General features: G+C 56.4%; 46 protein-coding genes (2 of these 46 only partly in view). 44 read left to right on the top strand and 2 right to left on the bottom strand.

The window, feature by feature from the left end; translation table 11 throughout:
• The 20 genes from ACFWUB_RS10430 to ACFWUB_RS10525 all read left to right on the top strand — a co-directional run.
• A protein-coding gene (locus tag ACFWUB_RS10430; protein WP_416183927.1) for a DUF4127 family protein crosses the window boundary here: on the top strand, positions 1 to 1,696 show its 3' portion. 143 nt of this gene lie to the left of the window's left edge; the window shows 1,696 of its 1,839 coding nt (coding positions 144–1,839); the start codon falls outside the window, past its left edge; it ends in the stop codon at positions 1,694 to 1,696.
• A gap of 8 nt (positions 1,697 to 1,704) precedes the next feature.
• The gene (gene mltG / locus ACFWUB_RS10435; protein ID WP_370857235.1) at positions 1,705 to 2,763 is read left to right on the top strand and encodes an endolytic transglycosylase MltG; all 1,059 of its coding nucleotides are present in this window, start codon (positions 1,705 to 1,707) and stop codon (positions 2,761 to 2,763) included.
• The gene (locus ACFWUB_RS10440) at positions 2,760 to 3,353 is read left to right on the top strand and encodes an O-methyltransferase (RefSeq protein ID WP_020311387.1); all 594 of its coding nucleotides are present in this window, start codon (positions 2,760 to 2,762) and stop codon (positions 3,351 to 3,353) included. Before mltG ends, ACFWUB_RS10440 begins: the two co-directional genes overlap by 4 nt.
• A 13-nt stretch (positions 3,354 to 3,366) precedes the next feature.
• Entirely contained in the window at positions 3,367 to 4,596 is a 1,230-nt protein-coding gene (locus tag ACFWUB_RS10445) for a peptidase U32 family protein (protein WP_416184404.1), read from the top strand.
• Complete coding sequence (locus ACFWUB_RS10450; RefSeq protein ID WP_020311389.1) at positions 4,589 to 4,831, top strand: DUF4911 domain-containing protein; 243 nt, start codon at positions 4,589 to 4,591, stop codon at positions 4,829 to 4,831. The genes ACFWUB_RS10445 and ACFWUB_RS10450 overlap by 8 nt, the downstream gene beginning before the upstream one ends.
• 481 nt (positions 4,832 to 5,312) lie before the next feature.
• Positions 5,313 to 6,482, top strand: coding sequence for a glucose-1-phosphate adenylyltransferase (locus ACFWUB_RS10455; RefSeq protein WP_416183928.1), 1,170 nt, complete (start codon positions 5,313 to 5,315; stop codon positions 6,480 to 6,482).
• Positions 6,475 to 7,596, top strand: a complete 1,122-nt coding sequence (gene glgD, locus ACFWUB_RS10460; protein WP_416183929.1) for a glucose-1-phosphate adenylyltransferase subunit GlgD — start codon at positions 6,475 to 6,477, stop codon at positions 7,594 to 7,596. Before ACFWUB_RS10455 ends, glgD begins: the two co-directional genes overlap by 8 nt.
• Before the next feature lie 28 nt (positions 7,597 to 7,624).
• Positions 7,625 to 10,066 carry a glycogen/starch/alpha-glucan phosphorylase gene (locus ACFWUB_RS10465; RefSeq protein ID WP_416183930.1) on the top strand — a complete coding sequence of 814 codons (2,442 nt, stop codon included), beginning with the start codon at positions 7,625 to 7,627 and terminating at the stop codon, positions 10,064 to 10,066.
• A gap of 22 nt (positions 10,067 to 10,088) precedes the next feature.
• Positions 10,089 to 12,197 (top strand): 1,4-alpha-glucan branching protein GlgB, encoded by a 2,109-nt coding sequence (glgB, locus tag ACFWUB_RS10470; RefSeq protein WP_416183931.1) that lies wholly within the window; start codon positions 10,089 to 10,091, stop codon positions 12,195 to 12,197.
• A 31-nt stretch (positions 12,198 to 12,228) separates the two neighbouring features.
• Entirely contained in the window at positions 12,229 to 13,665 is a 1,437-nt protein-coding gene (gene glgA, locus ACFWUB_RS10475) for a glycogen synthase GlgA (RefSeq protein ID WP_416183932.1), read from the top strand.
• Between the two features lie 285 nt (positions 13,666 to 13,950).
• Entirely contained in the window at positions 13,951 to 17,349 is a 3,399-nt protein-coding gene (gene malQ, locus ACFWUB_RS10480; protein WP_416183933.1) for a 4-alpha-glucanotransferase, read from the top strand.
• 239 nt (positions 17,350 to 17,588) lie between these two features.
• Positions 17,589 to 19,235, top strand: a complete 1,647-nt coding sequence (locus ACFWUB_RS10485; RefSeq protein ID WP_416183934.1) for an ATP-dependent nuclease — start codon at positions 17,589 to 17,591, stop codon at positions 19,233 to 19,235.
• 431 nt (positions 19,236 to 19,666) lie between these two features.
• A complete protein-coding gene (locus ACFWUB_RS10490; RefSeq protein WP_416183935.1) occupies positions 19,667 to 21,802 on the top strand; it encodes a DNA topoisomerase III in 2,136 nt (711 codons plus the stop codon).
• Positions 21,803 to 22,231: 429 nt separating this feature from the next.
• A complete protein-coding gene (locus tag ACFWUB_RS10495) occupies positions 22,232 to 23,374 on the top strand; it encodes a cysteine desulfurase family protein (RefSeq protein WP_416183936.1) in 1,143 nt (380 codons plus the stop codon).
• Between the two features lies 1 nt (position 23,375).
• On the top strand, positions 23,376 to 24,455 hold the full coding sequence (mnmA, locus tag ACFWUB_RS10500; protein WP_416183937.1) for a tRNA 2-thiouridine(34) synthase MnmA: 1,080 nt from the start codon (positions 23,376 to 23,378) through the stop codon (positions 24,453 to 24,455).
• 20 nt (positions 24,456 to 24,475) lie between these two features.
• Positions 24,476 to 26,278 carry a translation elongation factor 4 gene (lepA, locus tag ACFWUB_RS10505; RefSeq protein WP_416183938.1) on the top strand — a complete coding sequence of 601 codons (1,803 nt, stop codon included), beginning with the start codon at positions 24,476 to 24,478 and terminating at the stop codon, positions 26,276 to 26,278.
• Positions 26,275 to 27,399, top strand: coding sequence for a radical SAM family heme chaperone HemW (gene hemW / locus ACFWUB_RS10510; RefSeq protein ID WP_416183939.1), 1,125 nt, complete (start codon positions 26,275 to 26,277; stop codon positions 27,397 to 27,399). Before lepA ends, hemW begins: the two co-directional genes overlap by 4 nt.
• 98 nt (positions 27,400 to 27,497) lie before the next feature.
• Positions 27,498 to 27,677 carry a 30S ribosomal protein S21 gene (gene rpsU, locus ACFWUB_RS10515; protein WP_020311403.1) on the top strand — a complete coding sequence of 60 codons (180 nt, stop codon included), beginning with the start codon at positions 27,498 to 27,500 and terminating at the stop codon, positions 27,675 to 27,677.
• Positions 27,678 to 27,703: 26 nt separating this feature from the next.
• The gene (locus ACFWUB_RS10520) at positions 27,704 to 28,150 is read left to right on the top strand and encodes a GatB/YqeY domain-containing protein (protein ID WP_416183940.1); all 447 of its coding nucleotides are present in this window, start codon (positions 27,704 to 27,706) and stop codon (positions 28,148 to 28,150) included.
• 164 nt (positions 28,151 to 28,314) lie between these two features.
• Positions 28,315 to 30,216 carry a glutamine synthetase gene (locus tag ACFWUB_RS10525; RefSeq protein ID WP_020310698.1) on the top strand — a complete coding sequence of 634 codons (1,902 nt, stop codon included), beginning with the start codon at positions 28,315 to 28,317 and terminating at the stop codon, positions 30,214 to 30,216.
• A 376-nt stretch (positions 30,217 to 30,592) separates the two neighbouring features.
• Here ACFWUB_RS10525 and ACFWUB_RS10530 read toward each other — a convergent pair whose 3' ends face one another.
• A complete protein-coding gene (locus ACFWUB_RS10530) occupies positions 30,593 to 31,096 on the bottom strand; it encodes a hypothetical protein (RefSeq protein WP_020310699.1) in 504 nt (167 codons plus the stop codon).
• A gap of 24 nt (positions 31,097 to 31,120) precedes the next feature.
• Positions 31,121 to 31,876, bottom strand: a complete 756-nt coding sequence (locus ACFWUB_RS10535) for an exodeoxyribonuclease III (RefSeq protein WP_292106119.1) — start codon at positions 31,874 to 31,876, stop codon at positions 31,121 to 31,123.
• A 177-nt stretch (positions 31,877 to 32,053) separates the two neighbouring features.
• On the opposite strand from ACFWUB_RS10535, the gene ACFWUB_RS10540 reads away from it, so the two are divergent.
• From ACFWUB_RS10540 to ACFWUB_RS10655, 24 genes are all read left to right on the top strand, one after another.
• On the top strand, positions 32,054 to 33,691 hold the full coding sequence (locus ACFWUB_RS10540; protein ID WP_416183941.1) for an alpha-D-glucose phosphate-specific phosphoglucomutase: 1,638 nt from the start codon (positions 32,054 to 32,056) through the stop codon (positions 33,689 to 33,691).
• A 120-nt stretch (positions 33,692 to 33,811) separates the two neighbouring features.
• Positions 33,812 to 34,084, top strand: coding sequence for an ACT domain-containing protein (locus tag ACFWUB_RS10545; RefSeq protein WP_014016854.1), 273 nt, complete (start codon positions 33,812 to 33,814; stop codon positions 34,082 to 34,084).
• Positions 34,085 to 34,095: 11 nt separating this feature from the next.
• Positions 34,096 to 35,454 (top strand): PFL family protein, encoded by a 1,359-nt coding sequence (locus tag ACFWUB_RS10550; RefSeq protein ID WP_020310702.1) that lies wholly within the window; start codon positions 34,096 to 34,098, stop codon positions 35,452 to 35,454.
• A 27-nt stretch (positions 35,455 to 35,481) separates the two neighbouring features.
• A complete protein-coding gene (locus tag ACFWUB_RS10555) occupies positions 35,482 to 36,519 on the top strand; it encodes a glycosyltransferase family 4 protein (protein ID WP_020310703.1) in 1,038 nt (345 codons plus the stop codon).
• A gap of 39 nt (positions 36,520 to 36,558) precedes the next feature.
• Positions 36,559 to 37,707 (top strand): non-hydrolyzing UDP-N-acetylglucosamine 2-epimerase, encoded by a 1,149-nt coding sequence (gene wecB / locus ACFWUB_RS10560; RefSeq protein WP_416183942.1) that lies wholly within the window; start codon positions 36,559 to 36,561, stop codon positions 37,705 to 37,707.
• 178 nt (positions 37,708 to 37,885) lie between these two features.
• The gene (locus ACFWUB_RS10565; RefSeq protein WP_020310705.1) at positions 37,886 to 38,161 is read left to right on the top strand and encodes an AtpZ/AtpI family protein; all 276 of its coding nucleotides are present in this window, start codon (positions 37,886 to 37,888) and stop codon (positions 38,159 to 38,161) included.
• 20 nt (positions 38,162 to 38,181) lie between these two features.
• A complete protein-coding gene (locus ACFWUB_RS10570; RefSeq protein ID WP_020310706.1) occupies positions 38,182 to 38,550 on the top strand; it encodes an ATP synthase subunit I in 369 nt (122 codons plus the stop codon).
• A gap of 19 nt (positions 38,551 to 38,569) precedes the next feature.
• A complete protein-coding gene (gene atpB / locus ACFWUB_RS10575) occupies positions 38,570 to 39,241 on the top strand; it encodes a F0F1 ATP synthase subunit A (RefSeq protein ID WP_020723725.1) in 672 nt (223 codons plus the stop codon).
• A 41-nt stretch (positions 39,242 to 39,282) separates the two neighbouring features.
• Positions 39,283 to 39,540, top strand: a complete 258-nt coding sequence (atpE, locus tag ACFWUB_RS10580; protein WP_014016847.1) for a F0F1 ATP synthase subunit C — start codon at positions 39,283 to 39,285, stop codon at positions 39,538 to 39,540.
• 38 nt (positions 39,541 to 39,578) lie between these two features.
• Positions 39,579 to 40,076: a F0F1 ATP synthase subunit B gene (gene atpF, locus ACFWUB_RS10585; RefSeq protein ID WP_014016846.1), complete on the top strand. Its 498-nt coding sequence runs from the start codon at positions 39,579 to 39,581 to the stop codon at positions 40,074 to 40,076.
• A gap of 4 nt (positions 40,077 to 40,080) precedes the next feature.
• Entirely contained in the window at positions 40,081 to 40,647 is a 567-nt protein-coding gene (gene atpH / locus ACFWUB_RS10590; protein ID WP_014016845.1) for an ATP synthase F1 subunit delta, read from the top strand.
• Positions 40,647 to 42,182 (top strand): F0F1 ATP synthase subunit alpha, encoded by a 1,536-nt coding sequence (atpA, locus tag ACFWUB_RS10595; RefSeq protein ID WP_416183943.1) that lies wholly within the window; start codon positions 40,647 to 40,649, stop codon positions 42,180 to 42,182. Before atpH ends, atpA begins: the two co-directional genes overlap by 1 nt.
• Positions 42,183 to 42,185: 3 nt before the next feature.
• Complete coding sequence (gene atpG, locus ACFWUB_RS10600; protein ID WP_416183944.1) at positions 42,186 to 43,049, top strand: ATP synthase F1 subunit gamma; 864 nt, start codon at positions 42,186 to 42,188, stop codon at positions 43,047 to 43,049.
• Positions 43,050 to 43,089: 40 nt separating this feature from the next.
• Complete coding sequence (gene atpD, locus ACFWUB_RS10605; protein ID WP_020310709.1) at positions 43,090 to 44,508, top strand: F0F1 ATP synthase subunit beta; 1,419 nt, start codon at positions 43,090 to 43,092, stop codon at positions 44,506 to 44,508.
• 3 nt (positions 44,509 to 44,511) lie between these two features.
• Positions 44,512 to 44,934, top strand: a complete 423-nt coding sequence (locus ACFWUB_RS10610; RefSeq protein WP_020310710.1) for a F0F1 ATP synthase subunit epsilon — start codon at positions 44,512 to 44,514, stop codon at positions 44,932 to 44,934.
• Between the two features lie 398 nt (positions 44,935 to 45,332).
• The gene (gene glyQ / locus ACFWUB_RS10615) at positions 45,333 to 46,211 is read left to right on the top strand and encodes a glycine--tRNA ligase subunit alpha (protein ID WP_014016840.1); all 879 of its coding nucleotides are present in this window, start codon (positions 45,333 to 45,335) and stop codon (positions 46,209 to 46,211) included.
• A 1-nt stretch (position 46,212) separates the two neighbouring features.
• Positions 46,213 to 48,261: a glycine--tRNA ligase subunit beta gene (gene glyS, locus ACFWUB_RS10620; RefSeq protein WP_020310711.1), complete on the top strand. Its 2,049-nt coding sequence runs from the start codon at positions 46,213 to 46,215 to the stop codon at positions 48,259 to 48,261.
• 474 nt (positions 48,262 to 48,735) lie between these two features.
• The gene (locus ACFWUB_RS10625; RefSeq protein ID WP_020310712.1) at positions 48,736 to 49,296 is read left to right on the top strand and encodes a hypothetical protein; all 561 of its coding nucleotides are present in this window, start codon (positions 48,736 to 48,738) and stop codon (positions 49,294 to 49,296) included.
• Between the two features lie 147 nt (positions 49,297 to 49,443).
• Positions 49,444 to 49,785, top strand: a complete 342-nt coding sequence (gene rplS / locus ACFWUB_RS10630; protein WP_226884746.1) for a 50S ribosomal protein L19 — start codon at positions 49,444 to 49,446, stop codon at positions 49,783 to 49,785.
• 420 nt (positions 49,786 to 50,205) lie between these two features.
• Positions 50,206 to 51,168: a biotin synthase BioB gene (gene bioB / locus ACFWUB_RS10635; protein WP_302680869.1), complete on the top strand. Its 963-nt coding sequence runs from the start codon at positions 50,206 to 50,208 to the stop codon at positions 51,166 to 51,168.
• Between the two features lie 215 nt (positions 51,169 to 51,383).
• On the top strand, positions 51,384 to 52,655 hold the full coding sequence (locus ACFWUB_RS10640) for a manganese-dependent inorganic pyrophosphatase (RefSeq protein WP_020724006.1): 1,272 nt from the start codon (positions 51,384 to 51,386) through the stop codon (positions 52,653 to 52,655).
• 65 nt (positions 52,656 to 52,720) lie between these two features.
• Positions 52,721 to 54,922: a DNA helicase PcrA gene (gene pcrA, locus ACFWUB_RS10645; RefSeq protein ID WP_416183945.1), complete on the top strand. Its 2,202-nt coding sequence runs from the start codon at positions 52,721 to 52,723 to the stop codon at positions 54,920 to 54,922.
• Positions 54,923 to 55,027: 105 nt separating this feature from the next.
• Positions 55,028 to 57,019: an NAD-dependent DNA ligase LigA gene (ligA, locus tag ACFWUB_RS10650; RefSeq protein WP_416183946.1), complete on the top strand. Its 1,992-nt coding sequence runs from the start codon at positions 55,028 to 55,030 to the stop codon at positions 57,017 to 57,019.
• A gap of 466 nt (positions 57,020 to 57,485) precedes the next feature.
• Positions 57,486 to 57,671, top strand: partial view of a tetratricopeptide repeat protein gene (locus ACFWUB_RS10655; protein WP_416183947.1) — the 5' portion only. It continues 744 nt past the right edge of the window; 186 of the gene's 930 nt are visible here — the first part of the coding sequence; the start codon lies at positions 57,486 to 57,488; its stop codon lies beyond the right edge, outside the window.

Here is a 57,671-nt window from a genome sequence, read left to right on the forward strand (position 1 = left end):
AGCGGCGGGCTATCAGGTCCTGACGCCGCCGGCCCAGTATCTGTCGGGCATGAACTTCCACGGTTCGCCGGATAAGCTCATGGCCTGGGTCAATGCCAATGCCGGCAAGGCCGATGCCATGGTCCTGTCCATCGATTCCCTGGTCTATGGCGGCCTCGTCGATTCGCGCAAGCATAACCTGCCGATGGAAACGCTGACAGCGCGCCTGGAAAAGGTCGAAGCGCTGCATAAATCGCACAAGAACGTGCCCATTTATGTCTTCAGCACGGTCATGCGCAGTCCCTGGGCCGGCGGCAAGGGCGTCGAACCGGACTATTACCTGACCATGGGCTCCGACATCTATCAGCTGGCATCGCTCCAGGCCAAGATGGACGAAGAAGGCCTGAATCCGCAGGAACGCAATGACTGGTTCGCCATCATGCGCCGCGTGCCCATGGAATACCTCCAGGACTGGTATAACCGGCGCCGCAAGAACATGAGCATCAATTACCGCCTCATCGATGATGCCCGCAAAGGCGTCTTTACCTATTACAGCCTGGGGCACGACGATAATTCCGTCAGCACCCAGTCGTCGCTGGAATCGAAGTACCTGAAAATGGCCGGTACGGGCATCCCCAAGACGGTTTTCGGCTCCTTCCCCGGTGCCGACCAGCTGGGCCTGCTGCTCATCACGCGGGCCAGCAACGATTTCAATAATTATCATCCCAAGATCACCGTCATCTATCCCTTGGGCGGCGGCGAAAAGACCGTGCCCCGCTATGACGGCCAGGCCATTGGCAAGACCATCGCGTCCCACGTCGAAGCCATCGGCGGCACCATGGTCGACAACGAACGGCCGGACCTCTTGCTGGCTGTCAACACGCCGCTGACGACGTCGACGACGGAATCGGCGAACTTTGAAAACTTCCCGATCATGCTCCAGTCGACGCGGGATTTCCTGACGCAGATCGAAAAGGCCGTCAACCTCGACATCCCGGTCAGCATCGTCGATATGGCCTTTTCCAACGGCTCCGACAACACCCTGGTCTACGGCCTCTATCAGGATAAGATGATGTACCGCCTGGCTGCCTACAACGGCTGGAATACGGCCAGCAACTCCGTCGGCTACGGCATCGCCCAGGGCGTCTTGTCCAAGTATATGACGGCCGATGCCCACCGCGACATGCTGACCACGCAGTATCTCGACAACTGGGCGTACCAGGCCAATGTCCGCGATTACATCTACCGTATGCAGCAGAAACTGGAAGCCGGCGTCGTCACTCAGTATTACCCGACGCTCAACGAAGAACTCCAGAGCCGCACGAAGGAACAGCTCCAGCGCTATGCGTCGACGTATCTCGGCATCGACCCCAAGACCGTCGATGTCACCCTGCCGTGGCAGCGCCTGTTCGAAGTCTATGTCGACGTCAAGCCGACGCCGTCTGTCCCCCTGGAAGCCGACGTGCGCCACGATATGAATGACCGCGAACTCCAGAACCTGGCCAATGAAGTCTCAGCCGCCCAGGCCCAGCTCGATGCGGCCCAGACCGTCAATGCCGACGGGACGGTCACGCAGGCCGACCCGGCCGTCCAGGCCCAGCTCCAGGCCGCCAAGGCCGCTGCCCAGGCCCGTTACGAACAGGAAAAACAGGCCCAGGCCATCAATCACAGTGAAGAAAAAGCCCAGCAGAGCCGTACCTGGGCTGCACAGAAATAGGATACCCCATGGAACAACAGAATCATACAACGACACAACTTCATGAGAAACGCCGCGTTCCGCTTGGAAAGAAGGGCCGCCGTATCGCTGCCGCCGCAGCCGGGCTGGTCTGTCTCGGCATCGCCGCCGTGGCTTACGGCTATTTCGGCCCCAATTTCCTCCTGCCCTATAAGAGCGGCTACGTCCACGTCCGCAGCGACATGACGGCTTCGGAAGTCGGCGATGTCCTGACCGATGAAGGCTATATTGCCAGCCCCTTGTGGTTCCGCGCCGTAGCGACCGTCACGGGACAGGCCGGTGACATCCATGCCGGTGAGTATACCTTCGATTCGCGCATGAGCCTCCATACGCTGCTGGAAAAGCTGACCAGCGGCAAGTCGGAAGCGGACCGCCTGGTCGTCCCCGAAGGCTATACGGTCCGGGAAATCGCCAAGGCCGTCGCCGCCAACGGGCGCATCAGCGAAGCCGATTTCCTCAAGGCTGCTTCGTCATCGGACCAGCTCCTGCCGTATATGAAGGGCGATCGCAAAGTGACCTTCCCGACAGAAGGCTTCCTCTTCCCGGACACGTATTTCATCCCTTATGACGCGACGGCCGACGACGTCGTGGCCATGATGCTCAAGAACTTCGACGCCCACTTGACGGATGCCATGAAAGCGGGCATTGCCAAGCAGAACCTGTCGATCTACCAGTTCGTCACCTTGGCCTCGCTCATCGAAAAGGAAGCGAAATACGAAAAGGACCGGCCCCTCATCGCGTCGGTCTTCGAGAACCGCCTGAAGATCCACATGAAACTCCAGTCCGATGCCAGCATTTCCTATGCTATGGGGACCCACAAGGCAGCCTACAGCATCAACGAGACGCAGTACGATTCGCCGTACAATACGTACCGCTATGAAGGCTTGCCGCCGGGACCGATCGGCAATCCCGGCATGGACTGCATGGAAGCCATCCTCGAGGCACCACAGACGAACTACCTCTATTTCGTCGCCGATAAGGACGGCCATAATTACTTCGCCGCCACCTATGAGGAGCACATGAAGAACGTCCAGGAGCACATGCCATGATGGAGGCATTGTTCCAGGATATGAAAGCCTGTGCCCGCGAGCGGAACCTGCCCATCCTGCGCGACAGCGAGCTGCCCTTGTTCACGGGCATCGCAGCGTCGTGCCGGCCGAAACATGTCCTGGAAATCGGAACCTGCATCGGCTATTCGGCCCTGCAGATGGCACCGTTCCTGGCACCGGGCGGGACGATCACGACCATCGAGCTCGACCGTGAGCGCTATGACCTGGCCTGCCAGTTCTTCCGGCGCTCACCCTATGAAAAGGTCATTACGGCTATCCACGGCGATGGGACGGCGCTGGCGGAACAGCTTCCCGGTCCGTGGGACTTCGTCTTCCTCGACGGGCCGAAAGGGCAGTATGTGCGCCAGCTGCGATATCTCCTGCCCAAGCTCCTGCCTGGCGCCATCGTCGCAGCGGATAATATCGACTACCACGACATGTTTTATATCGAAGGGACCCTGCCGCACAAACACCGCACGGCCGTGACCCGTTTGCGGGAATTCATGGACCTCGTCGGCGACCGGTCCCTTTTTGAGACTGTATTTTTTGAAAATGGCGACGGCATGACCGTTTCGCAATGGAAAGGATAAGAGAATGGGAAAAATGGAATTGCTGGCTCCGGCCGGCAGTATGGATAAGATGAAGATGGCCTTTTTATACGGCGCCGATGCCGTATACCTGGGAGGGAAGTCCTTCGGCCTGCGGGCTTTCAGCGACAACTTTTCCAATGAAGAACTGAAGGAAGCCGTCGACTATGCCCGTGCCCGGGGCAAGCACGTCCACGTGACGGTCAACATCTTCCCGCATAACGACGACCTCAAGGGCTTGCCGGAATACCTCGTCTACCTGCGCGATATCGGCGTCGACGCCATCCTCATCGCCGACCCGGGCATCTTCGCCCTGGCCCGGCAGCTCGTGCCTGACCTGCCTGTCCACATATCGACCCAGGCCAACACGACCAACTGGGCATCGACGAAATTCTGGCGCGATAACGGCGCATCGCGCGTCGTCATGGCCCGCGAAGTGAGCCTCCGCGACGTCAAGGAAATCCATGCCAAAGTCCCCGATATCGAACTGGAAGGCTTCATCCACGGCGCCATGTGCATTTCCTATTCCGGCCGCTGCCTGCTGAGCAATTACTTCACCCAGGGCGACCGCGACTCGAACCGCGGCGAATGTGTCCAGTGCTGCCGCTTCAAGTACAACGTCGTCGAAGAGAAGCGGCCAGGCCAGTATTTCCCCGTCGTCGAAGATGAACGGGGGACGTATATCTTCAACTCCAAGGACCTCTGTCTCCTGCCGTACCTGCCGGACCTCTACGACGCCGGCTTTACGAGCCTGAAGATCGAAGGGCGCATGAAGAGCATCCACTACGTCGCCACCGTGACCAAGGTCTACCGCCAGGCCTTCGACGCCTACGAAGCCGACCCGGAACACTTCACGGTCCGCCAGGAATGGCTCGACGAATTGGAAAAGATTTCCCATCGGCCCTACACGCGGGGCTTCTCCGTCTCCCGGCCGACGGCGGCCGACCAGGTCTATAGCCAGTCGAGCAATACCCAGACACATGATTTCATCGGCCTCGTCAAGTCCTATGATGAAGAAAAGGGCCTGGCCTGGGTAGAACAGCGGAACCACTTCAAACTCGGCCAGACCGTAGAATTCCTCCAGCCCAAGGGCCATCTGGTCCGCTATACCATCGACCGCATCGTCGATGAAGACGGGCAGGAACTCGACGCCGCCCGCCACGCCCAGCAGCTCGTCGGCCTGGCCGTACCGGAACGGCTGGAACCATATTCCATGATGCGCCGCCAGGTGAAGAGCCATGTTTGATGAAGACTGGGTCTACTTCCAGGCCCTTCCGTCGGAAATGACCTTCATCAACCGCATCATCGAAGGCTGTGACTACCTGGGCGTGGTCACGGCCCTGGACGGCAAGAAGGGCATAGGCTTCGTACGGACGACGAAGGACACGGCAGGCGAGACGATTGAGGTACTCCAATCGCTGCCCATCCCGGTGCGCATCCTGAGCCGCCAGGAAGCCTTAGCGCAAGCTGAACAAAAGTAGTGTATGAAATTTACAAAATTTATAGTTATACGATTTAGTGAAAAGTGCTGCCCCTGACGGCAGCGCTTTTTTTGTAGGGGCTTCCACGTGGGGAGCCCGCGTGAATCCCGGGCATAGCTCATACTGGTCATGCTGTTTGTCGTCCCCATAGTCTGACGGGCGCCCCACGTGGGCGCCCCTACGATAGAGCAATTCCATGCCGGTTCAAAACGTTACATTTTAAAAGATAGCAGTCCTTGTTGTAATGTGTAAAATAGTTGTTTCTGCTAATCATTTTTTGGCGGTTAGCCCTTTAAATTCTTGACAGAATTGGTGTATAATTAATAATATAATCATAAAATACTTTATAGCGTATATTATATGCGTATACGGTACGCTATTGAATCCAAGACCCGCCGTCTGACGACACGATGTCCATTATCATACATACTGAAACCATAAGCGAAGCGGCCGGGTCCCAGTCAAGTGAGGAGGAGCTTCTATGAAAAAATCTAATTGCCTGGCCATGATTTTGGCCGGCGGGAAAGGAAGCCGTTTGGGCGTCCTGACCAAAGACCAGGCTAAACCGGGCCTTTTGTTCGGCGGAAAATATCGCATCATCGACTTCCCACTGAGTAACTGCCGCAATTCCGGCATCGATACGGTCGGCATCCTGACCCAGTATCAGCCGCTGGAACTGAACTGGTACATCGGCAACGGCAGCTCTTGGAACCTCGACTCGACCAAGGGCGGCACGTACGTCCTGCCGCCGTATCAGAGCGACGGCGGTTCCAACTGGTACCGCGGCACAGCCGATGCTATTTACCAGAACTTGAACTTCGTGGAAATGGTCGGCGACGATTACGTCCTCATCCTGTCGGGCGACCACATCTATTCCATGGACTACGACAAGATGCTCAATTTCCACAAGAAACACCACGCCAAGGTCACCATCGGCACGATTCGCGTCCCCTGGGATGAAGCCAGCCGTTTCGGCATCATGGTCGCCAATGAAAACATGCGCATCACCAAGTTCCAGGAAAAACCGGCCAAGCCCGAAAGCAACCTGGCGTCCATGGGCATTTACATCTTCGACCGCGACGTCCTGGAATCGTACCTCAAGGCCGATGCCAAGGATGAAAAGTCGGAACACGACTTCGGCAAGAACGTCATCCCGACGATGCTGGCCGACCAGGTCCCGCTGTATGCCTATCCCTTTGAAGGCTACTGGAAGGATGTCGGCACCATCGACAGCCTGTGGCAGGCCAACATGGACCTCATCGCCGACGAACCGCCTATCGACCTGCGCGACAGCAAGTGGCGCATCTATTCGGGCAACCAGAGTTTACCGCCACACCTCATCGGGCCTAACAGTTCGGCCAAGAGTTCCCTCATCGCTGAAGGCTCGGAAATCTTCGGGACTGTCAGCAATTCGGTCATCTTCTACGGTGTCACCATCAAAGAAGGGGCGAAAGTCACCAATTCCGTCATCATGCCCGGCTCTGTCGTCGAAGAAAATGCCGTCGTCGACAAGGCCATCCTGGGCGAACGCTGCCACATCTATCCCGGCGCCGTCCTCCACAATGAAGACGGGTCTGTCGCCGTACTGGGACGCAAAGGGGAACTGAAACCAGAACAAGTTACAGCGAAGGGGAACACTAGTTATGAATAGTAATATGATCGGCCTCATCAATATGCGCGAAGACCATCCCTTGCAGGAAATCAACGACACGCGCCCGCTGTCGACGCTGCCCATCGGCGGCAAATACCGCCTCATCGACTTCACGCTTTCCAATATGGTCAACGCCGGCATCGAAAACGTCGGCCTCCTGCTCTCCAGTCAGTCCCGGTCGGTCCTGGACCACATCCGGTCCGGCAAGGAATGGGGTCTGGCCCACAAGGGCGACGGCTTGTTCTATCTGCCGGAAGAACGGGCGGACATCGAACATCCCGTAGAAGGGGACATCAGTGCTTATTATAAGAACCTCATCTTCGTCCAGCGGGCTGGTAAGCGCTACGCCCTGCTGTCGGGCTGCGACATGGTCCAGAACATCGACTATGACAAGGTCCTCCACTTCCATCGTCATCACAACGCCGACGTCACCCTCATCTATCAGCAGCAGAAATACGACTTCGACCGCGAAGGCTATGTCCTGACCATCGACGATGTCTGCCCGGACCGGGTCACGGCCATCGAAGCCAAGCCGGAAGTCAAAGCTGGCGATAATTTATACCAGCGGGGAATCCTCATCGACTGCGATGTATTCCAGCATTGCATACGCCGGGCCTATGCCCAGGGATATACCCATTTTATTACCGATGTGCTCCAGCGCAATGTAGACCGCCTGCGGATTTTCGGCTATAATTATCAGGGATATGCAAAACGGATCGATTCCGTCAATTCCTACTTCCAGGTCAACATGGACCTGCGCGACAGCCGCATCTGGCATGAACTGCTCCTCAAGGATATGGATCACCGCATCTATACCAAGATCGAGGACGAAGCGCCGGCCAAATACATGGAAGAATCGCATGTCTCCAATTCTCTCGTAGCTAATGGCTGCATCATCGAAGGCCGCGTAGAGAATTCGATTCTTTTCCGCCGCGTCAAGGTCGGAAAAAATGCTGTCATTCGCAACAGCATCATCATGCAGCACTCGGTCGTCGGCGATGACGCTCAGCTCGATTACGTCGTATGCGACAAGAATACGGTCATCCAGCCGGAAGCTGTGTTGAGCGGCAGCCACGACAACCCGTTGTGCATTGGTAAACGTTCAGTCCGCTGAACGCAACTATGAAGGGGTTAGAGACAATATGAAAAAATGGCAGGATAAGGAAGAATTCAAAAAGTTATTTACCGAGAAAGCTCACATCTTGTGGGAAAAAGATCTGCGGGACATGACCTTGAATGAAGTCTATCAGACCATCGCCTATATGATCCGCGATCTGGTAAGTGAAGATTGGATCCGCACGAATGAAATCTATGCCGAACAGAAGGTTAAGCAAGTCTATTATTTCTCCATCGAATTCCTCATCGGCCGCCTCCTGGAATCGAATCTCCTGGGCATCGATATGGACGACATCTGTCGCCAGGGCCTGGAAGACATGGGCTGGGACCTGAATAAGGTCATCCCGGCAGAACGCGATCCGGGCCTGGGGAATGGGGGACTGGGCCGGCTGGCTGCCTGCTTCATCGATTCCCTGGCAGCGCTGCAGCTGCCGGGCCATGGCAACAGCATCCGCTATCAGTACGGCTTGTTCAACCAGCGCATTGTCGACAACCAGCAGGTCGAACTGCCCGATAACTGGCTGGTCAACGGCTATCCCTGGGAAGTCAAGAAAGTCGACAAAGCCGTCTATGTCCGCTTTGGCGGCAACGCCTACATGCGTCCTGACGAAGACGGCAACCTGGAATGTGTCCACGAAAAGTATTCGTCTGTCCGCGCCGTACCGTACGATGTGCCTATCATCGGCTACCACAACAATACGGTCAACACGCTGCGCCTGTGGCGGGCGGAATATTCGCGGGAACAGCTCTACCAGGAATTGTCCATCGGCGACCGGCGCCGGGCCTTCCGCTACAAGGACAGTGTCCAGCAGATTTCCCGTTTCCTCTATCCTGACGACAGCCATGAAGACGGCCGCCGCCTGCGCCTGATGCAGGAATACTTCTTCGTATCGGCCGGCCTCCAGAGCATCGTCCGCCATTATAAGAAGAAATATCACGAAAGCATCTATAAATTCGACCGCTATGTGGCCATCCACATCAACGACACCCATCCGGCCCTGGTCATCCCGGAACTGATGCGCATCCTCATGGATGAAGAAGGCATATCGTGGGATGCGGCCTGGAACATCACCGTCCGCACCGTGGCCTATACGAACCACACCATCCTGCCGGAAGCCATGGAAAAATGGTCCATCCCCATGTTCAAGGAACTGCTGCCGCGCATTTACCTCATCGTCGAAGAAATCAACAACCGCTGGCTCAAAGAAGTCCGCAGCCTCTATCCGGGCGATGAATCGAGAGCCCGCGACGTCGCCGTCCTCTGGGATGGCCAGGTCCACATGGCTCATCTGGCCGTCCTCGGCAGCCACAGCGTCAACGGCGTCGCCGAAATCCATTCGCAGATCCTCAAGGATTCGACGCTGCACCAGTTCTACACGTGCTTCCCGCACCGCTTCTCGAACAAGACCAACGGCATTTCCCATCGCCGCTGGCTCATCGAAGCCAATCCGCAGCTGGCGTCGCTCATCGACGATACCATCGGTGACAGCTGGCGCCGGACGCCGTCAAAGCTCCAGGACCTCATGCCCTTTGCCGACGACCCGGCCTTCCAGGAACAGCTGACGCGGGTCAAAAAGGACCGCAAGGAAATCCTGGCCCGCTACATCCGCGACCGCTACGATACGGACGTGCGGACGGACTCGATCTTCGACATCCAGATCAAGCGCATCCACCTGTACAAGCGCCAGACCTTGAACATCCTGCACATCCTGCACTTGTACTACCTCTTGAAGGATAACCCGAAACTCAAGATCACGCCGCGGACCTTCCTCTTTGGCGGCAAAGCCGCTGCCGGCTACGGCGAAGCCAAGGAAACGATCCGCCTCATCAACGTCGTCGCCCATATGGTCAATTCCGACCGTAAGGTCAACAAGCAGATGAAGGTCCTGTTCCTGGAAAACTACAATGTTTCCTTAGGCCAGCTCCTCTTCCCGGCTGCTGACGTGAGCGAACAGATTTCGACAGCCGGCAAGGAAGCGTCGGGCACGGGCAACATGAAGTTCATGATGAACGGTGCCATCACCCTGGGGACCATGGACGGGGCCAACGTCGAAATCCACCGCAAGGTCGGCGACGAAAACTGCGTCATCTTCGGGCTGCGGGCTGACGAAGTCATGAACTACTACATCCACGGCGGCTACTCGTCGTGGCAGATGTACAGCGACGACGCCGCCATCCGCCGCCTCATGGATGCCCTCGTCGACGGCTCTATCGACGGCTCTATCGGCGGGGACCACTTCGGTATGCTCTACTCGGCCTTCCTCGACCGGAACGACGAATACTTCGTCCTCAAGGACTTCCAGCCCTACTGCCAGGCCCAGCAGGAAATCGCCAAACGCTACGGCGACCATACGAAATGGTGTCATTCGAGCGTCGTCAACATCGCCCAGTCCGGCTACTTCTCCAGCGACCGGACGATTCAGCAGTACGCCGATGACATTTGGCGCATCAAGCCGGTCAAACACTAACTAAGAATCAGGAGGATAAGATATGAAACTCAGTGCAATCGACGAGTACAGTACCTTCTTGTATCATCAGGGTACGAACTACGCCAGTTATCGTCTGTTCGGGGCCCATTTCACGGTCCTGCGCCGCAAGCCCTGCGTGCGCTTTGCCGTCTGGGCGCCTCACGCCCAGCAGGTCAGCGTCGTCGGTGATTTCAATCACTGGGACGCCGATGCCAATCCCATGGAGCGGAGCAGCTGCGGCAACGGCATTTGGGTTACGCATATTGCCGGCCTCCAGGAAGGGGACATCTACAAGTACGCCATCACGACGGCGTCAGGCGAACGCATCTTAAAGAGCGATCCCTATGCCTTCTGGTCGGAAGTACGTCCCAATACGGCATCGAAACTGACCAAGCTCCACTACACGTGGCGCGACAAGAAATGGATGGACAGCCGCAGTGCTTACGATTCGTACCGTAAGCCCATGCTGACCTACGAAGTCCATCTCGGCTCGTGGCGCCGCGGCGAAGACGGCGAAATGTTGTCGTACCGCGATATCGCGCCCCAGCTGGTCGATTATGTCAAACAGATGAATTATACCCACATCGAGCTCATGCCGCTGTGCGAATATCCCTTCGATGGTTCCTGGGGCTACCAGGGGACGGGGTATTTCTCGGCGACCAGCCGCTATGGCAGCCCGGAAGACTTCATGTACCTCGTCGACCTCTGCCACCGCAACGGCATCGGCGTCATCCTCGACTGGGTACCGGGGCATTTTTGCCGCGACGCCCACGGCCTGCGCCATTTCGATGGCGAACCGTGCTATGAATCGGGCAACCCCATGCTGGCAGAAAACAAGGAATGGGATACGATGAATTTCGACTACGGCCGGACGGAAGTCCAGTCCTTCCTCATTTCCAGTGCCCTGTTCTGGATCAGCCAGTTCCACATCGACGGCCTGCGCATCGACGCCGTCGCCAACATGCTCTATCTCGATTACGGCCATGCCGACGGCGACTGGCAGCCCAATAAGTACGGCGGCCGGGAAAACCTGGAAGCCATCGACTTCCTGCGCCATCTCAATACGGCCGTCTTCAAGGAATACCCTCAGGCCCTGATGATTGCCGAAGAATCGTCGGCCTGGCCTCTCGTGACCAAGCCCGTCGACGTCGGCGGACTGGGATTCAATTACAAATGGAACATGGGATGGATGAACGATATGCTCCGCTACATGTCGCTGGACCCGCTATTCCGCAAGGACAATCACAACCTGATTACGTTTTCGTTATGCTATGCTTTTTCAGAAAACTTCATCCTGCCCTTGTCGCATGATGAAGTCGTCCACGGCAAACATTCCCTCCTGGACAAGATGCCTGGCGACTACTGGCAGAAATTCGCCGGCCTGCGCGCCTTTTACGGCTACTGGATGTCCCATCCGGGCAAGAAGCTTCTGTTCATGGGCAGCGAGTTCGGCCAGTTCATCGAATGGAAATACGATGACAGCCTGGACTGGCACCTCCTCAAGTATCCCATGCACAAGGCCATGCACGACTACGTGCGCAGCCTGAATACGTACTATGTGGACCATCCGGAATTCTGGGAAGAAGACTGCGACTGGTCGGGCTTCTCGTGGATCAGCTGCGACGACTGCGACAACAGCGTCATCGCCTTTTACCGTACGGGTAAGGACGAAACGGACATGACCGTCGTCGTCTGCAACTTCACGCCGGTTGTCCGCCATTCGTACCGCTTCGGCGTCCCCCGGAAAGGGACGTACGTCGAAGTCTTCAACAGTGACGCCACGGCCTTCGGCGGCTCCAACGTCCTCAATGAAGGCGAATTCGAGGCCCAGGATGTGCCCATGCACGGCATGGACCAGTCCCTGGAACTGACTTTGCCGCCGCTGGCGACGATTTACCTGCAGCTGACAGGGAGTGTTAAAAAAAAAGCAGTGACCAAACCGCGGCGCCGCCGGACAGTGAAAGCCGATAAGTCTGCCGACGATACGGTAAAGAAAACGGCCAAGGCGCCGGGAAAGAAGGCGACGACCTGTGGAAAAGGGAAAGCCAAGACGGCAGCGTCTGAAAAGAAGACTGCTGCAACGAGAAAGAGAAGAACTGGGCGTCCTGCCAAAAAGGAAGCAGACGCCTGATACGGTACTTAGGGAAAGTGGGGGACATACGATGAATGTATTATTTGTGGCCTCAGAAGCAGTGCCATTTATCAAAACAGGCGGCCTGGCCGATGTCATGGGCGCACTGCCCAAGGCTTTAGCCAAGAAGGGCATGGACGTCCGCCTGGTCATTCCGAAATACAGCCGCATCGCTGAAGAAGCGAAGAAGCAGATGAAAGAAGTGACGACAGGCATCGTGAACCTGGTCTGGCGCCAGCTCTACTACGGTGTCGAAGAAATCAAGCAGGACGGCGTGACCGTCTATTTCATCGACAACGAATGGTATTTCAAGCGCGACGGCCTCTACGGCTACGGCGATGACGACGAACGCTTCGCCTATTTCTGCCGCGCCGTCCTGACCATGCTGCCCAAGATCGGCTTCAAGCCGGACATCATCCACTGCAACGACTGGCATACGGGCCTCATGGGCGTCTTCCTCAAAGAAGATTTCTGGCACGATGATTTCTACAAGGGAATCAAAGTCATCTATACCATTCACAACCTGAAATACCAGGGCATCTATCCGCCGTCGATCATGCGCGACATCATTGGCCTGCCGCAGGAACTCTTCGACAACGGCAGCCTGGAATGTGACGGCTGCGTGAACTACATGAAGTCGGGCATGGTCTACGCCGACCACATCACGACGGTCAGTCCGTCGTATGCCCAGGAAATCACCTATCCGTACTTTGGCGAAGGCCTGGATGGCTATATCCGCGACAATGGGGAAAAGGTGACGGGCATCATCAACGGCCTGGACATCGACGTCTACAATCCGGAAACGGACCCGTATATCAAGCGCCAGTATTCCGTCGCCAACGCCCGGGCTGGCAAGCGGGAAAATAAAAATGCCCTGCGGGCCGAACTGGGCCTGCGCATCAAGCGGGGCGTCCCCATGATCGCCATGGTCACGCGCCTCGTCGAAGACAAGGGCCTGGACCTGGTCACGCGCATCATGGATGAACTCGTCGACGACGACGTCCAGCTGGTCCTGGTCGGGACGGGCGATGCCGGCTATGAAGAAGCCTTCCGCGAACTGGCCCGCCGCCATCCGACCAAGGTATCGGCGAACATCACCTTCAACGAAGCCCTGGCCCACAAGGTCTACGCCGCTGCCGACATGTTCCTCATGCCGTCGCGGTACGAACCGTGCGGCCTGAGCCAGCTCATCGCCCTGCGCTACGGCGCCATTCCCATCGTCCGCGAAACGGGCGGCCTCAAGGATACGGTCCATCCCTTCGATAAATACAGCAAACAGGGCAATGGCCTGACCTTCCCGAACTTCAACGCCCACGAACTGCTGTTCACGACGAAACGGGCCATGGGTTACTATGAAGACACGGCCCTGTGGGATATCCTCGTCCGCAACGCCATGACCAGCGACTACAGCTGGGACCGCTCGGCCGAAGCCTACCAGAACCTGTACGAAAAAGTGTTACAACAATAAAAGACAGTTTGTAGTTCAGAGTTTGTAGTTTGTAGAAATTGGCTTTGCATTTCCAGCTATTCACTAAAAACTAAAGACTGCAAACTCAAAAGGGACTGTCGCATGAAGGCTTCTGCCATTATGCATAGTCCCTTTGACTTATAGTTTGCAGTACGGAGTTTTTAGTTTGTAGCAGATGACTTTAAATTTAAACCCATTCACTACAAACTGCAAACTTAATACTCAAAAAGAGGCTGTCTTCATGGACAGCCTCTTTTACTTTCCCCAACCACGAAAGGACCGCTTATGGACTTACGATTGTACCACAACTCTCATGAATTCTATTACCGCTCGTCTTTTGGGGCCGTTCCTTCCGGGAGCCGGCTCATCCTGCGCCTCCGCGTCAGCGGCAGCGATGCCCCGAACTGCCGGGCCCGCATCCGCCTGTGGCAGAGCAACGCCGGCGAATCTTTTGTACCCATGAGCTATGAAGACGGCGTCTTTACGGGCATCGTCACCATTCCGCCCCAGGGCTGCCTGCTCTGGTATTATTTCGTCGTCGACGATGGCCATAGGACCTTCTACTATGGCAACAACTACGACCGCCTCGGCGGCGAAGGGGCCAAATATCCCGACGTGCCGCCGGCCTATCAGGTCACGGTCTACGATAAGGACGCCCATACGCCGGACTGGTTCAAGCACGCCATCGTCTACCAGATCTTCCCGGACCGCTTCCGCCATGGGACCCGCACGTCGGGCCGCCTCTACGGCAAGAAAGGCGCCGTCATCCACAGCCACTGGGATGATGTGCCCTATTATTGCAAGCGCGAAGGGAACGGCGACATCGTCTATTACGACTTCTTTGGCGGCAACATCGCCGGTATCCGGGAAAAACTGCCGTACCTCAAGGAACTGGGCATTACGGCCATTTACCTCAACCCGATTTTTGAAAGTTCCAGCAACCACCGCTACGGCACGGCCGACTACTTCCGCGTCGATCCCATGCTGGGGACGAATGAAGAATTTGCTGCTTTCTGTCAGGCTGCCAGAAAAGAGGGTATCCATATCATCCTCGACGGCGTCTTCAGCCATACCGGGGCCGACAGCATCTACTTCAACCGCTTCGGCAACTATCCCGGCGTCGGCGCCTACCAGTCGAAGGAGTCGCCGTACTATGAATGGTACCGCTTCAAGCATTATCCCGACGACTATGAATCGTGGTGGGGCGTATCGGACCTGCCGGACGTAGAAGAAACGACGCCGTCGTACATGGATTTCATCATCAACAGCGAAGACAGCGTCCTCAAATACTGGCTGAACGAAGGCATCAGCGGCTGGCGACTGGACGTCATCGACGAGCTGCCCGTACCCTTCCTGCGCCAGTTCTACCATACCTTGAAAGAAAAAAAGCCCGATGCCGTCCTCATCGGCGAAGTCTGGGAAGATGCGTCGAACAAGGTCAGCTACAGCGAACAGCGGGAATACCTCTGCGGCTATGATATCGACAGCGCCATGAACTATGCCCAGCGCTCCCTGATGATCGACTTCATGACCGGCGTCAAAGATGCGCGGCGCATGAATGCCGAACTGACACGGCTCATCGAAAATTACCCGCCCGAAAATTTCTATGCCATGCTCAACCTCATCAGCAGCCACGATATCGAACGCATCCTGACGGTCCTCACCAGGGCCGGCGGCACGGACGTGGCGACAGCCGAAGAAACGGGCCGGAAGCGCTTGAAACTGCTGACAGCCTGGCAGATGACCATGCCCGGCGCGCCGTGCATCTATTACGGTGACGAAGTGGGCGTCACGGGCGGCAAGGACCCGGACAACCGCCGGACCTATCCCTGGGGCCATGAAGACCTGGACCTCCTGGCCTGGACCAAGGCCCTGACGCGGCTGCGGACAGCACACGACGCTTTACAGACGGGCCGCTTCATCCCCCTCTACGCCGATGGCGACGTCTTCGCCTTTGCCCGGGTCATCGAAGGGGGACGGGATGTCTTCGGCAAGCCCGCCGAAGATGGCTTCTTCATCATCGCCATGAACCGCAATCCGTCGGCCCTGCGGACAATCAGTATCTATACGGACGGCCTGGCTTACGGGAAACTGACCAATGCCCTCCATCCGCGCATGACGCCGGTCACGACGGTGAACAGCCGCTTCACCCTAACTTTGCCGCCGTTGAAAGCGGTCATCCTCCAGGGGAAAGATGCCGGGACCAAGCGGGCCGGTGTCCTCCTGCATCCGACGTCCCTGCCGGCTGCCTGCGGCAACGGCGTCTTAGGGCCGGCAGCGTACCGCTTCGTCGACTTCCTCAAGGCCGCCGGCCAGCGGGTCTGGCAGATCCTGCCCCTGACGCCGCCTCTCATGGGCGATTCGCCGTATCTGTCGGAATCAGCCTTTGCCGGCAACGAAGCCCTCATTTCCCTGGAAGTCCTGCGCGACTGGGGCTGGCTGAAACAGGAAGCCTTAGACGATTTCCTGGCACAGGGGAAAAAGACGGCGTCCTGGCACAGCCTGGCAGCTTATAAGGCCAAGATTCTCTGGGATATGTCCCATGATCCGGACCTGACCATTCCCTGGGAACCGTTCCGGGCTTTCTGTGAAAAGAACGCCTACTGGCTCGACGACTACGCCCTCTTCCGGGCTGTCCGCGACTTCTTCGGCGGCCGCTGCTGGACGGAGTGGCCCGAAGATATCCGCCATCACAGCCGGGAAGCCCTGGCTCAGTACGGCAGGGAACTGGCCGGCGCCGTATCGCATGTCAAATTCATGCAGTACATCTTCAGCCGCCAGTGGCACGATGTCCGGGCCTATGCCGTCAAAAACGGCGTGTCCGTCCTCGGCGATGTGCCCATGTTCGTCGCCCACAACAGTGCCGACTGCTGGGCCCACCAGGACCAGTTCGACCTCGACGAAATGGGGAATCCGTCATCTGTCGCCGGCGTCCCGCCTGATTACTTCAGTGCCGATGGCCAGCTCTGGGGCAATCCCCTTTACGATTACCAAGCCATGGCTGCGGACAACTACCAGTGGTGGACTGACCGCTTCCGCCGCATGATGGACCTCGTCGACGAAGTCCGGGTCGACCATTTCCGCGGCTTTGCCGCCTACTGGGCGGTGCCGGCCGGTTCGGAAACGGCTAAGAGCGGCGCTTGGAAAGAGGGCCCCGGCCTCGACCTCTTTCGGGCGGTCTATCAGAAAATCGGCAGGCTCCGCCTGGTCGCCGAAGACCTGGGCGTCATCACCGACGATGTGTGCACCTTGAAAGATGCCCTGCACCTGCCGGGGATGAAAGTCATCCAGTTCCACCTCAAGGACCGGGCCGACGGCCGCCTGGCCTTCGATACCGAGCCGGACTGCATCGCCTATACCGGGACCCATGACAACAACACTATCCGCGGCTGGTATGAAGACGACCTGACGCCGAGCCAGCAGCTCCACGTCCGCCAGATGTTGGGATTGTCCGATGAAGCGGCACCGCAGGAAATCGTCGGCGCCCTCATCGCCTATACCTACCGCCGCCGGGCCGAAACGGTCATAATCCCCATGCAGGACCTCCTGGCCCTGCCGTCGTCGGGACGCATGAACACGCCCGGTGTCGCCGAAGGCAACTGGCACTGGCAGCTCAAAGAAGGCCAGACGACCTTCGACATCGCCCACTGGCTGGCCAAAGTGTGCCGCGAAAGCGGACGTTGATCATAGGTCGTTCGTCGTAGGCCATTCATCGTAGGGGCGACCACGTGGGGCGCCCGCCAGAGATTGGTCACATCGTTTTTCACGATGTTTGCTGAACCCATAGGCCGTTCATCAAACCATGAACGGATACGTAAAAGGAATAACGCGCTGCTCTCGAAAAGAAGGGAGTAGCGCGTTTTTTGTCGAATACGTATAGTAAAGAGTTTTGAAAAGGATGTGATTTTGTGTATATTACTTACATGCGTATTCAAAATTACCGGAACCTGCAAGACGTCGAAATGACTTTCCACGAAAGGGCCAACTACATCGTCGGTGAAAACGCCATTGGCAAGAGCGGCCTGCTGCGCCTCATTTCCTACATGAGTGCCGGCCGCAATGTCGAAGAAGATGACTACGCCGACGTGACCCGGCCCATCGTCATCACCCTGGACCTGCACCTCTTGCACAATGAGCAGGAATATTTCGCCGATACGCCAGACGAGCACCGCCAGAGCCTGCGCGTCCGCATGGAAATGCACGTCAGCGACATGTATCCCCATCTCTACGACGACAACAGCGGCGAAGAACTGCCGTTAGAGCTCATCCGCCGCCTGCGCTACGTGTCCTATTCGGCAGCCATGCCGGAAGAACAGCGCGTGCCGCCGCGCATTTACCGCGCCCTGGAACAGAAGCTCTCCCAATGGAGCGAAACGCATTGGGACGGTCTGTCGGAAGAAGCCAAGGCCTTCATCCATCACGAAGTCGCCGTCGGCAGCCTCGATTCATCGTATTTCGTCAACATCTTCCTCTTGTCCCGCATGCTCTGCCGCATGGACCGGCCCAGGGCGGACAACATGAAATTCATTTCCCTGGCCGCCCTGTGCGTCATCACCCAGGTCTACATGATGTCCATCAGCCGCGCTGTACCGTTGGAACACAACGTCATCGTCGACGCAGAGGGCAAGCGCTATCTGCCGCTGGTCATTTCCATCGATGAACCGGAAATGCACCTCCATCCCTACATGCAGCGCTCGGTCCTGCATTATTACCAGCAGCTCCTGAACAATGAAGACCCGCAGTTCTGTGCGCTCCTCAAGGACCTTTTCAACCTCGACGGCCTGCGGGGGCAGTTATTCGTCGTCACCCACTCGACGGATTCCCTCATCGACGACTACCGCCACATCATCCGCCTGTACCGCAACAAGCAGGGCCTGGTCAAAGCGGCCTGCGGGGCTGGCTTCCACTTCAGCGAAGAAATCGAAAAACACCTGATCATGCACTTCCCGGAAGTCAAGGAAGCCCTCTATTCGCGGAGCGTCCTCATCGTCGAAGGGGAAACGGAATACGGCTGTTTCCAGCACTTCGCCAAGACCCTGGACCTGCCCTTCGACTACTACGGCATCTGCCTCATCAATGCCCGCGGCGAAAGTTCCATCTCCAAGATCAAGAAACTCCTGGAATACTTCAAGATTCCCGTCGTCGCCCTCTACGATGCCGACGTCAAGGGCAGCCACAAAGGCAAACGGGGCGTCTGCTTCACCGACGAGATCTGCTTTGAAATGGACCTGGCCAAGACCATGATCGACCACGGCCAGCGCCGCGACCTGGACCGCATCATCAACACGGCCTGCGGCGAACACGCCCGGGCCACGACAGACATGATCAAAAAGGCCTGCCGCAAACTGGACGTCAACTTCCACGACTATCCGGCCCGCCTCTTGTGGCACGTCAACCCGCGTAATAAAAAGGCCCTGTACATCTATTACTTCGCCTGGCTCTACAGCAACAAAGGCGTCATCCTCGGCCGCCTCATCGGCCAGTCCCTGAAAAAAGAAGACATCCCGCCGGCCTTCGTCCAAGCCATTGAAGCCGCCGGCCAGCTGGCCAAAGTCACCAAAGCCGTGTAACGGCCTTTGTGACTTTCGTAGGGTCTCCCCGTGGGGAGCCCGCTGTGAATAATGGGAATAAACGCGGACCGCAGGCCGCCGCGGTCCCATGGACCGCAATCGTAGGCGTCCCGCCCAAGGCTCCCTTTATAGGGGAGCTGTCAGCGTCAGCTGACTGAGAGGTTGAATTTGCATTCACGTGTAAGGTTCAAGTTTGTAGTGTTTAGTTTGTAGACCATGGTTAAAAATTTAAAACCATCTCCTGCAAACTACAAACTCCATACTACAAACTATAAAGAGAAGGACCACGAACCACGAGCCCCTAGCCACGAGCCACGATTCGACGGGATTCCCACAAGCGGGCCGCCTTTACAGGACGGCCCCTACTAGCCACTAATCCCCAACCATGGTATGATATAAGGTACAGTCTATTTCAGAAAGAGAGATGCCTTATGAAACTTTTTATTGCCGAAAAGCCGAGCATGGCCCGGGAATTGGCGAAGTGCCTGCCTGATCCGCACCAGCGGGGGAACGGCTGTATCCGCACGGGCGGCGGCATCGTGACCTGGGCTTATGGCCACGTCCTGCAGCAGGCCGAACCCCAGGATTATGATCCCAAGTACAAGCGCTGGAACGCCGACGACTTGCCGATTATCCCCAAGCAGTGGAAGCTCCTGGTCAGCCCGGCCAGTAAGGACCAGTTCAAGGTCATTACGGACCTCATCGCCAACCCCGACGTCGATACTATCGTCAACGCCGGTGACCCGGACCGGGAAGGGCAGCTGCTCATCGATGAGATCCTCGATTACGTCGGCAATAAGAAGCCTGTCGAACGGATCCTCTTGAATGCCCTCGACGAGAAGAGCATCCACGAATCCCTCGACGATTTGCGCAGCAACGGCGATTTCGTCCATCTCAAGGAATCGGCCCTGGCCCGCAGCCGCGCCGACTGGCTCATCGGCATGAATCTGTCCCGGGCCTATACCCTGGCCGCCCGCCGTCAGGGACACCGCGTCGTCTTTCCCATCGGCCGCGTCAAGACGCCGACCCTGGCCCTCGTCGTCCGCCGTCAGCGGGAATTGGACAACTTCGTCCCCGTCACGTATTACGTCGTCAAAGCCGATTTCCTTCATAAGAACGGCCTCATCCGCGCCCAGTGGCAGCCCAGGGATACCCAGAGCGGCCTCGACCCGGAAGGGCGCTGTGTCGATGAAAAGACGGCCCAGTCCATCCTCGAACGCCTGCAGGAACGGCCTGACGGAACCATCGTCGAGCATAAAAAGACCAAGAAAAAAGAAGCCCAGCGCCTGCCCCTGTCCCTGTCGTCCCTGCAGGTCCTGGCAGGCAGGCGTTATGGCTATACACCGCAGCAGGTTCTCGATACGGCTCAGGAATTATATGAACGGAAACTGACGACCTATCCCCGGTCGGACTGCGAATACCTGCCGGTGAACCAGCGCAAGGATGTACCCCATATTTTGGCCAATCTCGGGAAACTGCCGGCAGGGAAGCTGGCTGAATGGGTCGCCGGTGCCGACGGCAAGATACGCAGCCGCGCCTGGAACGACAGCAAGATCACGGCCCATCACGCCATCATTCCGACGACCGTAGCCTGTCCCTTCGATAAATTGACGTCTATGCAGCAGCATATTTATTACCTCGTCGCCCAGGCCTATATTGCCCAATTCTATCCCATCCATGAATATGACCAGACGCGCATGGTCATCGAAGCGGCTGATGAACGCTTCGTCGCCCATGGCAAGACGGTCACCGTGCCGGGCTGGAAGGTCCTCTATCAGAGCGACAAGCACGATGACGACGAAGAAGAGAAGGGGACCCTGCCGGCTGTCCGCAAGGGCGATGGCGTCCATTATCAGAACGGCCAGGTCGACAAAAAGGCGACTAAGCCGCCGCCGCGCTTCACGCCGTCGACCCTCTTGGCAGCCATGAAGGAAATTTATAAGTACGTCAAAGACGAGAGCCTGAAGAAGAAATTGAAAGAAGTCCAGGGCATCGGCACAGAAGCGACGCGGGCGACGATTATCCAGGAGCTCATCCAGCGCAAATTCCTGACGACGGAAGGCAAGAAGAAGTACCTCAAGCCGACAGATGACGCCTACCTCCTCGTCGATTCCCTGCCCGATGAAATGCTCTATCCCGACGAAACGGCTGTCTGGGAAGAACGGCTCTATCAGATGAGCCTGGGCAAGGATAAACTGGACACCTTCCTCCACGACCAGCTGTCCTTCCTGGATACCCTGGTCACGGCGGCCCGGAAAGTCGTCATGCACATGGCCGGCATCAAGACCTGCCCCGTCTGCGGCAGCGCCATGGTCAAGCGCCACGGCAAATACGGCGACTTCTACGGCTGCAGCAACTACCCGTCGTGCCGCCACACCGAACCCGTCGACGGAGAAAAGAAACGGCCCGACGCCAAACCGTCGCCGTACCCGTGCCCGCGCTGCCATAAAGGGACCTTCCAGAAACGCAGCGGCCCCTACGGCCCCTTCTGGGTCTGCAGCCAGGAAGGCTGTAATACCAAATGCGCCGACGTCGACGGCGTGCCCAGCCTCTACGCTAAACATTAGCGTAGAGGCCGTAGGGGCGCCCATAACCGGGCGCCCGCGCGAATCCCGTGGATAACGCAAGCCGCATTGTAGGGGCTCCCACGTGGGGAGCCCGCCGCGAATCCTGTGGATAACGCAGTCCGCATCCCGCCGCGGTCCCACGGACCGCAATCGTAGGGGACGCCTAAGGCTCCCTTTATAGGGGAGCCTTAGGCGTCAGCTGACTGAGAGGTTGAATTTGCATCCCGCGGGATTCCCACAAACGGGCCGCCCTTTGGGACGGCCCCTACGAACCACGAACCACGAGTTACGAACCACGAACCACGGGATTCCCACAACGGGCCGCCTTTACAGGACGGTCCCTACTAGCCACGAACACAGGCCTATGGTATTATAAATAATAGGCTATTTTTTATAGCTATTTTGTCAACTTTGGAGTCAAAATCATCAATGAAACGAATTTATTTAGATAACGCGGCAGCGACGCCGATGGACCCGCGCGTCCTGGACGTCATGATGCCGTATTTGACGACGGCTTACGGCAATCCGTCGAGCCTTCATTATTTCGGCCAGCAGGCCCGGTCTGCCGTCCAGACGGCGCGCAGCCAGGTCGCCCACTGCCTGGGCGTCAAAGGGGAAGACCTGGTCTTCACCAGCGGCGGCACGGAAGCGGACAACCTGGCCATCCTCGGCTTCCTGCGGGCCAATTACCCCCACGGCGGCCACCTGGTCACGACGGCCGTAGAACACCACGCCGTCCTGCGGACTTTCCAGGCCCTGGAAGGGAAGGGCTATGACGTGACTTATGTCCCTGTCGAAGACGACGGCCGGGTCACAGCCGACGCTGTGGCCCAGGCCCTGCGCGATGATACGGTCCTTATTTCCGTCATGTATGCCAATAATGAAACGGGCATGGTCCAGCCCATCGACGCCATCGGCGCCCTGGCCCGGCAGAAGGGCATCGCCTTCCACGTCGATGCCGTCCAGGCCTTTGGCTACGTGCCTATCCGGCCGCTGGAACAGGGCATCGACATGCTCACGGTCTGCAGCCATAAGATTTACGGCCCCAAAGGTGTCGGCGCCTTGTACATCCGCCACGGACTGCAGGTCGCTGCCGAAGCCTATGGCGGACCCCAGGAACACCGCCTGCGGGCGGGCACGGAGAATGTCGCCGCCATTGCCGGATTCGGCAAGGCTGCCGAACTCCTGGAGGCCGAACGGGACGACCGCGTCCGGGCGGCGCGGCGCCTGACCGATGCCGTCCATGACCGGCTCATCAAGGGCGACGCCCGCTTCCACCTCAACGGCCGGCGCAACCACGTCCTGCCCAACATCATCGACTTCAGCGTCGACGGCGTGGACAGCGCCATCCTGCTCATCGCCCTCGATCTCCAGGGCCTGGCCGTATCGGCCGGTTCGGCCTGCGAAGCCGGCGCCGTCGAAGCGTCCCACGTCCTCCGGGCCATGGGCGTCGAGGAAAAATGGCTGCGCAGCAGCATCCGCCTGTCCGTAGGCAAAGAAAATACCTTAGATGAAATCGAAGCAGCCGTTGCCATCATCGGCGACGCTGTCCGTAAAAGCAGAGGAGAATAATATGAAACGAGTTGCCGTAGCTATGAGCGGCGGCGTCGACAGTTCGGTCACGGCCGGCCTTTTGAAACAGCAGGGGTATGACGTCATCGGCATTACCCTGCGCCTGTGGGAAGAAGACCCGGCCTGCACCATCGACAATGTCCACGCCTGCTGCTCCCTCAGTTCCGTCGACGATGCCAAAGCCGTCGCCTCGGTCCTGGGGATTCCCCATTATACCCTGGATTTCCGCGATATCTTCCGGCGCGACGTCATCGACTACTTCGTCGATGCCTACGTCCACGGCAGGACGCCCAATCCCTGTATTGCCTGCAATAAATTCATTAAATTCGGCCTGCTCTGGGAAAAAGCCAGGCAGTTCGGCGCCGACTTCCTGGCGACGGGCCATTACGCCCGCATCGTCAAGGACGATACGACGGGAATCTATTCCCTGCTCCGCGGCACAGACCGCCGCAAGGACCAGTCCTATGTCCTCTATCAGCTGACACAGGACCTGCTGCCCCATCTCTTATTCCCCATGGCCGGCCTGGAAAAGGTCCATACGCGGGAACTGGCTAAAGAATGGGGCCTGCCGGTCTTCAACAAGCCTGAAAGCCAGGATATCTGCTTCATCCCGGACAACGACTATAAGGGCTTCTTGCAGCACGAACGCAAGGGCATCTTCAAGCCCGGCGACTTCGTCGATAAAGAAGGCCGCGTCATCGGCCGCCACAAGGGCATTGCCGCCTATACCATCGGTCAGCGGCGGGGGTTGAACCTCGGCGGTCCCGGCGGTCCGTATTATGTGACGGCCCTCGACGTGGCCCATAACCGGGTCGTCGTCGGCTCGGAACAGGATTTGTTCTCGAAGACTGTCCATGCCGGTGAAGCGACGTGGGTCGAACAGGCACCGTCCGCACCGTTCCGGGCCCTGGGCAAGATACGCTATGCTGCCCGTGAAGCGGCCTGCACGGTCTATCCCGACGGCGACAGCCTGCGGGTCGAATTCGACGATGCCCAGCGCGCCGTCACGGCCGGCCAGGCCCTGGTACTTTACGACGCCGAAACAGGCGAACGCGTCCTGGGCGGCGGCGTCATCCAATAGGAAAAAAGAGGAGGATTCCTGTGTCTACAGATCATATCAGAAACTTTTCAATCATCGCACATATCGACCATGGCAAATCGACGCTGGCCGACCGGATGCTGGAAATGACCGGCACCGTGCCCAAACGGGAAATGGAAGACCAGCTCCTCGATACGATGGATCTCGAACGGGAACGGGGCATTACCATCAAAGCCCAGTCGGCCCGTCTCATTTACGATGCCAAAGATGGCAAACAGTATACGCTCAATCTCATCGACACGCCGGGGCACGTCGACTTCAACTACGAAGTATCGCGCAGCCTGGCGGCCTGCGAAGGGGCCCTGCTCATCGTCGATGCCACGCAGGGCGTCGAAGCCCAGACCCTGGCCAACGTCTACCTGGCCCTGGAACACGATCTGGAAATTATTCCCATCATCAATAAAGTCGACCTGCCCAGCGCCGACCCGGACCGGGTCTGCAAGGAAATCGAAGACGGCATCGGCCTGGACGCATCGGACGCCATCATGATTAGCGCCAAGACGGGCTACGGCGTCGACAAGGTCCTGGAAGCCATCGTCCAGCGCATCCCGGCACCGGCTGACGAAGGGGACAAGCCCTTGCGGGCCCTCATCTTCGACTCCCACTTCGATGCCTATAAAGGGGCTATCGCCAACATCCGCATCATGGAAGGCAGCGTCAAGCCGGGCCAGCGCATCCGCATGATGGCGTCGGGCAAGGAATTTGAAGTCATCGAAACGGGCGTCTTCCTGCCCCAGATGCATCCCGTCCCGTCCCTGGAATGTGGCAGCGTCGGCTATCTGGCAGCCAGCATGAAGAACGTCCGCGACTGCCGCGTCGGCGATACGGTCACTTTGGCCGACCATCCGGCTAAAGAAGCCCTGCCGGGCTACCGCAAGGCCGTGCCCATGGTCTACTGCGGCCTCTACCCGGTCGAAACGAATGACTACGATAACCTCCGCGATGCCCTGGAAAAGCTCCACCTCAACGATGCGGCGCTGCTCTTTGAACCGGAAACGTCGTCGGCCCTGGGCTTCGGCTTCCGCTGCGGCTTCCTGGGCCTCCTGCACATGGACGTCGTCCGCGAACGGCTGGAACGGGAATACAACCTGTCCCTGATCACGACGGCGCCGTCGGTCATTTACCACGTCTACTGCACGGATGGCACCATGGTCGAAGTGGACAACCCGTCGCAGATGCCGGACATGACCAAAATCGACCACATCGAAGAACCGCTGGTCAAGACGACGATCATCATCCCCAAGGACATGGTCGGCACGGTCATGGAAATCTCCCAGAACCGCCGCGGTCAGTACGTCACCATGGATTACCTCGACGACACGCGCGTTTCTTTGATCTACAACCTGCCCCTGTGTGAAATCCTCTACGACTACTTCGACGTCCTCAAGTCGGCGACCCGCGGCTATGCGTCCCTCGATTATGAGCTCAACGGCTACCAGGCCTCGCCTATGGTCAAAATGGACATCCTCATCAACGGCGACGTCGTCGACGCCCTGAGCGTCATCGTCCACAAGGATTTCGCCGCCCGCCGCGGCCGCGCCCTGGTCGAAAAACTGCGCAGCCTCATTCCGCGCCAGCTCTTCCAGATCCCCATCCAGGCCGCTGTGGGCAATAAGATCATTGCCCGCGAAAACGTGGCAGCCCTGCGCAAGGACGTCCTGGCCAAGTGCTATGGCGGCGATATTTCCCGTAAGCGCAAGCTCCTGGAAAAACAGAAGGAAGGCAAGAAGCGCATGAAACAGTTCGGTACCGTCGAAATCCCGCAGGAAGCCTTCATGGCCGTCCTCAAAGTCGACGAAGAATGACGCTGGGCCTGTACGTCCACATCCCGTTCTGCCGCCATAAATGCCTGTACTGCGACTTTCCGTCCTATGCCGGCCTGGAGCGATACTGCCAGGGCTATGTCGAAGCCCTGTGCCGGGACATCGCGGCCTCGCCCTATACCGGGGAAGGGGCTGATACGGTCTACGTCGGCGGCGGTACGCCGTCAATGCTGGAAGCCGGCGACGTCAGCTGCATCCTGAAGACCCTGCGGCAGACCTTCTGCATTGCCAGCGATGCGGAAATCACGATAGAAGCCAATCCGGACAGTCTCGATTATGATAAGGCCGCGGCTCTGGCCGATTGCGGCGTCAACCGCCTGAGCCTGGGCGTCCAGTCCTTTTCCGACGCCATGCTGGCCTTTCTGGGCCGGGTCCATACGGCAGCCCAGGGCGAAGCGGCCATCCAGGCGGCCTACACGGCTGGCATCCATAATTTGTCCCTGGACCTGATGTACGGCCTGCCCGGCCAGCACCTGGCCGACGTCCGCCGCGACGTAGAGCGCCTTTCCCAGCTGCCCGTGGTCCACGCGTCCATTTACAGCCTCATCGTCGAAGACGGGACGCAGCTCAAGGCGGGCCTGGAAAAGGGGACATGGCACCTGCCGCCTGACGGGACGGTCGAAGCCATGGGGAAGGCCGTCCACGACGCCATGCACGGTTATGGCTTCCATCACTACGAGATTTCCAGCTATGCCAAAGGGCCTTTCGAGTCGCGCCATAACAGCAAATACTGGACTTATGAGCCTTATATCGGCTTCGGCGTATCGGCCCATTCCTTCGATGGGACGACGCGCTGGGCCAATATAGCCAACATCCCGGCGTATATCCATAAGGCCGGCAGGGAGAGTGTCGTCGCCGAATCCGTCGCCATCGACGCCAAACGGGCCGTCGAAGATTACTGCTTCCTGGCCCTGCGCCGCCGGGTCGGCATCGATTACGGCGATTATGCCAGACGCTTCGGGAAATCCATCGAAGCCGACTTCGGTCCTGTCATCGACGGCCTCATCCGCCAGGGCCTCCTGGAACGCACCGAGCGGGGCTGCTGCCTCAGTGAAGACGGTTTAGGATATGGCAATTATGTATTCAGTAAATTTATACGCTGAACCTCAGAAATTGTTGACAAATGACACTAATCTGAGTATAATTTCATTGTGTGCAGTAAAAGCACTCCCTATCATACCTTGGAGGGAGGGATAATAGAATGGCAGAAATCAGAGTTGGTAAAAACGAAACGTTAGACAGCGCACTTCGCCGCTTCAAACGTTCTTGCCAAAAGGCAGGTGTTCTTTCCGAAGTACGGAAACGTGAACACTACGAAAAACCGAGTGTACGGAGAAAGAAAAAATCCGAAGCAGCACGGAAACGGAAGTACAGAGCATAATCGTCAAATGTAAGAAGGGTGATAGCATGTCTCTTAAAGAAGAACTGCTTCAGGACATGAAAGCGGCCATGAAAGCCAAAGAAGCCGGTAAAACGGCTTTATCCGTCATCCGCATGGTCCGTTCGTCCATCCGCAATACGGAAATCGACGGCAAATGCGAACTCGATGACGCTGGCGTCGGTGCCGTCATTGCCAAAGAAATGAAACAGCGCAAGGAATCGTTGGCAGAGTTTGAAAAGGCAGGCCGCAGCGACCTCGTCGAAGAAACGAAGGCCGAAATGGCCGTACTGGAAAAGTACATGCCCAAACAGCTCACAGCCGATGAAATCCACCAGATCGTCAACGATGCCGTTGCCGGTCAGAGCGGTCTCAAGATGGGCGACGTCATGAAGCTCGTCATGCCCAAGGTCAGAGGTAAGGCCGACGGCAAGCTTGTTTCACAGATTGTTCGAGAAATTTTACAAAATAATTAGTTTTGTTAGATTTTTCTAAAAAATCTATTGACAAATAGACTGATTGATTGTATTATTTTAGCATGATTTGAAAATAAAATAGGTCATGAAACAAGAGTCAAAGAAGACTCCGAACCTTAACCACAGGGGCGGAGTCTTTTTTTTCACCCAAAGGAGGAGTCATGATGGCTAAAGATGATTTAGTATATGTAATCCCTGCAGGTCAATATGGTAAAGAAGGTGTGCTGGCTTTACTCGAACAGCACCCGGAAATTAAATTTGTATCTCTCGTAGGCATCGACCTCGCCGGTAACGATACGGACGAAAAGATTCCTATCAGTGTATTCTTCGATGAATACGATAAATTCTTCAATGCTACGGCTTTCCAGACAGACGGTTCTTCCGTTGTCCTGCCGGGCATCGCTACCTTGTCCAATGCTCGTGTCGACATCAAAGCCGACCCCGGCGTCGACTGGTTCGTCGATTACAATGACGGCAATATCGATTCGGAAACGGGCAAACCCGTCGGTACGCTCCGTATCCCGAGCTTCCTCCGCCATGCTACGGGCTTTATCGACTCCCGTTCCATCCTTCGCAACACCTGCGACTACGTAGGCGACCAGATTTTGGCTCTTGTCAAGAAATACGGCATCAAAGGCACGTCCATCAATCCTGATGACATCGAAAAGATCGTCTTCACGACGGCTACAGAATTGGAATTCTGGGTCAAGACCCCGAGCCAGGACGTAGCTACCCGCCTCTTGTCGGCATCCCAGAAGATGCAGGAACAGTACTGGCAGCGTACACACGGCGTCGTCCGCACGGCGCTTGAACAGACCGTCGAACGCCTTGAAAAATACGGCCTCGAACCGGAAATGGGCCATAAAGAAGTCGGCGGCGTCAAAGCCCAGATCGACGATTCCGGTAAATTGACCTTCGTCCTCGAACAGCTCGAAGTCGACTGGAAATACGCCAGCGACCCTGTACAGACAGCCGATAACGAAATCGCTGCCCGTATCATCGTCCGCGAAGTCTTCCGCGAAAACGGCCTCGAAGTCACCTTCCAGGCAAAACCGATCCACGGTGTTGCCGGCTCCGGTGAACATACGCATCTCGGCATCGGCGCTATCATGAAGAATGGCAAATTCGTCAACCTCTTCAACCCGGATGACATGAAGAGCGAATTCCTCTCGGCCGTCGGCTATGGCGCTATCATGGGTATCCTCAAACACTACGAAGTCATAAACCCCTTCGTATCGTCGACGACGGACTCCCTCAACCGCTTGAAACCGGGCTTCGAAGCTCCTGTCTGCATCGTTACGGCTCTCGGCGGCGAAACACCGGACGTTCCGACTCGTAACCGTTCCGTCCTGGCCGGCCTCATCCGTGACATCACCAGCCCGGCAGCTACGCGTTTCGAACTCCGCGCTCCCAACCCGTTCACCAATACGTACATCGCCATCGCTATGTGCTACCTCGGCGCTCTGGACGGCATCAAATACGCTCTCTCCAGCGGCAAATCGACGGCTGAACTCCTGGCTGAACTCTCCAAGAAACCGGGAGAAGACGCAGATTACCTGGAAAAAGACCGGGCATACCGCTCCGAAGTCGACGTCTTCGAAAACTTCAGCGACGAAGAACGCAATGCCATGTTCGGCAAAGCTCCGCGTACGGTATGGGAAAACTTCAAAGCCCTTACGACGTATCCGGAAAAACTGGACGACCTCGCTTGCGACGCTTTCCAGAAACGCATCATGGAATCCTTCAAACTCGGCGCTCTCAGCCGCTGGGCACTGGAACTCCAGTACCGCATCATTCCGGAAAACCTCTCGAAAGTCATCGCTGCCGAACAGCTCCATGCTGATGGCGACAGCAATGCTCTCGAAGTCGAACGCTGGACCAAGATTAACGCTCTCCGCACGGAATTAGGCCGCGACACCGAAAAGAGCCTGTCCATCTTCTCCAAGATCAAACAGGCCCTGGCTGCTGACGACTACGATACCGCATCGGACCTCATGGTCGAAATGAGCGACAAAATGGATCAGCTCACCGACATGTACTACGAATATTCTCATAACGCTTTCTAATATATCGTTTGGATGTAAAAAGGAGCTGTCGCATTGCGACAGCTCCTTTTTGAGTTTTAAGTTTATAGTTTTTAGTTTGCAGCAAATGGTAAAAAATTTAAAATCAGCTTCTACAAACTACAAACTCCACACTACAAACTATAAAGAGAAAGGGATATCACATGATGGCAAAAGCCTTCGTGCGACAAGCCCTTTTTTATAATGACAAGCAACCCCTCAGTCAGCTACGCTGCCAGCTCCCCTATAAAGGGAGCCTTAAGCCTCTCCTGATAGGAGAGGTGGCCCATAGGGCCGGAGAGGTTGCCTTTTGCCGCCCCTGGGACGGCACTTACGATGCGGCCTGCGAATGCGAACTGCGGCCTGCGAACTGCGTCCTTTAAAAATGGAAGGTCACGCCGGCGCCGACGCCGTGTTCGTTGTCGCCGTCTTCGGGCATGTAGTTATGGTAATTGACGTTCAGGCCCCAGCCGAAGGCGATGTTGTAATTGAGGCCGGCCTGGGCTTCGGCAAAGTGCGAGCCCTTGACGTAGGTCGCATAGGGCTGGAGGCCCAGGATGTGCGGCGCAGCGACGCCGATGCCGCCGTAGAAGGACGTCGAGCTCGACTGTTCGTCGATGTTGTTGCGCCAGCCGCCGAGGAGCTGGACTTTCGAGCCGATGACATTGTATTTGGCATAGATGTCGTTCTGGTTGCCGTACTGGTCGCGGTCGGCCCGTTTATAGCCGATGGTCGTCCGCGGCAGGACTTTGGCTTCGGCGTACTGTTCTTTCGTGCCGACGCCGAGGCTGACACCGGCTTCGGGCAGGACGGACAAGGCGAAGGCCTGGGGCAGGGCAAAAGCCGTGCAGGCCAGTAAGGCTGTGGTCAATTTCTTTAACATACGTATCGCTCCTTTGCGAAAAAATCATTTCAATTCCAGACCGACCGGGCAGTGGTCGCTGCCGGTGATGTCGGTGTATATGGCGGCTTTTTCCAGCCGGTCGTCGAGGTCCTTCGTAGTCAGGAAGTAGTCGATGCGCCATCCGGCATTGTTCTGACGGGCTTTGAAACGGTAGCTCCACCACGAATAGATGCCCGTCACGTCGGGGTAGAAGTGGCGCCACGTATCGGTGAAGCCCGCTGCCAGGAGGTCCGTCATCTTCTGCCGTTCTTCATCGGAGAAGCCGGCGTTCTTATGGTTCGTCTTGGGGTTCTTGAGGTCGATTTCTTCGTGGGCCACGTTGAGGTCGCCGCAGACGATGACCGGCTTGTCCCGGTGCAGTTCCAGCAGGTACTGGCGGAAGTCGTCTTCCCATTTCATGCGGTACGGCAGGCGGGCCAGTTCGCTCTGGGAATTGGGCGTATAGCAGGTCACGAAGTAGTATTCCGGGAATTCCAGGGTGATCAGGCGTCCTTCGTGGTCGTGCTCGTCGATGCCCATGCCGTAGCGGACGGACAGGGGAGACAGGCGGGTGAAGATGGCCGTGCCGCTGTAGCCTTTGCGGTCGGCATAGTTCCAGTATTGTTCATAGCCCGGCAGGTCCAGGTCGATCTGGCCGGCCTGGAGCTTTGTTTCCTGCAGGCAGAAAACGTCGGCGTCGAGGGCTTGGAACGTATCCATGAAGCCTTTCTTCATGACAGCCCGCAGGCCATTGACGTTCCAGGAAATAAATTTTGTCATGCAAATCACCTTTCTTCCTTATATATCTAGGATATTGATACATTTTTTGTTATAATGAATGTAAACTATAACAATGATGACGTACAGCCATGGGGAGTGGGGGATGGAACCCCGCATACTCGTCCTTATTGTATAAAATCGCTGTGCGATTGTCAAAATAATGAAGCAGGTGATAGTATGGCAGTACATGAATTGGCAGGTACCAAAGTAAGAAAAGAAGACTACATTGATTTGAAAGCCATCGCTGCGGCATATCATACGACGCATCCCGATGTGGCGGATCCTCATCAGCAGGTCCGTTTCGGCACATCAGGCCATCGCGGCCAGGCCGGCAACGGCAGCTTTACCCAGGACCACGTGGCGGCTATTACCCAGGCTGTCTGCAACTTCCGCAAGCAGTTCGGCGCCGAAGGGCCGCTGTTCGTCGGCGAAGATACCCATTATCTGTCGAAACTGGCTTATGAAACGGTCTTGTCCGTCCTGGCAGCCAACGGCGTCACGGCTTACGTCGATAGTGTTGGCGATTTCGTACCGACACCGTCTGTATCGCGGGCCATCCTGCGCTACAACAGCCATCGTGGTGAACGCCTGGCCGACGGTTTGATCATTACGCCGTCCCACAATCCTCCGGAACACGGCGGCATCAAGTATAACCCCATTACCGGCGGGCCGGCCGGTTCGGATATCACCAAGGCTATCGAAAGGGAAGCCAACCGTCTCCTGGCCGGCCACAACGAAGGCGTCCAGATGATGGCCTATGACCAGGCCAAGGACAGCGCATTTGTCGTCCCTTATGATTACAAGGGCCTCTACGTGGCCGAACTGGACTCCATCATCGACATGGACGCCATCCGCGACGCTAAATTGCGCATCCTGGTCAACGCCCTGGGCGGGTCGGGCATGAACTACTGGCACCAGATTTCCGACACGTACCACCTGGACCTGGATTTCGTCAACGATACGTATGACCCGCAGTTCACCTTCATGAATTACGACCACGACGGCAAGGTCCGCATGGACTGCTCGTCGGCCTATGTCATGTCGGCCGTCACCGGCCAGGCCGCAGACTATAACCTCGTCCTGGCCAATGACCCGGACTACGACCGCTTCGGCATCGTCTCCGGCGCGGAAGGCATGATTTCGGCCAACGCCTTTTTGACCGTCGCGGCCCATTATCTCATGACGCACCGCAATTTCGAAGGCCTGGGCATCGCCAAGACCGTCGTCACGACGGATATGCTCGCCCGGGCAGCCAAGCTCCTGGACATCCCGCTCTATGAAGTCCCGGTCGGCTTCAAATATTTCGGCCCCCTCTATATAGATGGCAAGATCGCCTTTTCCGGCGAAGAAAGTGCCGGCGGCTCGTTCATCGCCAAGGACCGCAGCGTCTGGACGACCGACAAGGACGGCATGATCATGTGCCTCCTGGCCGCTGAAATCCGCGCCGTCACGGGCAAATCGCCCATCGAATATTACAACGACCTCTGTGAAAAACTGGGCCGGCCGTACACCATGCGCAGCGATGCACCGGCGACGCTGGAAGAAAAAGACAAGATCAGCGCCCTCACCGAAGCCGACGTCACGGAAAAGACCTTGTGCGGCAGCCCCATTACGGCCGTCCTCTCCAAGTCCCCGTATGGTGATTTCGCCATCGGCGGCGTCAAGATCACGACCGACGACGGCTGGGTCGCCGCCCGCCCGTCCGGCACCGAAGACCTGTACAAATTATACGCTGAAAGCTTCGTTTCGCCCGACCAGGCCGGCAAGCTCCTGGAAGAAGGCAAGGCCCTCATCAGCAAGGCATTGAATAAATAGCTCAGAGTTGCAAGTTTGTCGTCAATTCTATCATTTCGTATGCAGACAGTGGAATTCAGTACGCTACCTGTGCTATAATAGGGAAGCATGGAATTTAATAACGAAAAGGAGTGGACAGCTGTGAAAGTTGTAATCACCGTAGTTGGCGTGGACCGCACTGGTATCATCGCCGCCGTCAGCCAGATTATGGCAGAAAATAAAGTCAATATCTTGACGATCAACCAGGTCATCCTAGATGGCATTTTCAACATGGCCATGATCGTGGACATGGATAATTCCGATATTACCTTAGATACCTTACAGGATTTGCTCAAACAGAAGGGCGATGCCCTCGGCGTTGAAATCCGGGCGCAGAACCAGGCTATTTTTGACGCAATGCATCGTGTAGGCTAAGGAGAAATGATATGCTGACAATCCAAGACGTACTTGAAACGAATCAGATGATTCAAAAGAACAACCTTGACGTCCGCACCATTACCATGGGCATCAGCCTCCTCGACTGCTGCGCCAGCGACGGCAAGACCTTGTGCAACAATATTTACGATAAAATCACGAAATACGGTGAACACTTAGTCGAAACGGGAGAAGCCATCTCCCGCGAATACGGCGTGCCCATCATCAATAAGCGCGTCTCCGTGACGCCCATCAGCCTCGTCGCCGGGGCCAGCGACCTGACGAGTTACGTCGACATCGCCCGGACCCTCGACAAGGCAGCTAAAGAAATCGGCATCAACTTCATCGGCGGCTTCTCGGCCCTGGTCGAACGGGGCATGAGCAAAGGCGACCGCATCCTCATCGACTCCATCGCCGAAAGCCTGGCTGTGACCGACCTCGTCTGCAGTTCCGTCGCCGTCGGCTCGACGAAGGCCGGCATCAACATGGATGCCGTCGCCGAAATGGGCCGCGTCTTCAAGGACCTGGCCGAACGGACGAAGGACCAGGATGCCTTAGGCTGCGCCAAACTCGTCGTCTTCTCCAATGCCGTCGAAGACAACCCCTTCATGGCCGGCGCCTTCCACGGCGTCACCAATGGGGATTCGTGCATCAGCGTCGGTGTCAGCGGCCCGGGCGTCGTCAAAGTCGCCCTGGAACAGGTCAAAGGCCAGCCCTTTGACGTCGTCGCCGAAACCATCAAGAAGACGGCCTTCAAGATTACCCGCGTCGGCCAGCTCGTCGCCATGGAAGCGTCGAAGCGCCTCAACATGCCCTTTGGCATCATCGACCTGTCCTTGGCTCCGACACCGGCAGTCGGCGACAGCGTCGCATCGATTTTGGAAGAAATGGGCCTGGAAAGCTGTGGTGCCTGCGGCACGACGGCAGCCCTGGCGCTCCTCAACGACGCCGTCAAGAAGGGCGGCCTCATGGCTTCGTCCCGCGTCGGCGGCCTGTCTGGCGCCTTTATCCCTGTCAGTGAAGACAAGGGCATGCTCGAAGCCGTCGGCCGCGGCAGCCTGAGCCTGGAAAAACTGGAAGCCATGACCTGTGTCTGCTCGGTCGGCCTCGACATGATCGCCATCCCCGGCAATACGCCGGCCTCGACCATTTCGGCCATCATCGCCGACGAAGCGGCTATCGGCATGATCAACAACAAGACGACGGCCGTCCGCGTCATCCCCGTACCGGGCAAGGACGTCGGCGACAATGTTGAATTCGGCGGCCTCCTCGGCCATTGCCCGATCATCAATGTCAATAAATACAAGTCAGATGAATTCATTGCCCGCGGCGGCCGCATCCCGGCGCCCATGCGCAGTCTGACGAACTGATAGATTAATGGAAAGTAGGCGTGTGTTGTGCTCCAATATGTTGTACCCTTTGTAATTGCATTAGTCGTTTCTTATCTCCTGACGCCGAGCGTCAAGAAACTCGCTATCAAGATCGGCGCCGTGGACCGGCCCAATGCAAGAAAGGTACATACTCATGTCATCCCGCGGCTCGGCGGGCTGGCAATCTATATCGGCTTCATGGCAGCCGTCTTGTTCTGCGTGCCTTTGCAGCATGAACTGGTCGGGATGCTCCTGGGCTGCACGGCTATCGTCGCCGTCGGCATCTGGGACGACATCTGCAATATCCCGGCCAAGGTCAAGCTCGTCGGCCAGATCCTGGCCGCCTGCATCCCCATCGCCTTTGGCATCCAGATCGAATGGCTGACCAATCCTTTTGGTGATATCATCGTCCTGCCAGAAATCATTGCCATTCCCGTGACGATTTTCTGGATCATCGGCTTTACCAATACGGTGAACCTCATCGATGGTCTTGACGGCCTGGCAGCCGGCGTCGCCTTCATCGCATCGATTTCGATGTTCCTCCTGGCTTATAACCTGAACCAGTTCCTGCCGGCTCTGGTCATCGTGTCCATGGCCGGGGCGGCTTTGGGCTTCTTGCAGTACAATTTCAACCCGGCCAAGATTTTCATGGGTGATACGGGCAGTATGCTCCTGGGCTATACCCTGTCCGTCGCCGCCGTCTTAGGCCTGGTCAAGACGGCAGCCACCGTGGCTCTCGTCGTACCCATCATCGCCCTGGGTCTGCCGATCCTCGATACGACGTTTGCTATCATCCGCCGCAAGATGAGCGGCGTTCCGATTTTCCAGCCTGATAAGGGGCACCTGCATCATCGCCTGCTGGCTCTGGGCATGACACAGAAGCAAGCCGTATTAATAATGTATTTTGTCAGCATGATTCTCGGCATCGTAGCCCTCTTTGTAGCCAACGTGAGCTATAAGACGGGTATCGTGACTGTCCTGGTCGTTCTTGCCGTCATCATTTATTCGGCAAAACGCATTGGCATATTGCGCAAATCAACGACCGATTCTACCCACAAACAGTAGTGGGTGGAATCGGTTGTCTTATAAGGAGGTTTTTTTATTATGATCAAGGTAATGACTGTATTCGGTACGCGGCCGGAAGCCATCAAGATGGCCCCTGTCGTACTGGAATTGCAGAAACATGCCGACCGGATCCAGACCATCGTCGCCGTTACGGCCCAGCACCGTCAGATGCTCGACCAGGTACTGGATCTCTTCCAGATTACACCGGACTATGACCTGGATATCATGTCCCAGGGGCAGACGCTGTACGACATTACGACCAAGTCCCTCATGGGCCTGAAAGATGTCCTGGCCAAGGAAAAGCCCGACCTGGTCCTGGTCCATGGCGACACGACGACGACCTTTGCCGGCGCCCTGGCCTCGTACTACCAGCAGGTCCCGGTAGGCCACGTCGAAGCCGGTCTGCGGACAGGGGACATCTATTCGCCCTTCCCGGAAGAAATGAACCGCAAGCTGACCGGTGCCATCGCAGCCATCCACTTCGCACCGACGGCGACGGCCAAGGCCAATCTGCTCAAGGAAAATGTAAATCCTTCTCATATTTATGTGACGGGGAATACGGTCATCGACGCCTTGATGATGACCGTTGCCGGCGACTATGACTTCGGCGACGACCTGAAGGACGTCGATTTCCATAACCACCGGGTCATCCTCCTGACGACGCACCGCCGGGAAAACCTGGGTGAACCGATGCGCCATATCTATAAGGCCCTGCGCCGCATTATCGAAGAGATTCCCGATACGGAAATCGTCTTTCCTGTCCACCGTAATCCGCTGGTGCGCAAAGTCGTCGAAGAGGAACTGGCCGGTGTCGACCGCATCCACCTCATCGACCCCATGGAATATGAACCCTTTGCCAATCTCATGAGCCTGAGCAGCCTGGTCCTCACCGACTCTGGCGGCATCCAGGAAGAAGCGCCGTCTCTCGGCAAGCCTGTCCTGGTCCTGCGCAATACGACCGAACGGCCTGAAGCCGTCGAAGCCGGCACGGTACGCCTCATCGGCACGGACAAGGATGTCGTCTATGCCGAAACGAAGCGGCTCCTGACCGACCAGGCCGCTTACGATGCCATGAGCAACGCTGTCAATCCCTATGGCGACGGCAAGGCTTCGCAGCGCATCGTCCAGGCTATTCTCCATGATTTTGCCGGTGAAGGGACCCTTCCTGACGATTTCAGCCAGGCTTGATTATTTGTAGCTATAATGAGAATTGCTTTTAGCTATAACGTTTGATTTTCTTAAATTTTGTATTGATTTTCCAGATTTTCCGTGCTAAAATAAGCCAATAATCGTTGCTGGCAGTATATAACTGCTATACCAAACGATTATGGAAAACTGCCATCGCCCGAGCAGGAGTGTATGTAGTATGAGACATCATGATGATCCTCACGATGACAAATTAAATCACATGAGGCTTTGGGATATTGTTGTCATTGCCGGTTCCTTAGGTTTGTCTCTCTTCGTCTGCATCTGTGTCGGCGTCGCCATAGGGCACTTCATCGATGTCCATGCCGGGACGTCGCCGTGGGGATTGATTCTTTTTTCCTTCATCGGTGCCATCTCCGGATTCTGGACCTTATATAAAAAAGCCTTGTCCTATCAGCAGGACGAGGCGCGCCATGGCCGGCATCTGCGCAAGTGAAATGTCACGGAGGATAGCCTATGGAAGCGTTTTATGCTTATGTAAAGGCAACAATATACAAGCTCGTTGGTTTTACGTGTATCGTCACGGCCGTCCTTTTTCTAGGAGGCTGGTGGCAGTACATAAGTGGCTGGTGTATCGGCAGCGGCTTGAACATCGTTTATTTCTTCATGCTCAGCAGCCGTTCGGTACGGGCCTTAAAATTGCCGCCTGGGCAGGCGGCGTCATTCATCCGCGGCGGTGCCGTGTTCCGGCTGGTCTTCATCTGCCTGGCCGTCATCGTCATCCTGCAGTTCCCGTCCATTTCCCTGGGGGCTGCCGTGGCCGGTATCTTTTCGTACCGCGTCCTCGTCTTCGCAGATGTACTGACTGCGCGTCTCAGACGGTAAAGGAAAGGAGGTATTGCGTATGGAATTACATGCAGGGCATCATATGGTCGTCCAGCTCCTGGGTCTGAATGTCAACTTGGATACGCTCATGATGACCTGGCTGGTTGCGGCTTTGGTCATTATCGTCACTGTCGCTGCGACAAGGGGCCGGTCCCTCGTCCCGTCAGGACTTCAGAACGCCATGGAAATCGTCATCGAAGCATTGCTCGATCAGTTCAAGGAAACGTTGGGGCCGAAATACGGCCAGGTCGTTTCGGTCTTGCTGACGATGTTCCTGTTCATCCTCTTCGCCAACGAATTGGGCATGCTGCCGAATCCGCATGTCCTGGCTTCGCCGACGAATGATTTGAATACGACTGTCGCCCTGGCACTGGTTTCTTCCTTTATGGTCCACTTCATGGCCTTGAAGAACCAGGGGTTCAAAAAGCATTTCAAGCATTTCTTCGAACCCTTTGCGCCGTTTGTCGTCATCAATCTGATGGAAGAAATCACCAAACCGTTGACACTGGCCTTCCGTCTCTTTGGCAACATCCTGGCCGGTGAAATCCTGTTGGAAGTCCTGTACTTCCTCGTGCCTGTCGCCATCCCGATGATTTGGATCCTCTTTAGCTTCGTCATCGGCCTCATCCAGGCATTCATCTTCACCATTCTGACTACATCGTATCTGGCACCGTCCTTTACGGAAGACTAAGAAAAGCTCAGATACCGTTACAACTTAGGAGGTTATTTATTATGGAAAAAGCTCTCGTATTGGCATTATCTGCATTTGGTGCATGCTTAGGTATTGGTTTGGCAGCTCTCGGCGCTGCTATCGGTGACGGCCATGCCGCATCGAAGATGCTTGAAGGTACGGCCCGCCAGCCGGAAATGGGCGGCAAACTCCTGGTCAACATGCTTATCTCCATCGGCCTGATCGAATCCATGCCGATTATCGCAGCTGTCATCGCTATCGTATTGGTCTTCGCCAATCCGTTCGTCAGCCTGCTCTAATCCGAAGATTCTAATATACAGCCGGGGAGGGAAGTACATTGGTTAGTATTAATGGTACCTTGCTGTTCCAGTTCATCAACTTCTTCGTGTTAGTTGCCATTCTGGCAAAGTTCGCTTATAAACCGCTGCTCAAAGTCCTGGAAGACCGCCGCAACAAGATTGCGTCGGACCTCGACAACGCAGCCAAAGCCCGGGAAACGGCTGAAAAGATGAAAGCCGACTATGAAGCCCAGATCCGCGATGCCCGTGCTGAAGCCCAGGCCATTGTCGACAAAGCTGTCAAGCAGGCCGACAAAGAAGCCCAGGCCCAGCTGGAAGCCATCCGCGCCCAGATCGCCCGGGAAAAACAGATCGCCCAGACGGAAATTGCCAACGAACGGGAAGCGGCTATCCGGGAAATGCGTAATGAAGTAGTCACACTGTCCATGGCTGTGGCAGAAAAACTGCTCCAGAAAAACATGGATCCTGACATGAACGCCAAACTGGTAGCCGATTGCATCGACCAGCTCCAGACGCACCGCGTAAAGGGGAACTGATCTTATGATACCCGAAACGATCTATAGCAAATACAGCCAGGCGATGTTCGACATCGCCAGCGAACAGAAGAAGCTTACCGAGTTCGGAACAGAACTGAAAGGCGTACGGGACACGTTCCAGGAAAATCCCGATTTGTGGAAATTCCTGAATCATCCCCTCGTACCGCCGCAGTCTAAAAAAGACACACTTGCAAAGATTTTCAAGGACAGCCTATCGCCGATCGTCCTGCAGTTCATGTACGTCATGATCGACCGGCGCCGGGAAGCGGCCCTCTTGCTTGCCATTGACGGGTTCATCGATTTGGCCCGCAAGGCCCAGCACATCGAAGTGGCCAAGATCCGCGTCGTCAAACCACTGTCCAAGAAAGAAGAAACGAAACTGGTTGCCAGCCTGGAAGCCATGACGGGTCAGCACATCGAACCGCTGTACTACGTCGACCCGTCGCTCATCGGCGGCATGGTCATCCAGATCGGCGACAAACTAATAGACGGCAGCCTCCGGCGGCAGCTGCGCGATATGCAGCATAAACTGCTCCAGGCTGACGTGACGAATGGGGTGACGGACGAATAATGAAAATGAAGCCAGAAGAAATAACGGCTATAATCAAGAAACAAATCGAAGATTATAATGTGGAAATGAATGTCGACGACGTCGGCACCGTTCTGGAAGTCGGGGACGGCATTGCCCACATTTACGGTTTGGACAAAGCCATGTCCGGGGAATTGCTGGAACTGCCTCACGGCGTTTACGGCATGGCCCTGAACCTGGAAGAAGACAACGTCGGCGCCGTACTGCTCGGCGATGACGCCCTCATCAGGGAAGGCGACACCGTCCGCCGTACAGGCCGCGTCATGCGTGTCCCTGTAGGCGAAGCCATGGTCGGCCGCGTTGTCAACCCCTTGGGGATACCTATTGATGGCAAAGGGGAAATCAAGACCAAAGATTCACGCCTCATCGAAGTCAAGGCTTTCGGCATCGCCGACCGCCAGCCGGTCAAGGTACCGCTCCAGACAGGCCTCAAGGCTATCGACTCCATGGTTCCTATCGGCCGTGGCCAGCGTGAACTCATCATCGGTGACCGTGGCACCGGCAAGACGGCCATCGCCATCGATACCATCCTGAATCAGAAGGACACAGGCGTCATCTGCGTCTACGTCGCTATCGGCCAGAAGGCATCGACCGTTGCCCGCGTTGTCCGGACCCTGGAAGAACACGGCGCTATGGCCTATACCATCGTCGTCGCCGCTACGGCTTCCGACGGCGCACCGCTCCAGTACCTGGCCCCGTATTCCGGCGTTTCCATGGCCGAATACTTCATGCTCCAGGGCAAGGACTGCCTCTGCGTCTACGATGACTTGTCCAAACACGCTCAGGCTTACCGCGCCATGAGTCTGCTCCTCCGTCGTCCGCCAGGACGTGAAGCATACCCGGGCGACGTATTCTACTTACATTCCCGTCTCCTCGAACGCGCTGCCAAGTTGTCCGATGAACTCGGCGGCGGCTCGATTACGGCCCTGCCGATCATCGAAACCCTGGCCGGTGACTTGTCGGCCTATATCCCGACTAACGTCATTTCCATCACAGACGGCCAGATCTTCCTGGAAACAGAAGCCTTCAACTCCGGGATCCGCCCGGCTATCAACGTCGGCCTCTCCGTTTCCCGTGTCGGCGGCTCCGCCCAGATCAAGGCCATGAAGAAAATCGCCGGTACCCTCCGCCTGAGCCTGGCCCAGTACCGCGAATTGGCCGCTTTCGCCCAGTTCGGCTCCGACCTCGATAAGAGCACGAAAGCCCAGATCGACGCCGGCGAACGGACGATGCAGCTCCTCATCCAGCCGCAGTATCAGCCGATGCCCGTCGAAGACCAGGTCATGCAGATTTACCTGGCCGTCAAGAACTACCTCATGCCTGTACAGGTTGAAGAAGTTTCTCAGTTTGCTGACGGCTTCATCAAGTTCATGCACAGTAACTATCCGGAAGTCGGCGAAAGCATCAAATCGACGAAGGAACTCGGCAAAGACGCAGAAGCTACGCTGCAGAAGGCTATCGCTGAATACACCAAGCAGTACGGCGCTTCTCACGAACTGATCAAAGAGGAGGAATAAGCTATGCCGAGTGCACGCGAAATAAACAGACGTATTAAATCCGTCACCAATACCCAGCAGATCACTAAGGCCATGAAGATGGTTTCCTCCGTACGACTGCGCCGTGCACAGGATCGGGCACTGGCTACCGCCCCGTATACCGAAAAAATGGAAGGCATGCTGCAGCGCCTGTCTGCAGCTTCTCCCGATGCGGGCAATCCCTTGTTCACGCCGCATGATGAAGTCAAGAAGACTTGCTACATCGTCATCGGTTCGGACAAAGGCCTGGCTGGCGCCTTCAATTCCAACGTCAACAAGGCCATGGTCTCGGTCCTCAAGGACAAGCCCCGCGACGCATCGATGCTTCTCGTCGCCGGCCGTAAGCCCATTGAGTACCTCAAGCACTTGCACCTGGTACCGGAAAAGAAGTGGTCCGGTTTTTCGGATAAGCCCCAGTTCAGCCACGCCCAGCAGATTGCCCACTTGGCGACGCAGAAATTCCTGGCTGGCGAAGTCGATGAAGTCTACGTCATTTATACGCACTTCAAATCGGCCTTGTCCCAGGACACGAAAATCGTCAAGATGCTGCCCATTACCCAGAAGGAAGGCCAGCAGGAAGGGGGCCCGCGGGAAGAATACCTCTTCGCGCCGGATCCGAAGCTCGTCCTCGACGCCTTGCTGCCGCAGTATCTGGATCTGTTCATTTACAACAGCCTCCTTCAGTCCGCTGCCAGCGAACTCGGTGCCCGTATGACGGCCATGACGTCGGCTACGGACAACGCAGGCGAACTGATCGACAAATTGACTGTTACCTACAATAAAGTCCGTCAGGCTGGCATCACCAACGAATTGACGGAAATTGTCAGCGGCGCCAACGCTTTGCAGTAAGCCGCCTGGCGATCATTCTGAAAGAGAGGAGTACCTCTTCATGAGTAATAATATTGGGAAAGTAGTCCAGGTCATCGGCCCGGTCGTCGACGTGCGGTTTGCCTCGGAAGCAGATTTGCCCGCCATTTACAACGCCATCCATATCACCGGTGGCGAAGGCGACCAGAAGATCGACCTGGTTGTAGAAGTCATGCAGCACTTGGGCGACGACGTCGTCCGCTGCGTTGCCATGGACTCGACGGACGGCCTCGTCCGCGGCATGGCAGCTGAAAATACGGGCGGTCCCATCAAGGTCCCCGTCGGCAAAGGTGTCCTGGGCCGTATCTTCAACGTCCTCGGTCAGACTGTCGATAAAGTCGACGCTAAAGTCGAAGCCGATGATTACTGGCCTATCCATCGTCCGGTCCCGAAATTCCAGGACCAGGCGACGGAAACGGAAATCTTTGAAACGGGGATCAAAGTCGTCGACCTCATCTGCCCTTATGCCAAAGGCGGCAAGATCGGCCTCTTCGGCGGCGCTGGTGTCGGCAAGACCGTCCTCATCATGGAACTCATCCACAACGTCGCTACCGGCCACGGCGGCTATTCCGTCTTCACCGGCGTCGGCGAACGTACGCGTGAAGGCAATGACCTTTGGAACGAAATGAAGGAATCCGGCGTCATCGACAAGACGGCCCTCGTCTACGGCCAGATGAACGAACCGCCTGGAGCCCGTATGCGCGTCGGCCTGACCGGTCTGACCATGGCAGAATACTTCCGCGATAAAGAACACAAAGACGTATTGCTGTTCATCGACAACATCTTCCGTTTCATCCAGGCCGGCTCCGAAGTTTCGGCTCTGCTCGGCCGTATCCCGTCGGCCGTTGGCTACCAGCCGACACTGGGTACCGACGTCGGCGCCCTGCAGGAACGCATTACGTCGACTAAAGACGGGTCCATCACGTCGGTCCAGGCTGTCTATGTCCCGGCCGATGACTTGACTGACCCGGCTCCGGCAGCTACCTTCGCCCACTTGGATGCGACGACCGTCCTGGCCCGTGAAATCGCCGAACTGGGCATTTACCCGGCCGTCGATCCCCTCGATTCGACGTCGCGTATCCTCGATCCCCACGTCATCGGCGATGACCATTACAACATGGCCCGTGCCGTCCAGGAAATTCTCCAGAAGTACAAAGACCTGCAGGATATCATCGCCATCCTGGGCATCGACGAACTGTCCGAAGAAGATAAGCTGACCGTTGCCCGTGCCCGTAAGGTACAGCGTTTCCTCAGCCAGCCTTTCGCCGTCGCTGAACAGTTCACCGGTCAGAAGGGCCGCTATGTGCCGTTGAAAGAAACCATCGAAGGCTTCAAGGAAATCTTGTCCGGTAAATGCGACGACATGCCGGAACAGGCCTTCTACATGGTAGGCAATATCGAAGAAGCATACGAAAAGGCTAAGACACTGAAAGGGGAATAGTCTATGGCAGAAGCAGGAAAGACCCTCCATCTGGAAGTCATTACACCCGATGCTGCCGTACTCCATGAAGATGTGGATTTCGTCCTCGTCCGCGCATTGGACGGCGACTTGGGCATCATGCCTAATCATGCGCCGCTCATCGCGTCCCTGTCGATTTGGCCCCTGTGCTATGATAAAGGCGGAAAGCGCCAGTGCGTCACCGTAGCGTCGGGCTTCCTGGAAGTCCATGACAATACGGTCACAGTCATCACGCCAGCTTCAGAAAAACCGGAAGACATCGACGTAGCCCGCGCCCAATCGGCGGAAAAACGTGCCGAAGACCGCTTGGTTGCACACGCTGCCGACCTCGACGTGACCCGCGCCGAAGCGGCCCTGCAACGAGCCCTGCGCCGCCTGGACGTCGCCGAAAAATACGGCAAGCAATGATAGTGAGTTTAAAGTTTTTAGTATAGAGTTTGTAGTGAATCCATTCAAAGTATTGATTACTGCAAACTACAAACTGCAAACTCAAAAGGAGCTGTCTCTACGAGACGGCTCCTTTTTATTGACTTTTCCCCCCATCTCTGCTATGATAAGGTTTGTACAAATCAATAGGCGATGCAGGAGAGTAAGTACGTATCATCCTCAGCGAAGCAGGGACAGTGTGAGCCTGCTGCCGATGCGGAAGGCGCTCTGAAGGCCGCGGCCGGAAGTCTTTTCGATGTGTATGGCCGATGAATCAAGCGGGTCTTTGGACCAATCAGGGTGGAACCGCGGGTACGTATACTCGTCCCTGTAACATGTCATGTGTTACAGGGACTTTTTTGTATTTAGGAGGGAATACGATGAATTTTCAAGACATGATATTTGCATTGAAGAGCTTTTGGTCTTCTCAGGGCTGTATCATCTACGAACCGTATGATGTAGAAAAAGGGGCAGGGACCATGAACCCGGCTACCTTCCTGCGCACGCTCGGGCCGGAACCGTGGCACGTTGCCTATGTCGAACCGTCTCGCCGCCCGGCTGACGGCCGCTATGGCGACAACCCGAACCGCCTGTACCAGCATCATCAGTTCCAGGTCATTTGCAAACCGTCGCCGGACAACATCCAGGAACTCTATCTGAAGAGTCTGGAAACGTTGGGCATCAACCCGGCAGAACACGATATCCGTTTCGTCGAAGACAACTGGGAATCGCCGACCCTCGGCGCCTGGGGCCTGGGCTGGGAAGTCTGGCTCGACGGCATGGAAGTCACGCAGTTCACCTACTTCCAGCAGGTCGGCGGCATCGACGTCGCTCCTGTTTCGTCGGAAATCACATACGGTATGGAACGCCTGGCCATGTATATCCAGGGCGTCGAAAACGTCTATGACCTCAAATGGAATGAAGACGTCACTTATGGCGACATCTTCCATCAGAACGAAGTCGAACAGTCGACGTATGCCTTTGAATTGAGCAACGCCGACCTCTTGTTCCACCTCTTCGATGAATACGAAAAAGAAGCCATGCGGGTCATCAAAGCCGGCTTCGTCCTTCCGGCCTATGACTACGTATTGAAATGCTCGCACACGTTCAACCTCCTCGACGCCCGCGGCGCCATCAGCGTCAGCGAACGGGCTGCCTTCATCGGCCGCGTCCGCAACATGGCACGGGCCTGCGCCAAAGCGTACTTGGAACAGCGTGAAAAATTAGGTTTCCCGATGCTGAATAAGGAGGAAAAATAAGATGAGCAAAGATTTGTTACTTGAAATCGGTACTGAAGAAATCCCGGCTCATTATATGCCGAGTATCCTTTCCCAGGTCCGGGACCTGGCCGGGAAATCCTTTGGCGAATCCCATATCGCCTATGAATCGATCCGCACCCTCGGTACGCCGCGCCGCATCGCCCTCATCATGAAGGGCGTCGCTGAAAAACAGGCCGACGTATCGGCCAAACATAAAGGCCCGTCGGTCAAGATCGCTTACGATGCCGACGGTAACCCGACGAAAGCTGCCATGGGCTTTGCCCGGGGTCAGAAAATCGACGTCAAGGACCTCGTCGTTGAAGACGGCTACGTCTATGCCAACGTCACCAGCGTCGGCGCTGACACAGCCGGCCTCTTGCCGGACCTCATGAAGGGCATCGTCACGGGTCTTAATTTCCCCAAGAGCATGCACTGGGGCAGCCTGGACTTCCACTTCGTCCGTCCTATCCGCTGGTTCGTCGCCCTCTTCGATAAAGATGTCATCCCCTTTGAACTGGCTAACGTCAAATCGGGCAACGTCAGCCGCGGCCACCGCTTCCTGGGTACCGGCGATTTCACCATCGAAAGCCCGGCAGCCTATGAAGAAACGTGCAAGGAACATTTCCTCATCGTCGACCCGGAAGTCCGCAAGCAGATGATCCTCGAAGGTCTGCAGAAACTGGCTGACGAAAAGGGCGGCACCATCATCATGGACGACGACCTCCTGGAAGAAGTCGTCTACCTCGTCGAATACCCGACGGCCCTTTGCGGCGAATTCGATGAAGACTACCTGAAACTGCCGGAAGCGGCCATCATCACGCCGATGAAGGACCACCAGCGCTATTTCCCTATGCGCGATAAAGACGGCAAGCTCATGAACCTCTTCCTGACTGTCCGCAACGGCAACGACTACCATCTGGAAACGGTCCAGCACGGCAACGAACGCGTCCTCCGCGCCCGCCTGGACGATGCCAAGTTCTTCTTTGAAGAAGACAAGAAACATAAGCTCGCCGATTACACGGAAAAATTGAAGAAAATCGTCTTCCAGGACGGCTTGGGCACGCTCTATGACAAAGCCCAGCGCCTGGAAAAGATTACGGTCTTCCTCAATCATAAACTCGACCTCGGCCTGGATGACGCCAAGCTGCAGCGCGCATCGCTCCTGGCCAAAGCCGACCTGGCTACGCAGATGGTCATGGAATTCACGGAACTCCAGGGCGTCATGGGCAAGGAATATGCCCTCATCGACGGCGAAGATGCTGGCGTGGCCGAAGCCATCAACGAACAGTACCAGCCGCGCTTTGCCGGCGACGTCCTGCCGCAGACCGACATGGGTAAAGTCCTGGGCATTGCCGACAAGTTCGATACCATTACGGGCATGTTCAGCCGCGGCTTCATCCCGACGGGCTCGCAGGACCCCTTTGCCCTGCGCCGCCAGACCATCGGTACCCTCAACATCCTCATGGATGCCGGCTGGAACCTCAACTGCCATGAAGTCTTTGCCTTCGTCCTCAATCTCCTCGGCGTAGAAGGGGAAGACGCAGCCAAAGTCATGGGTCAGCTCGACGACTACTTCACGCTGCGCCTGAAGAACATCTTCCAGGATAAAGGCATGGATTACCACATCATTGACTGCGTCCTGGCTTCGGATACGCTCAACGCTTATGAAGAAGCCCGCCGTGCCCAGGCCCTCATCGATGCCGACATCATGGGCAAGACCGACCTCTTGCAGGCCTTCACCCGCGTCAGCAACATGATCAAAGGCGCCGACGATACCGACGTCAATCCGGACCTCTTTGAAACGGAAGAAGAAAAGGCCCTTTACAGCGCCTGCCAGGCCATGCAGGTCAACTTGCCGCAGAAATACGCCGTCTATGACTACGAAGGCGTAGCCGAAGTCCTCTCCGAAGGCATTGCCGCCATCAATGACTTCCTGGACAACGTCCTGGTCATGCACAAAGACGAAGCGGTCAAAGAAAACCGTCTCCACCTCTTGGCCCTGACCTACAGCCTCATCCAGCCCTTGGGCGACATCAAGAAATTGGCGTAGGGGCCGTCCCGACGGACGGTCCGCAGGCCGCTTTGGAATCAGATGCCGCTGCGCGGCGACAGACTCAGGTGGACAACGACGCTTCGGGACACCCTCGGCGCGTAAAAAGCCTCCCCTGAGAAGGGGAGGGGGACCGCTTGCGGTGGAGGGGTTCTTTACGACATACCCTTAGCGTATTGTAGAGAAAGAACCCCTCAGTCAGCAGAGCTGGCCCAACGGGCCGGAGAGGTTGATTGTACTTTCGCGGCTCGCCGCGAATCCCGTGGATAAAGCGGAAATTCAATGGCCAAAAATGAAAAATATGATATAATGAATAGTGTCCAAGTTTGTAGTGTAGAGTTTGTAGTTTGTAGATGACAGGATTGAATTTGAGTTATTTACTGTAAACTAAAAACTACAAACTTCAAACTCGAAAAGAGGCTGCCTTCGTGTGACAGCCTCTTTTCCGCATCTACCATAAAGGAGTGATCATTTATGAAATTGAAGAATCTCGTCATGTTGGCAGCAGCCCTTACCTGTATTGCCGGTTCGACCGTCATGGCTGAAGAAAAGGTGGGCCTCAAGAGCGCCAGTGCCGACAGCTATGAAGTCGTCCAGGTCATGACGACTAAAGACAAGAATTACTATCAGTACTATAACAGCGCCTATCAGTATGCCGTCGATATCCCCCGGGCTGCGACGACAGCCGACATGAATGCCGACGGCGATGGCTGCTATTTCCAGGATCCCAAAGACGATGCCGTCTACATGACCTATGCCGCCAAGAACACCATGGGCTTCACTATCGACGAACTCTACAACATGGCTTTGGGCATGAACGGATCGCCGACACTGACGACCAACATCAAGACCAAGAACAGCTATGCCATCGGCTGGACGGACGGCAAGAAGTCTTACTACCACGAACTCTACATCAACGACAAGAACAAGACTTACACGGCCTTCACCGTCACCTATCCGACCAGCAAAAAAGATAAGTACCAGGCCATCATCGCCCACATGTCCCGCAGCTTCATGCCGAACGTACAAATGTAATGGATAATATGGGGAAAACCCCTTTACAGGACCGTGTCTTTATGTTATAATTCCCTTGTTAATTTAGGCAGTCCTCTGCTCGATACACGATTGTCGTGAAAGGTGGCGGCAACGGGGGCACGAATGTCTTATAGGAGGAAAAAAGAAATGAACATTATCAGCGTACTTGAACAGGAACAGCTTCGTGACGATATCCCGGCATTCCGCCCTGGTGATACAGTCAAAGTTCACGTAAAGGTTGTCGAAGGCAATCGCGAACGTGTACAGATTTTTGAAGGTGTCGTTATTGGCCGTCAGAACGGCGGTGTCCGCGAAACTTTCACTGTCCGCCGCGTTTCCTACGGTGTTGGTGTTGAACGTACTTTCTTGGTACATTCCCCGCGCCTCGCTAAAATCGAAGTCGTTCGCCACGGTGTCGTCCGTCGTGCAAAACTGCACTACCTCCGTGGTCTTACAGGCAAAGCTGCCCGTATCCGCGAACGTCGGTAATTCATTGGCAAGAACACTTGAAAAAGAGGTTGTCCCACGAAGCATGGCTTCGCGGGCAGCCTCTTTTTTCATGACTCCATCGTAGGGGTCGTCCCCAAGGGTGGCCAAAGGCAACCTCTCAGTCAGCTGCGCTGATAGCTCCCCTATAAAGGGAGCCAAAGCCTCTCCTCATAGGCCCTTTTTGGCCCGTCAGGTGCTGACCGCAGGGAAGTGCAAGACGGTTGCCAAAACGGAGAGCTGAGCTAGAGGTGGCCCGAAGGGCCGGAGAGGTTGGTCTTAAACAAATGGGCCGTCCTGCGATTCAGGATATCGTGTACTCATATTGTTAACCTTGATACAAACGAAATAAAGTTGACTGCAATCGCCGCAGCGAGTATAATAATCCCATAGTTCACAATAAAAATAGGGAGTGGGTTGACAATGAATACGATAGCAGCACTGACCGATAGCATTATACAGGGGTACCGCATCCAACGCGGCGATGATTTATCGATTTTCCTGGAAGCACCTTTGGAAGAATTGCAGCAGGGAGCCGGCGTTTTACAGCGCCATTTTTGTGGCAATCATATTGATTTCTGCACCATCATCAACGGCCGCAGCGGCCGCTGTGGGGAAGACTGCAAATACTGTGCCCAGTCGGCCTGCCACCATACGGGCTGCGAAGAATACGGTTTTCTGGCGAAAGAAGAAATCCTGGCCAACGCCAAGGCCAATCAGGATGCCGGCGCCAACCGCTTTGCCATCGTCACGTCGGGCCGGGCTCTGACAGGGTCGGATTTTGAAAAAGCCCTGGATACGTACCGCACGATGAAGCAGACGCTGCACATCGACCTCTGTGCGTCTCACGGCCTGCTGACGCCGGAACAGCTGCACCGCCTCCACGAAACGGGCGTGACCAGTTATCACCATAATATCGAGACGTCGCGGCGTTTCTTCCCATACATCTGCACGACCCACACTTATGACGACCGCATCCGCACCATCAAGGCCGCTCAGAAAGAAGGACTCTGCGTCTGTTCCGGCGGCATCATCGGCATGGGGGAAACCTGGGAAGACCGTCTGGACATGGCCATCAGCCTGGCCGAAATGGGCATCCAGTCCATTCCAGTCAACGCCCTCATGCCCATTCCCGGCACGCCCCTGGAACATCGGCCCCAACTCGACGGCCGCGATGTCCTGCGGACCATCGCCTTCTTCCGCTTCATCAATCCTGAAGCCAACATCCGCCTGGCTGCCGGCCGCAAACTCCTGCCGGAAAACGGCGCCACGGCCCTGCTCCACGGCGCGTCGGCCTCGATTACGGGCAACATGCTGACCACGTCGGGCTCGACCATCGCCGAAGACATGGCCATGCTCCAGCGCCTGGGCTTGACTAATTCGTAGGTCGTAGGCCGTAGATCGTTCGTCGTTGATGGTACGATTAAAAATCATAACTAATACGACGAACGATGAACGAAAAACGTTTGAATCTGCGAGGGCTATGTGCATGATAGTCTATACTGGTGTATGACAAGCCCTGCACTAGCCTTCATCCTTTGTCTATGATATAATGTTAGGGATATAGAAACATACATATACTTTTCAATGAGGTGATTATCGTGGCAAAACAGATTTTTGTTACCGGTCATAAGAGCCCGGACACGGACTCCATTTGTTCTTCCATTGCCTATGCAAAATTAAAACAGTTACAGGGTATCGACGCTACGCCGATCCGCGCTGGCGAACCGAATAAGGAAACGGCCTTTGCCCTGAATTATTTCCACGTCGCTCCGCAGCCGCTGGTCAAGGATTTCTACGTCAAAGTCAGCGAAGCCGTCCACACGGAAGTAGAAGCCCTTCCGGTTAGCGCCAGCCTGAAAGATGCTGCCAAATGGTTCGCATCCCACGAAAGCGATGTCGCTCCCGTTGCCGATAACGGCCAGTTCGTCGGCGTCATCGAAAAAGGCCAGCTCGCCGATGAATTCGTCAAGACCGTCATGGGTGAAGAATTGAGCACGGTCAAAGCCTTGGCTCACGATCCGGAATTGTTCTTCAAGCCGACCGATAACGGCCATGATATCCCGGCTGATGGTAAATACGCTGTCGTCGAAAACGGCAAATACGTCGGCATGATCTGTGCAGACTGTGTCGCTGCTGTCGAAAAACAGCAGGTCATCCTCGTCGACCACAACGAAAAGAAACAGATCATCGACGGCATCGACGAAGCATCTATCGTCGGCGTCATCGACCATCACCGCATCGGCGGCACTTTGGAAACAGCCGGCCCTATTTCCATCCTCTTCAAACCCGTCGGCTGCACGGCAACCATCGTAACGGGCTTGTATGAACAGGCTAAGGTCGACATCCCCAAAGACATTGCCGGCCTGCTCTTGTCGGCCGTCATTTCCGATACGGTCCTCTTCCGTTCGCCGACCTGCACGCCGGCTGACCGCGAAGCTGCCGAAAAATTGGCCAACATCGCTGGCGTAGACGTCGAAAAATACGGCATGGAAATGCTCAAAGCTGGTGCCAACGTCTCCGATTTGACGCCGGACCAGATCGTCCACAACGACATGAAAGAATTCTCCAGCGGCAATACGACCTTCACCGTTGCCCAGGTCCAGGTCATGGATACGACGGACCTCCTCGACCAGAAACAGGTCCTGCTCAACGCCTTGGAAAAATTGCGCGCTGAACACGATTACGCCGCTTCCTTCCTGATGATCACCAGCATCATCGACGAATCGACGAACCTCATCTTCGCCGGTAATATGGACGACGTCGTCAGCAGTGCCTTCGGCAAGGACGTCCTCGATAAGGAAGTCTACCTGCCCAAGGTCATGAGCCGTAAGAAACAGGTCATTCCGCCTATCCTTTCGGCAATGAAATAAGTGATGATTTTCAGAGGCCCCATCGACACGGTGTGGGCCTTTTTATCTATAAAGGGGAAGAATGCATGAATCCTATTTTTGATACCCTCAACGACCGCCAGTGCGAGGCCGTCAAGCATACTGAAGGGCCGCTGCTGATCACGGCCGGTGCCGGATCGGGCAAGACCAAAGTCCTGACCTGCCGCATTGCCCATCTCCTGGAATTAGGCGTCGCGCCGTACCGCATCCTGGCCATTACCTTTACCAACAAGGCCGCCAAGGAAATGAAGGAACGTGTGACCAACCTCGTCGGTGCCCAGGCCGACAGCATCTGGCTGAGTACGTTTCACTCGTTCTGCGCCAAGCTGCTGCGCTTTGAAATCGACGGCTTCCATGGCTATACGCGCAATTTCACCATCTACGATTCGTCGGACCAGTTGGTCCTGGTCAAGGACTGCCTGAAAAAACTCAACCTCGACGACAAGCAGTTCACGCCGCGCTCCGTGTTGGGGACCATTTCATCGGCTAAGAACGTCCTCATGGATGCCAAGGCCTTTGCGGCGAAAGCCTCCGATTTCTACGAACAGAAAGTCGCCGACGTCTACGCTCTGTATCAGGAAAAATTGCGGGAAAACAATGCCGTCGATTTCGACGACCTTTTGTTCCTGGCCGTGCGCCTCTTGCAGGAAAACGAGGAAGTCCGGGAAAAATACCAGTCCCGGTTCCAATATATCCTGGTCGACGAATATCAGGATACGAACCATGCCCAGTATGCCCTGACCAAGATACTGGCCGCCCGCTGGCGCAATATCTGCGTCGTCGGCGATGCCGACCAGAGTATTTACGCCTGGCGCGGTGCCGATATCCGCAACATCATCGACTTCACGCGGGACTATCCCGATGCGGTGTCGATCAAACTGGAACAGAACTACCGCTCGACGAAGACTATCCTCCATGCGGCCAATGCCGTCATCGACAATAACGAAAGCCGGCCCAAGAAGACCCTGTGGACAGAGAACCCGACGGGGAACAAGATCATCCATTACCAGGCCCAGACGGAACACGACGAAGCCGATTATATCGCCGGCGTCATCTACAATCGCCATGAAATCAGCCATGAACCGTATGGCGACATGGCCATCCTCTTCCGGACCAACGCCCAGTCCCGTGTCCTCGAAGAAAAGCTCATGCGCTATGCCATTCCCTATACCATGGTCGGCGGCACCAAGTTCTATGACCGCAAGGAAATCAAAGACGTTCTGGCCTACCTGCGCCTGCTCTATAACCCGGAAGACAGCCTGAGCCTGACGCGCATCATCAACGTGCCCAAGCGCAACATCGGTGCGACGACGATGGAACACGTCGCGGCCTATGCGGAAGAACAGGGCATATCCTTGTTTGAAGCCTTGTCGTCGACCGATGAGATCCCCGTCACCAAACGAGCCCGGACATCGTTGGAAAACTTTGCCGCCATGATTTTCGACCTCCTCAACGACATCGAAGGCAAAGATGTCTTGAGCCTCATCGAAACGGTCATCAAACAGACTGGCTACGGTGATATGCTCGATAAAGAAGCGGAACACGACCCGCAAGGCGAAAGCCGCAAGGAAAATGTCGGCGAATTCCTGTCCGTCGCCAAAGATTACATGGACAGCAATCCCGACGGCAACCTCCAGGACTTTTTAGAAAACGTCGCCCTGGTCAGCGATGTCGATGATTTTGAAAGCAGTGATTCCAAAGTGACCCTCATGACTCTCCACGCCGCCAAGGGGTTGGAATTCCCTGTCGTCTTCTTAACCGGCCTCGACGAAGGCCTGTTCCCACACAGCCGGACCCTGCTGGACCCAGCGCAGGTCGAAGAAGAACGGCGCCTGGCCTACGTCGGCATTACCCGGGCAGAACGGCAGCTCTACGTGACCAATGCCGTCACGCGGACCATGTACGGCCGCATCTCGGCCTATATGCCCAGCCGTTTCCTGGCCGAAATCCCGCCGCAGTTCATGGAAGACTACCATCGCAAGAGCGCCATGCCCCAGAGCCGGACGACGGCGGTCCCGGGGAAACAGCGCGTCTCCATCCTGACCAAGCCCGTCGCGTCGAGCCTGCCCAAGAAACATGCCGTGACCGACACCTTCGCTAAAGGCGACAAAGTCCGCCATAAAATCTGGGGCATCGGCACCGTCCTCGACGTCATCGGCGAAGGGCCGAACATGCAGATGAAAATCCAATTCCCGACCAAAGGCGTCCGCCAAGTCGTCGTAAAATACGCCCCCTTAGAAAAAATATAGCAAGGGCCTTCGTAGGGGTCGCCATGTGGGCGACCCGCCACAGAACGTGTGAGGAGATCCTTTTCGGATAAATGGAACCGATTTTCAGGAATAAAGGAGGAACCTATGGATACTGAAAAAGCGCGTCTCTTGGAGCTGCGTAAGAAAATAGATGAATTGAGTTATCAATATTACACCCTCGACAAACCGACGGTGACTGATTATGAATATGATATGATGTACCGGGAACTGGAAAACATCGAAAAAGCCCATCCCGACTGGGTCACGCCCGATTCGCCGACGCAGCGCGTAGGCTCCAAGATTTCCGGCGGCTTTGAAAAATACACTCACGACCGGCCCATGCTCAGCCTGGGCGACGTCTTCAGCGACGATGAATTGCGGGAATTCGACCAGCGCGTCCGCGATGACCTGGGCGGCGAAGATTTGGAATACGTCGTCGAACTGAAAATCGACGGCCTGGCAGTCAACCTCATTTACGAACAGGGCCAGTTCATCCGCGGCGTCACCCGCGGCGACGGCGTCGTCGGCGAAGACATTACCAACAACGTCCGGACCATCCGCACCATTCCCCTGCACATCGCCAGCGATTCGCCGCACATCGAGATCCGCGGCGAAGTCTACATGCCCATTACGTCGTTTGAAGCCCTGAATCAGCAGCGCCGCGATGACGAACTGGAACCTTTTGCCAATCCCCGCAACGCCGCCGCCGGCTCACTGCGCCAGCTCGACCCGCGCATTACGGCCCAGCGCAAACTGGCTTTCTTTGCCTACGCCTTGGGCGGAAACAGCGGCATCACCATCGAGAGCCAGGAAGAACTGCTCCAGGCCTTGGCCCAGTTCCATTTCCAGGTCAATCCGGAATACCGCAAGTTTACGGACATCGAAGACGTCATTACCTTCATCCACAGCTGGGACGACCGCCGCGACAGCCTGCCTTATGCGACAGACGGCATGGTCGTCAAGGTCAATTCCTTTGCCCAGCAGGCCCGCTTGGGCAATACCGTCAAGATTCCCCGCTGGGCTATTGCCTATAAATTCCCGCCTGAACAGGCCAAGACGAAAGTACTCGGCATTTCCGTCAGCCTCGGCCGGACAGGCGTCCTGACGCCGGCAGCCGACCTCGAACCGGTCCACCTGGCCGGGACGACAGTCAAACGGGCGACGCTGCACAATGAGGATTACATCAAAGAAAAAGACATCCGCATAGGCGATACCGTCGTCATCCAGAAGGCCGGCGAAATCATCCCGGAAGTCGTCCGCTCCCTGCCGGAACTGCGCGACGGTTCGGAAACAGTCTTCACCATGCCGACGACCTGCCCGGCCTGCGGCAGCCCTGTCGTCCGCCGCGACGGGGAAGCGGCCTGGCGCTGCACCAACCCTGACTGCCCGGCGGTCATCGGGGAAAAGATCGCCCACTTCGTCTCCCGCGATGCCATGAACATCGACGGCCTGGGCGACGCCATCGTCCAGCAGCTCCTGGCTCAGGGGCTCATTCACGACGTAGCCGACATCTACGGCTTGACTAAAGAAGAACTCGTCGACCTCGAAGGCTTCGGCGAAAAATCAGCCGATAACCTGCTCAAAGCCATCGAAACGAGCAAGTCCGTCGGCCTGGCCCGGGTCCTCTTTGCCTTGGGCATCCGCTTCGTCGGAGCCAAAGCCGGCCGCGTCCTGGCCGAATCCTTCGGCTCTGTCGACGCCCTCATGAAAGCCAGCACGGAAGACCTGACGGCCATCGACGACATCGGCCCGCGCATTGCCGACAGCATCGTAGCTTATTTCCACGATGCCAAGAACCAGGCTCTCATCGAAAAATTGCGCGCCCACGGCGTCGACATGACGGCGGAAAAGAAGACCCTCATCAATACGACCTTTGATGGCGAAATCGTCGTCCTCACAGGAAAATTACAGATGTTCAGCCGCAAAGAAGCCGAACAGGCCGTCGAAGCGCGAGGCGGTAAATGCACGTCGTCCGTCACCAAGAAGACCACCCTCGTCGTCGTCGGAGCCGACCCGGGCAGCAAATACGAAAAAGCCAAGAAACTGGGCACGCCCATCATCAGCGAAAGCGAATTCAAAGAATGGCTCGAACGCTAAATAAGCCACCTCTCAGTCAGCAGAGCTGCCAGCTCCCCTACAAAGGGAGCCTTAAGCCTCTCCTCATAGGCCCTTTTTGGCCCGTCAGGTGCTGACCGTAGGGAAGCGCAGGGAAGCGCAGGGCGGTTGCCAAAACGGAGAGCCGAGCTGGAGGTGGCCCAACGGGCCGGAGAGGTTGCTTGTACTTTCGCAGGCCGCCGGTCGCAGTTCGCAGTTCGCAGGCCGCCTCGGACTCAGATGCCGCTGTGCGGCGACAGACTCAGACTAACAACGACGCTTCGGGAAACCCTCCGCGCGTAGCGGGCCGCCCTCTGGGACGGCCCCTACGGATGCCGCGGCGCGGCGACAGTAGAAATGCCCCCGGCTGGGGCGTAGGGGTCGCCGCGTGGGCGACCCGCCACAGAACGAATGGGAATACCTAAACAGACTGAATGGAGATGATTTTATGCGTGCTATGGATAAAGTAATGAAAGAATTACATGCATTTATTGCTAAGAAGGCTCCGAACGGTGTTAAGAGCGAAGAAGAGATGCAGCAGATTATTGAAGAATTCATGATGCAGCATAATGAGGCTGTCCAACACTTGCAGGACTTTTTGCAGGAGAATGGGCAGGACGATACAGTACCAGCCGATGTCTATGATTATTTAGAC

The organism is Megasphaera sp. (assembly GCF_047831605.1).
GTDB lineage: Bacteria > Bacillota > Negativicutes > Veillonellales > Megasphaeraceae > Megasphaera > Megasphaera intestinihominis.

What these genes read in the sequence shown, in the direction of transcription:
- rplS (WP_226884746.1), top strand. Translation starts at nt 49,444, where the DNA reads ATGAACATTATCAGCGTACTTGAACAGGAACAGCTTCGTGACGATATC.
- ACFWUB_RS10440 (WP_020311387.1), top strand. Translation starts at nt 2,760, where the DNA reads ATGATGGAGGCATTGTTCCAGGATATGAAAGCCTGTGCCCGCGAGCGG.
- ACFWUB_RS10565 (WP_020310705.1), top strand. Translation starts at nt 37,886, where the DNA reads ATGAGACATCATGATGATCCTCACGATGACAAATTAAATCACATGAGG.
- hemW (WP_416183939.1), top strand. Translation starts at nt 26,275, where the DNA reads ATGACGCTGGGCCTGTACGTCCACATCCCGTTCTGCCGCCATAAATGC.
- ACFWUB_RS10540 (WP_416183941.1), top strand. Translation starts at nt 32,054, where the DNA reads ATGGCAGTACATGAATTGGCAGGTACCAAAGTAAGAAAAGAAGACTAC.
- ACFWUB_RS10450 (WP_020311389.1), top strand. Translation starts at nt 4,589, where the DNA reads ATGTTTGATGAAGACTGGGTCTACTTCCAGGCCCTTCCGTCGGAAATG.
- ACFWUB_RS10490 (WP_416183935.1), top strand. Translation starts at nt 19,667, where the DNA reads ATGAAACTTTTTATTGCCGAAAAGCCGAGCATGGCCCGGGAATTGGCG.
- glyQ (WP_014016840.1), top strand. Translation starts at nt 45,333, where the DNA reads ATGAATTTTCAAGACATGATATTTGCATTGAAGAGCTTTTGGTCTTCT.
- malQ (WP_416183933.1), top strand. Translation starts at nt 13,951, where the DNA reads ATGGACTTACGATTGTACCACAACTCTCATGAATTCTATTACCGCTCG.
- ACFWUB_RS10535 (WP_292106119.1), bottom strand. Translation starts at nt 31,876, where the DNA reads ATGACAAAATTTATTTCCTGGAACGTCAATGGCCTGCGGGCTGTCATG.
- rpsU (WP_020311403.1), top strand. Translation starts at nt 27,498, where the DNA reads ATGGCAGAAATCAGAGTTGGTAAAAACGAAACGTTAGACAGCGCACTT.
- ACFWUB_RS10485 (WP_416183934.1), top strand. Translation starts at nt 17,589, where the DNA reads ATGCGTATTCAAAATTACCGGAACCTGCAAGACGTCGAAATGACTTTC.
- atpH (WP_014016845.1), top strand. Translation starts at nt 40,081, where the DNA reads ATGATACCCGAAACGATCTATAGCAAATACAGCCAGGCGATGTTCGAC.
- ACFWUB_RS10550 (WP_020310702.1), top strand. Translation starts at nt 34,096, where the DNA reads ATGCTGACAATCCAAGACGTACTTGAAACGAATCAGATGATTCAAAAG.
- ACFWUB_RS10530 (WP_020310699.1), bottom strand. Translation starts at nt 31,096, where the DNA reads ATGTTAAAGAAATTGACCACAGCCTTACTGGCCTGCACGGCTTTTGCC.
- ACFWUB_RS10520 (WP_416183940.1), top strand. Translation starts at nt 27,704, where the DNA reads ATGTCTCTTAAAGAAGAACTGCTTCAGGACATGAAAGCGGCCATGAAA.
- ligA (WP_416183946.1), top strand. Translation starts at nt 55,028, where the DNA reads ATGGATACTGAAAAAGCGCGTCTCTTGGAGCTGCGTAAGAAAATAGAT.
- atpG (WP_416183944.1), top strand. Translation starts at nt 42,186, where the DNA reads ATGCCGAGTGCACGCGAAATAAACAGACGTATTAAATCCGTCACCAAT.
- pcrA (WP_416183945.1), top strand. Translation starts at nt 52,721, where the DNA reads ATGAATCCTATTTTTGATACCCTCAACGACCGCCAGTGCGAGGCCGTC.
- atpD (WP_020310709.1), top strand. Translation starts at nt 43,090, where the DNA reads ATGAGTAATAATATTGGGAAAGTAGTCCAGGTCATCGGCCCGGTCGTC.
- atpE (WP_014016847.1), top strand. Translation starts at nt 39,283, where the DNA reads ATGGAAAAAGCTCTCGTATTGGCATTATCTGCATTTGGTGCATGCTTA.
- ACFWUB_RS10570 (WP_020310706.1), top strand. Translation starts at nt 38,182, where the DNA reads ATGGAAGCGTTTTATGCTTATGTAAAGGCAACAATATACAAGCTCGTT.
- ACFWUB_RS10455 (WP_416183928.1), top strand. Translation starts at nt 5,313, where the DNA reads ATGAAAAAATCTAATTGCCTGGCCATGATTTTGGCCGGCGGGAAAGGA.
- ACFWUB_RS10525 (WP_020310698.1), top strand. Translation starts at nt 28,315, where the DNA reads ATGGCTAAAGATGATTTAGTATATGTAATCCCTGCAGGTCAATATGGT.
- mltG (WP_370857235.1), top strand. Translation starts at nt 1,705, where the DNA reads ATGGAACAACAGAATCATACAACGACACAACTTCATGAGAAACGCCGC.
- atpB (WP_020723725.1), top strand. Translation starts at nt 38,570, where the DNA reads ATGGAATTACATGCAGGGCATCATATGGTCGTCCAGCTCCTGGGTCTG.
- ACFWUB_RS10445 (WP_416184404.1), top strand. Translation starts at nt 3,367, where the DNA reads ATGGAATTGCTGGCTCCGGCCGGCAGTATGGATAAGATGAAGATGGCC.
- bioB (WP_302680869.1), top strand. Translation starts at nt 50,206, where the DNA reads ATGAATACGATAGCAGCACTGACCGATAGCATTATACAGGGGTACCGC.
- glgD (WP_416183929.1), top strand. Translation starts at nt 6,475, where the DNA reads ATGAATAGTAATATGATCGGCCTCATCAATATGCGCGAAGACCATCCC.
- wecB (WP_416183942.1), top strand. Translation starts at nt 36,559, where the DNA reads ATGATCAAGGTAATGACTGTATTCGGTACGCGGCCGGAAGCCATCAAG.
- ACFWUB_RS10465 (WP_416183930.1), top strand. Translation starts at nt 7,625, where the DNA reads ATGAAAAAATGGCAGGATAAGGAAGAATTCAAAAAGTTATTTACCGAG.
- atpA (WP_416183943.1), top strand. Translation starts at nt 40,647, where the DNA reads ATGAAAATGAAGCCAGAAGAAATAACGGCTATAATCAAGAAACAAATC.
- ACFWUB_RS10610 (WP_020310710.1), top strand. Translation starts at nt 44,512, where the DNA reads ATGGCAGAAGCAGGAAAGACCCTCCATCTGGAAGTCATTACACCCGAT.
- ACFWUB_RS10625 (WP_020310712.1), top strand. Translation starts at nt 48,736, where the DNA reads ATGAAATTGAAGAATCTCGTCATGTTGGCAGCAGCCCTTACCTGTATT.
- glgB (WP_416183931.1), top strand. Translation starts at nt 10,089, where the DNA reads ATGAAACTCAGTGCAATCGACGAGTACAGTACCTTCTTGTATCATCAG.
- glyS (WP_020310711.1), top strand. Translation starts at nt 46,213, where the DNA reads ATGAGCAAAGATTTGTTACTTGAAATCGGTACTGAAGAAATCCCGGCT.
- ACFWUB_RS10495 (WP_416183936.1), top strand. Translation starts at nt 22,232, where the DNA reads ATGAAACGAATTTATTTAGATAACGCGGCAGCGACGCCGATGGACCCG.
- mnmA (WP_416183937.1), top strand. Translation starts at nt 23,376, where the DNA reads ATGAAACGAGTTGCCGTAGCTATGAGCGGCGGCGTCGACAGTTCGGTC.
- glgA (WP_416183932.1), top strand. Translation starts at nt 12,229, where the DNA reads ATGAATGTATTATTTGTGGCCTCAGAAGCAGTGCCATTTATCAAAACA.